This is a genomic window from Paraherbaspirillum soli (assembly GCF_042654985.1).
Classification (GTDB): domain Bacteria; phylum Pseudomonadota; class Gammaproteobacteria; order Burkholderiales; family Burkholderiaceae_D; genus Paraherbaspirillum; species Paraherbaspirillum soli.
This window is the reverse complement of record NZ_JBHSMT010000008.1, coordinates 1-56,763: the sequence shown is the minus strand read 5'-3', so window position 1 is coordinate 56,763 and position 56,763 is coordinate 1. Positions and strand designations below refer to the sequence as shown.

Below are 56,763 nucleotides of genomic sequence, written 5' to 3'. Positions count from 1 at the left end.
CGCCAAAGCATCGCACAGCGCGATGCCGGCCGGCGTCAGCGCCGCGCGGCCGGTGCCGTCTTCGTTCAAGCTCACAGTCACGATGTCGGCGCTTTCCAACGCCGTCAGCTGGCGGCGCAAAGTGCTCATGCGCAGCGCCACACGTTTGCTGAGTTTGGCCAGCGACAGGCCGTCGTTCGCCTGTTCGGATGCTGCCGCTGCCACATCATGCAGCGCCGCCAGGATCGCCAGTACGGCGTCGTCGATCTCTTCCATGGCCGGTTCAGACGCCGATTTCAGCCGAGCGCTGCAGCAGCACCGGGATCGATTTCGAAGTCGGCGTGCGCGCTTTGTCGGCATAGCTGTTGAGCGGCACCAGCGGGTTGGTTTCCGGGTAGTAGCTGCTGATGCAGCCGCGCGGGATGTCGTACTCGACCAGCAGGAAACGATCGGCGCGGCGTTCGATGCCGTCGTCCCAGACGCCGATCAGGTCGACCCAGTCGCCATCGGCAAAGCCGAGCATTTCGATGTCGAGCCGATTCGCGAACACCACCCGGCGCTGCCCGTATACGCCGCGATAGCGATCGTCCATGCCGTAGATCGTGGTGTTGTATTGATCGTGCGAACGGGTCGTCATCAAGGTCATCAGGCGCGGGCCGTACTTACGGCGCGCCTGATGGATCGGGGTGTCCTTGGGGATCGCCAATACCTTGAACTGGGCGCGGCCGCTGGCGGTTTTCCAGACCCGGTTGCGCGACGCGACGCCCAGGTGGAAACCGCCGGGCTTGGCGATCCGCAGGTTGTAATCCTTGAAGGCGTCGTACACCTGTTCGATTGCATCACGGATGCGGGCGTAGTCCTCGACATAGGCCAGCCACGGGGTACGACTGTTGTTCAGGGTGGCGTGCGCCAGCCGTGCAACGATGTCGACTTCCGACAGGCAGTCGGCCGACACCGGCTTATTGATGCCGTACGAGACATGCACCATGCTCATCGAATCCTCGACCGTTACGCCCTGCGGGCCGCCGGCCTGGAGGTCGATTTCGGTACGGCCCAGGGTCGGCAGAATCAGCGCGTCTTTACCGTGGATCAGATGACTGCGGTTGAGTTTGGTCGTGATGTGCACCGTCAGCGCGCAGGAGCGTAGCGCGTCCCAGGTGCGCGGGGTATCCGGCGTCGCCATCGCGAAATTGCCGCCGAGTCCGATCAATACCTTGACCCGGCCGTCCAGCATCGCCTCAATCGTGCCGACCACGTCGAGGCCGTGTTCTTTGGGCGGCTTGAAGCCGAACACGCGCTCGATGCGCTCAAGAAAAGCCGCCGTCGGTTTTTCGTCGATGCCTACCGTGCGGTCGCCCTGTACGTTCGAATGGCCGCGCACCGGGCACAGGCCGGCGCCCGGACGGCCGATATTGCCGCGCAAGAGCATCAGGTTCGACACCATCTGGATCGTCGCCACGCCATGCTTGTGCTGGGTCAGGCCCATGCCCCAGGTGGCGATCACGTTCTTGCCGCGCACGTAGACCTGGGTCAGCCGTTCGATGTCGTCTCTGGCGACGCCGGATTCGGTCACGATGTCATCCCAGCTTTCGGCGCGGATGTCGGTTGCGAACTCTTCAAAATAAGCGGTGTGCTCGGCGATGAACTGGACGTCGACAACACGCTCGGTATTGTTTTGCTGCGCTTGGTCGTCGAGTTCCAGCACGCGCTTGATGACCCCTTTGACCAAGGCCAGATCGCCGCACAGCGTGGGCCGGATGAACATCGAGCTGATCGTCGTGCCGTGCGACAGCATGTCGGATGGGTGCTGCGGGCTGGCGAATTTTTCCAGTCCGCGTTCGCGCAACGGATTGATGGAGACGATGGTGGCGCCGCGTTTGGCGCATTCGCGCAGCTCGCCCATCATGCGCGGATGGTTGGTGGCCGGATTCTGGCCGAAAATCAGCAGCGTATCGGCCAGGTCGAAATCGTCCAGCGTGACCGTGCCTTTGCCGACCCCGACTGTTTCCGGCAAGCCGACGCTGGTCGGCTCGTGGCACATATTGGAGCAATCCGGGAAATTGTTGGTGCCGTATTCGCGTACGAACAACTGATACAGGAATGCCGCCTCATTGCTGGTGCGGCCGGAAGTGTAGAACGAGGCTTGATTGGGATCGTCGAGCGCATTCAGATGATCTGCCATCAGCGTGAACGCATCCTGCCAGCTGATCGGCTGGTATTTGTCGGTGGCGGCGTGGTACGCCATCGGCTCGGTCAGGCGGCCATGTTCTTCCAGTTCGTAATCGGACTGCTGCATCAGCGCCGAAACGGTGTTTTGCTCGAACAGTGTGCGCGTGACGCGTTTGGCGGTGGCTTCGGCGGCGACTGCCTTGACGCCGTTTTCGCAAAATTCGAAAGTCGATGCATGATCGCGGTCCGGCCATGCGCAGCCGGGGCAGTCGAAGCCATCCGGCTGATTCTGCGCCAGCAAAGTGCGCGCACCTTTGCCCGGGATTTTTTCTTTCAGAAGATGCAAGGCCACATATTTCAGCGCTCCCCAGCCTCCGGCGGGATGGGTGTATTGCTTGATTTTTGGGTCGCTCATTTCTTTACCTTTTTGATTGCGTCATTGCGCCGACAGCTGAGTACTTTATCGCTTTTTGTCCGGAAAACAAAAAAGCCCGGTAATGACCGGGCTTTGAATTGACTGGATACGTTTCGAGTTAGACGTTGAACAGGAAATTCAGCACGTCGCCATCCTTGACCACGTATTCCTTGCCTTCGGCGCGCATTTTTCCGGCTTCCTTGGCGCCTTGTTCACCTTTGCAAGCAATGTAATCGTCGTAAGCGATGGTTTGCGCGCGGATGAAGCCGCGTTCGAAATCGGTGTGAATCACGCCGGCAGCTTGCGGCCCGGTATCGCCGACATGGATGGTCCAGGCGCGTACTTCCTTGACCCCGGCGGTGAAGTAGGTTTGCAGGCCGAGCAGCTTGAAGGCCGCGCGGATCAGGCGATCCAGACCCGGCTCTTCCATTCCCATGTCAGCCAGGAATTCATGTTTGTCGGCTTCGTCCAGATCGGCGATTTCGGATTCAATGGCGGCGCAGATCGCGACGATCGGCGCATTTTGTGAAGCGGCGTAAGCGGTCAGCTGATCCAGCAGCGGATTATTGGTGAAGCCGCTGTCGGACACGTTGGCGACATACATGGCTGGCTTGGCCGTGATCAGGCAGAGCGGCTTGATCAAGGCCATTTCTTCGGCATCCAGTCCGCATGCGCGTACCGGCTTGGCTTGGTCCAACTGCGGCATCAGGCGTTCCAGCAAGGCCACCAGCTTGGCTGCGTCCTTGTCGCCGGAGCGGGCCTTCTTGTTTTCGCGATGGATGGCTTTTTCGACAGTGCCCATGTCGGCCAGCGCCAACTCGGTCTGGATCACTTCGATGTCGTCCAGCGGATTGATCTTGCCGGCGACGTGGATCACGTTGTCGTCTTCAAAACAGCGCACCACATTGACGATGGCGTCGGTTTCGCGGATATGCGCGAGGAACTGATTGCCCAGGCCTTCGCCCTTGGAAGCGCCGGCGACCAGACCTGCGATATCCACAAATTCAACGGTTGCAGGCAGGATCCGTTCCGGCTTGACGATGCCGGCCAGCGCTTTCAGGCGCGGATCAGGTACCTCGACCATGCCGACGTTGGGCTCGATCGTGCAGAACGGATAGTTTTCTGCGGGAATGCCTGCTTTGGTCAGCGCATTGAAGAGGGTGGATTTGCCGACGTTGGGCAAACCGACGATGCCGCATTTGAGACTCATGGTGTGTACTCTGAAAATGTGAATTATGGCCGTGCCTAAAAGCGCGTTGAGCGATTTTAGTGGCGGCCTTATCTGGAATAACCCGCTATTTTACCGGAAGTTGAAGACTGAACCCGGTGTGATCGGATTGCTTGCCTGGATAAAAACTATTTTGCCGTATGCAACTGCATCGTTGCGACGTCGAATTTGCCTTCGCATAGCAAAGGGATGATTTTCAGGCTGTCGGCAATCGCGTCCTCGATCAGTGCTTGCTCTTCCTTGCGCGGCCGGTGCAGCACAAAGTCGGCCACCGCATGTTGCAGGTTAAGCGAGCGCGGATGGCCGATGCCGAGTCGCAAGCGCCAGTAGTCTTGCGTGCCCAGCGCGGCGGTGATGTCCTTCAAGCCATTGTGACCGCCAGAGGAGCCGCCTTTTTTCAGTTTCGCGCTGCCGGGCGGCAGGTCCAGCTCATCGTGCACCACCAGAATTTCGTCAGGCGCAATCTTGTAGAAGCGCGCGATGGCGCCGACCGACTGGCCGGAGCGGTTCATGAAAGTCTGCGGTTCCAGCAGCCAGACTTCTTGCGCGGCGATGCTGGCTTTTGCGGCAAAGGCATTGAAGCGGGATTCTCGCGTCAGATGACGGCCGAGATCATTGGCCAGATTGTCGACCAGCCAGAAGCCGGCGTTGTGGCGGGTTTGTTCGTATTCCGGGCCGGGATTGCCGAGGCCGACGATGAGGCGAATGGACATATTTTTTCATTTCACTATGAAGCGCAGATTATCGCGGATATGACGCTTTGTCGTCCAATCCGGTGTCGGTCTTGCGCGACCAGATATTCAGAGCAGGGCAGGGCGAATGCGCTTGCTCCAATAAAAAACCCGCCACGAAGGGCGGGTTTTTCAGGCCAGAAAACTTCCCGGCTTAAGTATTTATTACTTCTTGTCAGCTTCAGCTGCCGGTGCTGCTGCAGCAGCAGTAGCTTCAGCTTCAACCTTGCCGGCTGGGATCGATGCAGTAGCGATAGTCAGATTCTCTTGCGAGACAGCTGTCACGCCTTTTGGCAGTTTCAGGTCGGACAAGTGGATCGAATGACCGACTTCGATGCTGGTCAGGTCGACTTCAACGAACTCAGGCAGGTCGGCTGGCAAGCAGGAGATATCCAACTCGGAGATAACGTGGCTGATGATCGCGCCCGACAGTTTCACTGCTGGTGCAACGTCGGCATTGATGAAGTGCAGAGGCACTTTGACGTGCAGTGCTTTTTTCGCATCAACGCGTTGGAAGTCAGCGTGCAATACCAGTTGTTTGTATGCGTGAACCTGGAAGTCGCGCAGCAGAACTTTCTGGACGTTGCCGTCGATTTCGAGGTCGAGGATCGACGAGTGGAAAGTTTCTTTTTTCAGCGCGTGGTACAGCGCGTTGTGGTCCAGCGAAATATTGACCGGCGCTTCGGAACCACCATAAACGATACCTGGGGTTTGGCCAGCATTGCGCAGGCGGCGGCTCGCTCCGGTCCCCTGCTCTTTGCGTACAAATGCGATTACTTTCATTTTGAAGCTCCAATGTGTGCAGGACTTTCGTCTTGCGATAAAAATTCCCCGCGACCAGGGAATTCGAAAAATTGCGAAGTAAAAACAATTGCGGGACAGAGTTTAAGAGTCGCCGCAGCGCGACGAATTACTCTGTCCCCAACTGACTAAATAAAAACGTTAAATTACAAAGAACAGCAAACAGCAAACAGCAATTAGTCAGCGAACAGCGACATGACCGAGTCGCCCTTGGTGATGCGCTTGAAGGTCTCTGCCAGCAAACCGGCGCATGACAACTGGCGGATCTTGCCGCATGCCTTGGCTTCTGCCGACAGCGGGATGGTGTCGACTACGACCAGCTCGTCCAGCGGCGAATTGGCGATGCGTTCCAGCGCCGGACCCGACAGTACAGGATGGGTACAGTAAGCGACTACTTTCTTGGCGCCACGCTCTTTCAGCACTTCAGCAGCCTTGGTCAGGGTGCCGGCGGTGTCCACCATGTCATCCATGATCACGCAGTTACGGCCTTCGACTTCGCCGATGATGTTCATGACTTCGGAGACATTCGCCTTGGGCCGGCGCTTGTCGATAATTGCCAAATCACAATTCAAGCGTTTTGCCAGTGCGCGGGCACGGACTACGCCGCCGACGTCCGGCGATACGACCAGCAGGTCGTCGTAATTCTTGCTCACCAGATCGCCCAGCAAAATCGGTGATGCGTAGATGTTGTCGACCGGGATGTCGAAGAAGCCTTGAATTTGATCCGCGTGCAGATCCATGATCAGAACGCGTTCGACGCCGGCTTCCTGCAGCATGTTGGCGACCACCTTGGCGGAAATCGCAACCCGTGCCGAACGTGGGCGGCGGTCCTGACGGGCGTAGCCGTAGTAGGGAATCGCGGCAGTGATACGACCGGCTGAAGCGCGTTTAAGCGCATCGACCATCAACATGATTTCCATCAGGTTGTCATTGGTCGGAGCGCAAGTCGATTGCAGCACAAACACATCTTTGCCGCGCACGTTCTCATTAATTTCAACCGCGACTTCGCCGTCGGAGAATTTGGTGACGTTGGCTTTTCCTAGTGGAATCCCGAGTTGCTTGGCAACTCCAATAGCTAGTTCCGGGTTTGCGTTGCCGGTAAAAACCATCAGGTTTTCGTGTGCCATGGGGATTCCTGAGTACGAACGTTAGAAAGTGAAAAGCCGACAATGCCCGACTGTTGAAGTCTTGCGTTGGCGGCTTATATTTTTGCTGTGTGCTGCTGTATTTTTGATGCGGCTGTGTGCTGCTGCCGCTTAGTTTGTTTGCTGCTTGGGCGCTATTACCCGTATTTAATGGCAGGGGAAGAAGGATTCGAACCTTCGAATGCTGGAATCAAAATCCAGTGCCTTAACCAGCTTGGCGATTCCCCTACGCAACCTTTTATTCAGCGTGACTTCTGCGCATTTACTGCTGCGCTTGAACTTCACGCTGAATCGAATTTTTTCGAATTTAATCGACTACGAATCTAGCAAATCTGCGAGCGGATGTTGCTGCATCGCTTTGGCTTTCCATGCTTTCCAGCGTTGAGGTACCAACTTCAGTACTTCATCAGCTTGATCTTCCTGCGCAAAAGCACAAAAAACACAAGCGCCAGAACCAGTCATCCTTGCATCACCATAAGTCTTGAGCCATTTGATGACATCAGCGACTTCTGGAAACTGCTTGGCAGCCACGACTTCCAGATCGTTTCTTCCGAAGAGTTTTTTAGTACCTATCGAAAAGTCCGTCATCTTGACCGGTTTCGTATCTCTTGTCAACTCCGACGATGAAAAAATTTTTTCAGTTGGAATTGCGACGCCGGGCTCGATTATAACGAACCAGCAGGCGGTCGTGTCAAGTGCTTGTAACGCTTCTCCCACACCTTCTGCGAAGGCATTCCGCCCGAACAGGAAAAATGGTACATCGGCCCCGAGTCGCAAACCCAGCGCCATCAGTTCGGCACGCGACAGTCCGCCTTGCCACAAATGATTGAGAGCCATCAGGGTGGTTGCCGCATCGGAGGAGCCGCCGCCCAGTCCGCCACCCATCGGCAGTTTCTTGTCGATGGCGATATTCGCGCCCGGTATCGGCGAGGCGGCCATCGCCGCTGCGCCGGTCTTGGCCGCGATCGCCGACTGCAATAATTTGGCGGCGCGTACGATCAAGTCGCTCTCTTCCGGTACGCCCGGGATGACGGTGGTACGTCGGATGATGCCGTCATCGCGCACTTCGAAATGCAGTTGGTCGCTGTAATCGATCAGCTGAAATACCGTTTGCAGCAGATGATAGCCATCAGGGCGGCGTCCGGTGACGTGCAAAAAAAGATTCAGCTTGGCCGGCGCAGGGCAATTATTCAGCGTTCGTGTCATTGCAGGGATTTAATGTGGCTGGCGGTTATCGATGACGATGCGGATGGATACCTCGCCGGCCTGTTCAACATAGCGCGCCAGGTCAATCCGTTTGGGATAGCTGTCGGCGTGGTTTTGGTCTTGCCAGTTGGTGTATTGAATGCGCCAGTTGTCGGCGGTGGTGACGCTCGACGTGGCAGCGGCCGCGGTGGCCGTAAAGCGTTGCCCCGTGGCGCTTTTTCCGAAGCCTTGCAACCAGTCGCGCAAGCCGGCAATTGGCAATGGCCAGCCAAGCGCTTTGATCGTCAGCGCATCGACATCGCTTGCAGTCTGCGCAGGTTTGCCTGCCTGCGCCAGGGTTGCCTGGGTTGGCGCGATATTGATGGTGGCAAGCGTTTGTCCGAGCGGCGAGAGCAGCGTGACGACAGTCTCCTGCGTACTTTGCGACCAAGTGAAGCTGCCGTGCACGGCCTGTTCCTTGCCATCTTGCTGGTAACGCAACGATAGGCGGCCGCTGACGTCAATCGCATTATGGTATCGCCGCGGACTTGCTGTCATGGCGGCGACGCTTGCTTGCGAGTCGGGCGGCGATAGTGTCGTACAACCGCTGATGGCGATGGCCGTCAAGGCGATCGCCAACAATCCGGCGCGGCGTACTGCAACCATGTGCAGCCGGCTCATAGCGTGGCGTGCAGCCGTGCCAGCGTGCTTTTCAGTGCATTGTTCTGAGGATCTTTGCTGTGTACTTCACGCCACAATTTTTGCGCATCTTTCTTTTGACCCTTGACCCACAGCACCTCGCCCAAATGCACGGCGATTTCGGGGTCGGGCAGCAAACGGTAAGCGTTGCGCAGCTGCGATTCTGCCTCGGTCAGATTGCCCAGGCGGTATTGGATCCAGCCCATGCTGTCGATAATGAACGGATCTTGCGGCGCCAGCGTAAAAGCTTTTTCGATCAGGGTCAGCGCTTCCGGCAATCGGATATTGCGCTCCGCCAGAGAATAGCCGAGGGCGTTGTAGGCTTGCTGGTTATTGGGAGCCAGGGCGATCAATTTACGCAATGCGGTTTCCATCACGCTCAGGTTATCGAGCTTTTCCGCGACCATCGCGTAGTCGTACAGCAAATCGGTATTGTCGGGGTGCGCCTTGAGAGCTACCTCCAGCACTTTCATTGCATCCCGCGGGCGATTGGCATCGCGCAGCAGTTGCGCTTCCACCTGCGTCACCTGGATTTGTTCGCGCTCGCCGTGGGTTTCAAGATCGGACAGGATGCTGCGGGCGGCATCGATATCTCCGCGCCGGGCAATCAATTGCGCGCGCCGCAGCTGCGCATCAAGGTAGGATTCGCCCGGTTCGACTTGCGCCAGCCAATTCAGTGCGGCGTCGGTGTCATTCCGCTCTGCCGCAATTTGCGCCAGGATCAGCAGGGCCTGGGTGGTGTCGCGCGCCTCATCCGGATGCGCGGTCAATTGTTTGATGTAGTCGCTTAGGTAGCGCTCGGCCGCTTTGTTGTCGCCGATTTGCGCATTCAGCAGGCCTAGTGCGAAGATTGTCGAGATATCCTGCTTGTCCGATTTCAACAGGGTCTCAAATTGGCTGCGCGCCTTTTCATAGGATTTTTGCTCGATCAAAGTGCGCGCATAAGCCATCCGGACTTCACGCGCATTGGGATACGTTTTCAGGAAATCGGTCAGCAGATGCTCGACCTCGGTCTTATCGGTTGCGACTTGCGCCGCGGTCAAAATCGCCAGCTCGGAGTCGGGTTTGAGTTTCAGCGCTATTTGCGCTTCGTCATGCGCACGTGTGTTGTCGCCGGCGGCAGAGGCTTCTTGTGCCAGCGCCAGATGGGCTTCCGCCAGGTTCAAATAGGGCGCGACCAGCTTTTCCAATAACGCAAACGCAGCAGGCTTGTCCTGGGCCCGGACCAACAGTCGCTGGATTTGCAGCAGCATGACGCCGCGGGCTTGTTGCGGCGCGTCTTTCAGGCGCTGTTCAAGAATCGGCTGCGCTTCCGCCAGATTGTTGCTCAGCATGATAAAGCCGAGATAGTACTGGGTCGCTTCTTCCGAGTCGGGAGCCAGCTCGCGCCACAGGCGGATCGCGACCAGGGCTTCGTTGGCTTGCTTGGCGCTGAGCGCCATTTCGGCCGCGCGTCGGGCCAGGCGCGGATCGCGCGTCTGTTGCGCCACGCTTAACAGGGTCACGTAGGCGGCTTGCCAATTGCCGCGCTGGAAGGCGATTTCGGAGCTGAGAACCTTGAACAGAATTTCCTTGCTCAATTCCACCGAAGGCAGGTGCTCTTCCGGAGGCTTGACGGGCATGGTCCTTGCAGCGGATTGGCGTTCCTTGGCGCGATCCGATTTCGCGGCGGCGGGCGGCGGTGTTGCGGCCTTGGGGTCAGCTACGGAATTTTGGGTATCGCTAGTTTGCGCCATGCCTGCACATGCAGACAGCAGGGTCGAGAGCGTTACAATGGCAAGAACTTTTTTCAAGGGGGTTATCCTGGCTTGGCAAGCATTTATTTAGGGCGTTCGATCGGCCGTTGGTAACGGGCCGTCGAAGGTAGTTTCGATTTTACGCCCAACCTGCAAGCAATGTGCAGCCGCAGTCTAGTGATTTGTGACGAAATGGTAGGTAATCCCGGCCTTCTTGTGTCTTCCCGCAGTGAGTGTGTACGGTTTGCGTCGATACATTTCGTAACAACTGCTTATTTAGTCTATTTCGCTGCTTGTCAGGTATGCTTGCTCCCGACAAATTATCTTGGATCACTTTTGAAGCATGCCAGAATTACCAGAAGTTGAAGTGACCCGGCGCGGTGTTGCGCCGTATCTTGAAGGGCGCGTTGTCACGGCAGTCATATTGCGTCATAGCGGCTTGCGCTGGCCGTTTCCGGCCGATTTGCAGGCCTCCCTGAGCGGTCGCACGATACGCAGCACCGGCCGCCGCGGCAAATATCTGTTGCTGCATTTCGCTCATGGAACCTTGATTGTCCATCTCGGGATGTCGGGTCATTTGCGGATTTTGCCGGCCGAGACCGCGCCCCAAAAACACGACCATTTCGATCTGGTGGTCGGTAACCAGTTGATGCGTTTGACCGACCCGCGCCGTTTTGGCGCTGTGCTTTGGCATGCCGTCGAGGACGGGCCGGTGGAGCAGCATAGTCTGCTGGCGGGGCTTGGCCTGGAACCGCTGGAAGAAGTCTTTTCTGCCCAGATCCTGTATCAAAAAACGCGCAACCGCAGCGCGCCGATCAAGCAGGTGCTGCTGGCGGGCGATATTGTGGTCGGCGTCGGCAATATCTATGCGTCGGAAAGCCTGTTTCGGGCCGGGATCAACCCCAAGGCGCCAGCCCAGCGCATCGGCCTTGCGCGTTATGCGCGCTTGGTACAGGCAATTCGGGACATCCTGGCAGCGGCGATTGACAAGGGCGGCAGCACTTTGCGCGACTTTATTGGTGCCGATGGGCAATCTGGATACTTTCAACAGAGTTATTTCGTCTATGATCGTGCCGGGTTGCCGTGTAAAAATTGTGGGTCATTAATTGTGCAGATCAAACAGGGGCAGCGATCCACTTTTTATTGCAAAAAATGTCAGAGAAATTAATGGCCATCGAGCTATGGCTAAGTGTCATTTGATAAATATTAAGCAGTTTTTAGAAACGATTTCAGAAACGGGTGTGGGGGTAGCGTGAGCAATCTAGTTCAAAAATTCCAGGAATACAGCGAGTGGCGTACAGCGGTGGCTGGTGCATTGAGGCGCTATCAGACATGGGCGAGCGCATCGAAATTATCGGATGTGGCCAGCGAACAGCGGATTACCAGGGCACTGGCACGCTTGACCGACGACAAACTGTCGATTGCCTTTGTCGCTGAATTCTCACGCGGCAAATCGGAATTGATCAATGCCATTTTCTTCGCCGATTATGGTCAGCGCATTTTGCCTTCGACAGCCGGCCGCACCACCATGTGCCCGACCGAACTGTTGTATGACGAAACCTTCCCGCCCTGCATTCGTTTGCTGCCGATAGAAACGCGCGCCGAAGCACAATCGACCAGCGACTACAAAAGCGCGCATCACGCCTGGACCGTGTTGCCGCTGGACACCTCGTCTACCGACGGCATGCTGGAAGCCTTCAAGCAGGTCAGCCTGACCAAATGGGTGCCGAAGGAAGAAGCGGCGCGTTACGGCTTGTTCGACGACAGCGACCCCGATGCGGTCGTCACGGTGGATGCCCTGGGACGAGTCGAAATTTCGCAGTGGCGCCACGCCATCGTGAACTTCCCTCATCCATTGCTGAAGGAAGGGCTGGTCATTATCGATACGCCGGGATTGAATGCGATCGGTACCGAGCCGGAACTGACTTTGAACCTGATTCCGAACGCGCATGCGGTGTTGTTTATCCTGGCCGCCGACACCGGCGTCACCAAAAGCGATATCGACGTCTGGCGTCATCACATCGGCAACGGCGCCGGCAGGATGGTGGTGCTGAATAAAATCGACAGCATGTGGGACGAGTTGCGTTCGCCGGCCGAGGTCGAGGAGCAAATCGACAAGCAGATCGCCAATGTGGCGCAGACGCTGGGCTTGTCGGAGACGCAGGTGTATCCGGTGTCGGCCCAGAAGGGCCTGGTCGGCAAGATCAATGGCGAGCCGCTGCTATTGCAAAAAAGCCGGCTGCCGGCGCTTGAAAATGCATTGTCGAAAGAATTGATTCCTGCCAAGCGCGACATTATCCGCGCTCAGTTGATTGCCGATATCCATGACATGACGGTGTCCAAGCAAGCCTTGATGTCGGCGCAGATCCGTAACGTGGTGGAGCAACTGCTGGAACTGAAAAGCCTGCGCGGAAAGAACAAAAGCATCGTCAGCCACATGATGAAGCGCATCGATATTGAGAAGAAGGAGTTTGACGAAAGCCTGTTGAAGCTGCAGGGGACGCGCATGGTGTTTGCGCGCTTGTCGGCAGCCGTGTTCACCACGCTGGGCATGGGCATCCTGAAAGAAGAGATCCGTAAGACGCGGGAAATAATGGAAGGCAGCATGTTCACCGCCGGCTTTCGCAATGCGGTAAAGGAGTTTTTTGACGTGGCGCAGGGCAACCTGACTTTGTCGGGTCAAAAAACGGATGAGATCGCTGAAATGATGACCATCATGTATCGCAAATTCTCGACCGAACACGGACTTGCGCTGTCGACGCCGATGCCGTTTTCGCTCGATAAATACCGTAAGGAAATCAGCGTCATCGAAGCCGCATATCAACGGCAATTCGGCACCATCACGCTGATGAAGACCAGCCAGGTGGTGCTGATGCAGAAATTTTTCGATTCGATCGCATCGAGAGTCAAGCAGAGCTTTCTGCAAGCCAATCGCGATGTCGATGCATGGCTGAAAGTGGTGATGGCGCCGCTGGAAGAACAGATTCGCGCGCACAAATCCCAACTCAAGCAGCGCACCGATTCCATCGAACGGGTGCATGTGGCGGTCGACAGCCTGGAAGAAAAGATCCAGTCGGTCGAGCTGTTGCAAAACGAGTTGACCTCGCAAAGAAATACGCTGACCGAATTGGAAGCGGATTTGAAAAATGCGCTCGGCTCCGAACTGACCTCGCTGAAAGTCGCGGCATAAATGAAACGTGTTGTTGCCAACGATGCCGTCGGCTCGGCAGCGAGCTTGGCGGTCCTCGACGGAGCGGCGCCGGATTTTTCCGATCCGTCGTTTTCCGACACGGTGATTCGCTGGCAAAAGCAGCACGGACGCCATGCCTTGCCGTGGCAACAAACGCGCGATGCGTACCGTGTCTGGTTATCTGAAATCATGCTTCAGCAAACCCAGGTCAGCGCCGTGATTCCCTACTATCAACGCTTCCTGGCGCGCTTTCCCGATGTCGCTGCGTTGGCGGCGGCGCCCAGCGAAGAGGTGATGGCGCACTGGAGCGGACTCGGCTACTACACGCGGGCGCGCAACCTGCACCGATGCGCGCAACGGGTGGTCGCAGAACACGGCGGCGCGTTTCCACGCGATCCGGATTTGCTGCAAGACTTGCCCGGCATCGGGCGTTCGACCGCAGCCGCGGTAGCGGCATTTTCATATGGCGTGCGTGCCGCTATCCTCGACGGCAACGTGAAACGCGTATTCGCCAGGGTTTTCGGGATTGATGGTTATCCCGGCGCCAAGCCGATCGAGGACGCCATGTGGCGACGCGCGGTGGCCTTGCTGCCGGAGCAGGGCGTGGAGTCATACACGCAAGGGCTAATGGATCTGGGGGCGACGCTTTGCACCCGCAGCAAACCTGCTTGTCACACTTGTCCGCTGGCGCAGCGCTGCGTTGCGTTCGCCACCGATCGCGTAGCGCAACTGCCGGTACGCAAACCGAAAAAGGCCATCCCCGAGAAGCATACTGGCATGCTGGTGATTATTGATCGCGATCAAGTGCTGCTGGAGCAGCGTCCCGACAGCGGTATCTGGGGCGGTTTGTTGTCGTTGCCGGAAGTTGACTCCGAGACAGCAATCACGCGCGCTATGGCGCACTTCGGCGACATCGCTTCATGTGAAGCGCTGCCGTCTTTCACGCACGTTTTCACGCATTTCAAATTACAGATCTCACCGTTCCGGATTACGCTTGCACACCGGCTCGATATCGCGGGAGAATCCACGCACGTTTGGTATCCCGCCGAGAAACTTGCCGATGCTCCGTTGCCGGCGCCGGTCAAGAAGCTATTGCTGGAGGTTTTCCAGGACGCCGATCAGCGTTAGATTATCTGATGCTGTTGCAAATACTGATGAACCAAGCCCAGCCGCACTTGTGCATCGTTTAATTCCAGCAATTTCTGACGTGCCTGCAATGGGATAGGCAAAATTTCGCACCAGCGGTTGGCAACCCAGCCGGCATTGTCGAGCTGTATCGGCAGCGAAAAAGGGCTGGCATAGTCGGCGCCATGTTCGGCACGGCCTTTGCGATTGACGTCGTCGATCACCAGTTTCAGGGCCTTGGCGCAATCGAGGTGGCGCTGGTCCGGCGGCGTCGGCAGGTCGGCGTCGATCAAGGCAATCTGCGCTTCCAGCCGCTGGTCCGCCAACACGCGTTGCTGCACAATCCGGAACCGTTGCGTGCCCTCGGTGCGCAACATCAGCACTCCCAAATCCTGCATATCCCATTGCGTAATTTGCGCCAGGCAGCCGACCGCTTCAGGCTCAGCTGCGAGGCCGACTTCCTGCCCGGCCTTGATCAACACGACGCCGAACGGACTATTCTGTTTCATGCACTCGCGCACCATATCGATATAGCGGGTTTCAAATACCTTGAGCGGCAAAATCCCGCCGGGGAACAATACCGTATTGAGCGGGAACAGTGGAATCCAGGAAATATTTTCAGACATGGTAAAGGTGAGGTGTCGACGTAGTGCGGTGCGTTGCACTACGTCGTAGAGAGGGGAAGTTTGCTGCGCTTAGCCGAGTTCGCGATGGCGTCGGACGACGCGTTCGGAGTTTTGGAAATGGTGCGCCAGTTGCTCAACCATATATACCGAGCGATGCTGGCCGCCGGTACAGCCGACCGCCACGGTCAGATAACTGCGATTGTCCGCCTTGAACGCGGGCAGCCATTTGGTGACGAAGTTGCGGATGTCGCCAAGCAGGTCTTGCACTTCCGGCAAGCGGTCCAAAAATGCGATAACCGGCTGATCACGTCCCGTCAGTGGGCGCAGTTTCAGGTCGTAATGCGGATTCGGCAGCATGCGCACGTCGAATACCAGATCGGCATCCAGCGGCACGCCGTGCTTGAATGCGAATGATTCGAACAGCAGGGTCAGCGGCGCTTGTTGGGTATCGACCAGATCGCTGATCCAGGAGCGCAATTTATTGGCGCTCAAATCCGATGTGTCGATCGTGTTGCCCAGCCGCTCGATTTCGACCAGCATCTCGCGCTCGTTCAAAATACATTCGGTCAAGGTCAGGCGGTCGGCGGGATTCTGGCCGGGGCGCAAGCGATGCGACAGCGGGTGACTGCGGCGGGTTTCAGAAAAACGGGCGATCAGCGCTTCGGTTTTGGCCGTCAGGAAGAACACCTTGACGTCGTGTCCTTCGTCTTTCAGTTGCTGGATATCGGACGGCAATCCGGCCAGCGAGTCGGCGCTGCGCGCATCGGTTGCCACCGCCAGCAATTCCGTCCCTTCGTGGAGGCTGGTGGCAACCAGTCCTCGCAGCAGTTTCGGCGGCAAATTGTCGGTGCAAAAATAGCCGGCGTCTTCGAGTACTCGTAGAGCGACTGATTTACCAGAGCCGGAGATCCCGGTGATAAGAATAATGCGCATTCAACAATGATACCGTAAGTACTGTGGTTGGTCGGGGCTGGTGCTACGGCAGTGTCAAAGTACATGCCGCGCAGAAATAGCGAATATATACGGTATTTCTGCTGCGGGAAACATTGGGCACCTCTAAAAACCTACTGCGCGTCCCAATCTCGGGCCTGCGATGCTCGCCGTACTCCATGTACGGCTGCGCTTCTCATCCCGACCTTGGGCCGCTCGCTACGGTTTTTAGAGGTGCCCTACGTTGTGGTGCTTATTTTATGGTTCGTTGTCACTATCCATCGCGATGCGCTGGCGATCGATAAAGTCCTTCAGCGTATCGATTCCGCGCAATTGCAGGATGGTGTTGCGTACCGCAGCTTCCAGCAGCACCGCGATGTTGCGGCCGGCGGCGACCGGGATGATGACCTTGCGGATCGGGAGTCCGAGCACTTCCTGCGTGTGGGCGTCGAGCGGCAGGCGTTCGTAATTTTCTTCCAGCGTGGCGCGCCGCACCAGATGCACGATCAGTTTCAGGCGCATTTTGCGGCGCACTGCGGTTTCGCCGAAGATGGTCTTGATATCCAGCAGGCCCAAGCCGCGTACTTCCAGCAAATTTTGTAATAAATGCGGGCAGCGCCCTTCGATCATGTTGGGTGCGATGCGCGAGAACTCGACCGCATCGTCGGCCACCAGGCCGTGACTGCGTGAAATCAGCTCCAGCCCCAGCTCGCTCTTGCCGAGCCCGGACTCGCCGGTAATCAGCACGCCAACCCCCAGCACGTCCATGAATACGCCGTGCATCGTGATCCGTTGCGCCAATTTTTTCGACAAATACACGCGCAAATAGTCGATCACCTGTGCTGCCGGCAATGGCGTGGAAAACAGCGGGATATTTTTTTCGTCGCAAATTTGCAGGATGTCCGGCGGGGTCGACAGTCCTTGCGCGATGATGAACGCTGGCGGCACCCCGGCCACCAATTCTGCCGTCTGATAGGCGCGCGAAGTGGCCGACAGGCGCTTGTAATATTCGGTTTCCTGATGCCCGAACACCTGGATTCGCCCCGGATGGATCAGGTTCAAGTGGCCGACCTGATCCGCCGCCGAAGCGGCATCGCCGGAAATCAGCCGTTCACCGCCAGGAAAGCCGGCAAACCAGCCCAACTGCAGCGATTCGCGGTTGTCGTCGTAAAGCTGCTGGATTGATAAGGGTGTGGAAGAAGGCATAAGTCCTATTATTTGCGGAAGCCGATTATTTGCGGGGCAGAGTTTAAGAGCCACCGCAGCGTGGCGAATTACTCTGTCCCCAACTGACTAAACAAGAAGTGTCAAACATCTAAAAGCCATCGCAAAACAGCGTTTAAAAACCTTCCAACGCGACGAATCAACTAAGTCGCATTCTCCGCCCCCATCGGCTGCCACGCAACGATCTGTGCATGCACCGAAGCGGGATCGGGATCGCTCGCCAGCAGGGTACGGAACGCATCGCTGGAAAACATCTCGGCAATTTCCGACAGGATCTCCAGGTGTTGCTGGGTAACGTTGTCCGGGATCAGCAAAAATACTAGCAAGCTGACCGGTTGGCCGTCGGGCGATTCAAACGGGATCGGTTCGGCCAGGCGGACAAATGCTGCCAGCGGCGCTTTCAAGCCTTTGACCCGGCCATGCGGCACAGCGACGCCATGGCCGAGACCGGTGGAGCCCAGGCGCTCGCGCGCAAACAGGTTATCGGAAACGGTGGAGCGGGCAATGCCGCAATTGTTTTCGAATAGTAATCCGGCTTGTTCGAATGCTCGTTTTTTACTGGAGACTTCCAGATCCAGCACCACATTTTGTGCGGGTAGGATTTTTGCAAGATTGGTCATAGTACAAATAGGGTTACCGCACAATGTGGGTGTTGTGTCTAAGAGCCTGTTCAAAATTTTACTGTGCCCGTGATCGGGGCTCCTGCGCTGCTCTTCACCCCGCTGACGGGCGCTCGCTACAGATTTTGAACAGGCTCTAAGTAGTTTTACCGAATTATAGGCCGGATTCCAATCGGCAATCCCTTTTGCCTGCGGGTCATGGTCGCCCCGAGGGGATCAAATTACTTCACTTCAAAGCGCGCAAACAGCAACAGCACATCGCCGTTGCCCTTGTTGGATGACAAGCGCGGCACGTAAGAGGCCATCAACTTGGCGCCCTTGACGCCAATCGAAGCCACCGGCAACGCCAGCGGGAACGGGATGCCGCCGAAATAATCGCGGCGGCTGGCCAGCATGACGGTATATCCGGCGCCGACTTCGACCGGGGTCTTGGGGATATTCGCGACCCATTCGTAGGCATAACCAGCCATCAATTGCGGCTTCATATGGGAGTCGCGGATCGCCAGGAAATAGAGCGATTCATCATTGCCGCTTTCATTGCGTATGGTGCGGCCACCGCCGAGCCCCCAGGCTTTCTCGTTCAGCTCCCGAAGGCGTTCCTTGGTATATGTGCTGCGGCCGTGATATGCGTAGCCGGACAGGTAGACTTCCTGGTCGCCGTTGTCCACGATGTTGTCGAGCCGGGCTTTGGTCTGCTGGAACCAGCTGCCGGTATTGGCGCTTTCTTGCGCATGAGCTGGTGAACAGAGCAAGGCAGCGGCCAGCAGGGCCAGGAGTGAAGTGGACCTGGTATGGCTAAGGACAGCGAATTGAGAGAGGCAGCGTGATAGGAATTTCATAACAAAAATGGGGCTTTTACAGGGAGGTCGTAAGGTAGCCGCTGCGCCTGCAAGCGTCAATATTTACGGCTGGTTTTTTACATTTTTGACACAATTGATTTCCGGCGGAACATTTTATTGCCGTGCCTGACGTACATTGGACGGTTGCTGAGATGTAGAAAAATTGCTGCGCCATGGATTGATGTCGAGGCCGCCGCGACGCGTGTAGCGCGCATACACAGCGAGTTTTTGCGGAGTGCAATGTCGCATGATGTCCATAAAAATCCGCTCGACGCATTGCTCATGAAATTCATTGTGATCGCGGAAGCTGATCAGGTATTTGAGCAAACCTTCTTGATCGATCGGTGCGCCGACATACTTGATTTGCACGCTGCCCCAGTCCGGCTGGCCGGTCACCAGGCAATTCGATTTCAGCAAATGCGACACCAGGGTTTCTTCGACGGCCGGCTGGTCCTGGTCGGCTTTCAGCAACAATGCGTTCGGATGATATTCGGTGACTTCGATGTCTAGCCGATCCAGCAGCAAGCCTTGCGGTTCGCCCATTGCCATGCCGGCAAAGGCGTCGGCGGTAGTCAATGCCACATGCACCGGTGCACCGAAGCCGGCCGACAGGTCGGTGCGCAGCAGTTCCAGCAAGTCCGCCGGACCAGCCAGCTTGGTCTGGTTGAATGAATTCAGGTACAGCTTGAATGACTTCGATTCGACGATATTGGGCGAATCGGCCGGCACCGTGAATGTGGCGATCGCGACTTGCGGCTTGCCGCGCAGGTTGAGCCAGGACACCTCATACGCATTCCAGATATCGATCCCGAAAAAAGGCAGCGTGCCGCTGATGCCGATCTCCTCGCGCTTGCCGAGCCGGGCAATCGGGAACAGCAGGGACGGATCGTAGTGCGCTTTATAAGTAGCAGGTTTGCCGAGCGGCGAAGCGTCAGGCGAAGTTGGTATGGTCATGGCGAAGAGCTTTGCGTAAAGACGCTATTTTGACAGATAAGAGGCTGGGCCTTGATGCCTGCAGGGCGCGAGGGTTATGCCAACCGCTCGCGCACCTATTTAAATTAGCCCAGGAACAGCTTATAGACAGGATTGGCGCTCTCGTCCCAATGGCGATAGCCGACGCTGGCAAGAAAGGCGCGGAACGACTTCATTTCCTTTTTCGGGATTTGCAGGCCGACCAGGATGCGGCCGACATCGCCGCCCTGGCTGCGATAGTGGAACAAGCTGATATTCCAGTCGGGATCCATGCAATTGAGGAAACGCATCAGCGCGCCGGGACGCTCCGGAAATTCAAAGCGGTACAACAATTCATTTTTTGCCAGCGGGCTCTTGCCGCCGACCAGATGGCGCACATGGACTTTGGCCAGTTCGTCATGGGTCAGGTCTAGCGTTTTGAAGCCGTGCTTCTCGAAATTCCTGGCGATCTGGCCGGCCTCGTCCAGGCTGCTGGTCTGGACGCCGACGAAGACGTGGGCGGCTTGCTCATCGCTGATGCGGTAGTTGAACTCGGTGACGTTGCGTTGCCCGACCAGTTCGCAGAAACGGCGGAAGCTGCCGCGTTCTTCCGGCATGGTGACGGCAAAAACCGCCTCGCGCGATTGGCCGACATCGGCCATTTCAGCGACAAAGCGCAGCCGGTCGAAGTTCATGTTGGCGCCGGACGCGATGGTGATCAAGGTTTGATTCTTGATCGGCTTGCGGCTGCCCTTGGCGCGCTCGACATAAGCCTTGGCGCCGGCCACCGACAACGCGCCGGACGGTTCCAGAATGCTGCGGGTGTCCTGGAACACATCCTTGATCGCAGTGCAAACGGCCGCGGTATCGACCAAGATCACTTCGTCGACATATAGCCGCGCCAGGCGGAAGGTTTCTTCCCCGACCAATTTGACCGCGGTGCCGTCGGCGAACAAGCCGACATCGTGCAGCGTGACCCGGCGGCCGGCTTGCAAGCTGCGCGCCATGCCGTCGGAGTCGGTGGTCTGGACCCCGATGATCTTGATCTCGGGCCGCACCGTCTTGACGAAAGCGGCGATCCCGGCAATCAGGCCGCCGCCGCCGATCGGGACAAAAATCGCATGAATCGGACCGGCATGCTGACGCAGGATTTCCATGCCGATGGTGCCTTGGCCGGCGATCACATGCGGATCATCGAATGGATGGATAAAGGTCAGTTTTAACTTTTTTTCCAGCGTCAGCGCGTGGTTGTAGGCATCGGTGTACGAGTCGCCGAACAGCACCACCTCGCCGCCGCGCGCCTTGACCGCGTCCACCTTGACCTGTGGCGTAGTGGTCGGCATCACGATCACGGCGCGGCAACCGAGCTTGGCGGCCGACAGCGCCAGACCCTGCGCGTGGTTGCCGGCCGATGCGCAAATCACGCCGCGCTTGAGCTGCGCCGGCGTCAGGCTCGCCATCTTGTTGTAAGCGCCGCGCAATTTGAAGCTGAACACGCTTTGCACATCTTCGCGCTTGAAATAAATCTGGTTGTCGAAGCGCTGCGACAGCGTCGGCGCCAGTTCCAGCGGGGATTCGACGGCGACATCATAGACGCGGGCGGTTAAGATTTTTTGCAAATAGTCTGTGGTCATGGTGGTGTCAAATTAGCGCACCGGACACCCCATCGGCGTCGCCGGCGATGTGTCCAGCACCGGGATCGGGACTAGAGAAACAGCCGGTCATTATAATGGACGGTTTTTTTGCAGCTAGCTGTTGGCCGCAGATCTCACTATTTGCTTTGCCTGATAGTCCCGTCCCACAATTTTTCCTGACGTCTGTCCCATGATCGAATCTGCTGTTTTGTGGTTGTTGAAAGTACTGGCGGTGCCGACGGTTGGATTGACCTCCGTATTTATCATCAGCTTGGTCGCCGCGACCTTGTTGCCGCTCGGTTCCGAGCCTGCGGTGTTTGCGGTGATCAAGGCTAACGGTGCGCTATTCTGGCCGGTGATCCTGGTGGCGACAGCCGGCAACACGCTGGGCGGCGCGGTCGATTACTGGCTGGGTTATGGCGCCAAGCAGGTTTGCGCGCGCGAACGCGACAGCCGCTGGTGCGGCTGGCTGCGGCGATACGGAGCCAAAACCATGCTGCTGGCCTGGATGCCCGGCGTCGGCGACCCGATCTGCACACTGGGCGGCTGGCTCAAATTGCCGTTCTGGCCGTCGGTCGCGTACATGGCGATCGGCAAATTCGTTCGTTATGTGTTGATGATCTGGGTATTGCTGAACGTGCCCGACGGCTTTTGGCGTCAGGTCGCCGCTTGGCTTGCATAAGTAAAGGTTCGTTGATCTACCCTTTGCATTGCCCATATTCCGCCAGCGTGATGGCAATGTTTTCCATGATTTCGCTGATGATTTGGCTGAACATGACGCACTCCTGTTGCTTTGTTTGGGGGAGTGGATTGTAGTCATGTGCTATTGATTAATAAAAATTGATTGTTTTTATTGATTGAATTGGGTTTGGCTATATCGGTGCGAAGATGTCCGGAATTGCTAAAACCTCATGTTGCACCGCAAGATACAGCGCGATAAGCTAGAATGCATCTCCAGCGTTAGCTCCCTTCCTAGACCTAATGAACGCCCCCGTACAAATCCAGGCATTACTGTCAGACGCGCCGCATGGCGCCACTCCTACTCGCTTGCGCGAGATCCCCTACAATTACACTTCGTTTTCAGACCGCGAGATCGTGATACGCCTGCTCGGCGAATCATCCTGGCAGCTGCTCGACGAGTTGCGCGGCAAACGGCAGACCGGCCGTTCCGCGAGGATGTTGTACGAGGTGCTGGGCGACATCTGGGTGGTGCGGCGCAATCCGTATTTGCAAGACGACATGCTGGACAATCCGAAGCGGCGTCAAGCGCTGATCGATGCGTTGAATCACCGCTTGGGCGAAGTCGACAAGCGCCGCATCGTCACCGATCTGGCCGAAGCTGAAAACGGCGACGCCAAAAAACGCAGCGAAGCGGTCGAAGCCTTGTTGAGTGCCGCCAGAAAGGCAATCGCCGCCTTCTCGGAAGAGTTCCGCCTAACCTACGATCTGCGCAAGCGCGCCAATAAAGTATTGGGCCGTTATACCGCCAAGGACAACATCAAGTTCGACGGCTTGTCGCGGGTGTCGCATGTGACCGACGCCACCGACTGGCGCGTCGAATATCCGTTTGTGGTGTTGACGCCGGACAGCGAAGATGAAATGGCCGGGCTGGTGAAGGGCTGCATCGAACTGGGACTGACCATCATCCCGCGCGGCGGCGGCACCGGTTATACCGGCGGCGCGATTCCGCTGACGCCGTTGTCGGCGGTCATCAACACTGAAAAACTGGAGCAACTGGGCGCGGTCGAAATGCGCGTGCTGCCGGGCCTCGACAAGGAATACGCAACGATTTATTCGGGCGCCGGCGTAGTTACCAAGCGGGTATCCGATGCCGCCGAAAAAGCCGGCTTTGTGTTCGCGGTCGACCCGACCTCGGCCGAAGCCTCCTGCATCGGCGGCAATATCGCGATGAACGCCGGCGGCAAGAAAGCCGTGCTGTGGGGCACCGCGCTAGACAACCTGGCGAGCTGGCGCATGGTTGATCCGAACGGCGACTGGCTGGAAGTCACGCGCCTGGACCACAATCTCGGCAAGATTCACGATGCGCCGCTGGCGCGCTTCAAGCTGGAATGGAGCCATCCGGCCGAAAAGGGCCGTCCAAGCGACAAGCCGTTCAAAACCGAAATCCTGGAAATCGCCGGCCGCACCTTCCGCAAGGAAGGCTTGGGCAAGGACGTGACCGACAAATTCCTGGCCGGTTTGCCGGGTATCCAGAAAGAAGGCTGCGACGGCTTGATCACATCGGGACGCTGGATTCTGCACAAGATGCCGAAGCACACGCGTACCGTCTGCCTGGAGTTTTTCGGTCAGGCGCGCGATGCGATTCCGTCGATCGTCGAGATCAAGGATTATCTCGATGCCGAAACCAGAAAAGGCGGCGCGATCCTGGCCGGACTGGAACACCTGGACGAGCGCTATCTGCGCGCGGTCGGCTATGCCACCAAATCAAAACGCGGCGTGCTGCCGAAGATGGCCCTGTTCGGCGACATCGTCGGCGACGATGAAAACGCGGTAGCGCAAGCGGCATCGGAAGTGGTGCGGATGGCAAACAACCGGGTCGGCGAAGGTTTCGTCGCGGTCAGCCCGGAAGCGCGCAAGAAATTCTGGCTCGATCGTTCGCGCACGGCGGCCATCGCCAAACATACCAACGCCTTCAAGATCAACGAAGACGTGGTGATTCCGCTCGATCGCATGGGCGAATACACCGACGGCATCGAGCGCATCAATATCGAGTTGTCGATCAAGAACAAGCTGCAATTGCTGGATCAGTTGCGCGACTTCTTTGGCCGCGGCAATCTGCCTTTGGGCAAGAGCGAAGATGCGGCAGGCGACGATATTCCCGCCGCCGAGTTGCTGGAAGACCGTGTGCATCAGGCCGAGCAATTGATCGACCAGGCGCAAGCGCGCTGGTCGTATCTGTTGACGCATCTGGACACCCCGCTGCGCGAAGCGCAACCGCAATTGCTGGCGCTGGGGCTGGAAAAACTGGCGGCGACTTTTGAGCAGCGGCTGGTGCAGCAACCGGCCGCGACCGTATTCGACGTGGTGCAGGATCGCACCGTGCGGGTGTCGTGGAAGCAGGAAGTGCGGGCCGCGCTGCGCCAGGTATTTAGCGGCGGCGCGTTCAAAGCGATTCTCGACGAATGCACCACGATCCATAAAGAAGTGTTGCGCGGACGCGTGTTCGTCGCCTTGCACATGCATGCCGGTGACGGCAATGTGCACACCAATTTGCCGGTCAATTCCGATCACTACGAAATGCTGCAGGATGCGCATGCCGCCGTGGCCCGCATCATGACTCTGGCGCGTTCGCTGAATGGCGTGATTTCCGGCGAACACGGCATCGGCATCACCAAGCTGGAATTCCTGACCGAAGCTGAAATCAGCGATTTCCGCGATTACAAATTGCGGGTCGATCCAGAAGGCCGTTTCAACAAGGGCAAGCTGCTGAATCTGCCGGGCCTGGATGCCGACCTGCGCAACGCCTACACGCCGTCTTTCGGCTTGATGGGACATGAGTCGCTGATCATGCAGCAAAGCGATATCGGTGCGATCGCCAACAGCGTCAAGGATTGCCTGCGCTGCGGCAAATGCAAGCCGGTGTGCGCGACGCACGTGCCGCGCGCCAATCTGCTGTACTCGCCGCGCAACAAGATCCTGGCGACCTCGCTGCTGGTCGAAGCGTTTTTGTATGAAGAGCAAACCCGCCGCGGCATCTCGGTCAAGCATTGGGAAGAGTTCGAAGACGTGGCCGACCATTGCACCGTCTGTCATAAGTGCGTGACGCCGTGCCCGGTCGATATCGACTTCGGCAACGTCTCGATGAATATGCGCAACCTGCTGCGCAAGATGAACAAGAAGTCGTTCAATCCGGGTACCGCGGCCTCGATGTTTTTCCTGAACGCGACCGACCCGGCCACCGTCAACGCCACCCGCAAAGTCATGATCGGCTGGGGCTACAAGGCGCAGCGCCTGGGTAACGACGTGCTGAAGAAGTTCGCCAAAAAGCAGACCAAGGCGCCGCCGGCGACCGTCGGCAAGCCAGCGGTCAAAGAGCAGGTGATCCACTTCATCAACAAGAAGATGCCGGGCAATCTGCCGAAGAAAACCGCACGCGCCTTGCTGGATATCGAAGACGACAAGATCGTGCCTATCATTCGCGATCCGAAGAAGACCACCGCCGATACCGAGGCCGTGTTTTACTTCCCCGGCTGCGGCTCCGAGCGCTTGTTCTCGCAGGTCGGGCTGGCAACCCAGGCGATGCTGTGGAACGTCGGCGTGCAAACCGTGCTGCCGCCGGGCTATCTGTGCTGCGGTTATCCGCAGCGCGGCTCGGGCAATTTCGACAAGGCCGAGAAGATCATCACCGACAACCGCGTGCTGTTCCATCGCATGGCCAACACCTTGAACTACCTCGACATCAAGACCGTCGTGGTGTCGTGCGGGACCTGCTACGACCAGCTGCAGGGCTACCAGTTCGACAAGATTTTCCCCGGCTGCCGGATCATCGACATCCATGAATTCCTGATGGAAAAGGGGCTCAAGCTGGAAGGGGTTGGCGGCGTCCGCTACATGTATCACGATCCTTGCCACAGCCCGATGAAATTGCAGGACCCGCTGAAGACGGTGAACGCGCTGATCACGACCGACAACGGCGCCAAGATCGAGAAAAACGATCGCTGCTGCGGCGAGTCCGGGACGCTGGCGGTGACCCGTCCAGACGTTTCGACCCAGGTGCGCTTCCGGAAAGAGGAAGAAATGAACAAGGGCGCGGATAAATTGCGCGCCGATGGCTTCGCCGGCGACGTCAAGGTGCTGACTTCCTGCCCATCCTGCCTGCAAGGCTTGTCGCGTTTCAACGATGATTCCGGCACCACCGCCGATTACATCGTGGTCGAAATGGCGCGTCATTTGCTGGGCGAGAACTGGTTGCCGGAGTATGTCGAGCGGGCCAACAACGGCGGCATCGAACGGGTTCTGGTGTAAGCATGGCAGCCCATTCCGAAGCTGGCGAGTTGTGCGAACTGTGCACCCGCGATGGCGGCGAGGTGCTGCATTACGCCGAAAAATACCGCGTGGTGCTGGTCGCCGACGCTCTGTACCCGGGCTTTTGCCGCGTGATCTGGAATGCGCACGTCAAGGAAATGACCGATTTGGCTAGCGCCGATCGCTCCATGTTGATGGAGGCGGTATGGGTGGTTGAGACTGCGGTGCGCAATGTGATGCAGCCGGACAAAATCAACCTGGCCTGCTTCGGCAACATGACGCCGCATCTGCATTGGCATGTGATTCCGCGCTATCTGGACGACGCCCATTTCCCGCATCCGGTATGGGCCGAAGTCCAGCGCACGTCGCCGCAGGCGAGCTTGTCTGCGCGGCAGGCTTTGCTGGCGGCGTTGCGCTCGGCCATTTCGGCGGCCTTGTGATCCGCGACCTTGCTGTCTTACTCGCCACTCACTCTTACTCTCACGGATAAATCCTGATGCTCGGATCCAAACAATCAGCACCGGCACCGACGCCGGTGTCGTTCACCGTACACCAGCAATCGCGCACGCTGGAAGTTGCGTTCGACGATGGCGCGGTTTTTTCATTGCCGTTCGAATTGCTGCGGGTGTATTCGCCATCGGCCGAAGTGCGCGGCCACGGGCAGGGTCAGGAGACGCTGCAAACCGGCAAGCGCAATGTCGGCCTGACGGCACTCGATCCGGTCGGCAATTACGCGGTCAAGCCGACGTTTTCGGACGGCCACAACAGCGGCATTTACACCTGGGCCTACCTGTATCAGCTTGGTCGCGATCAGGTGGCAATGTGGGAAGACTATCTGCGGCGCCTGGACGATGCGGGTCACGGACGTGACGCCGGGCGCGATCTGTCGATGACCGCCAAGACCGCCGGCGGTCATGGTTGCGCCTGATTTATTGAGGAACAGCGTAAGGAAAAACGCCCCATAGCTTGTGCAGCAACCCGCTCCCGCGCTTGTATAATGCAAGTCTGCCAAACAAGGTTGCCAACATGACCAATCCCACCCATTTCGGTTATCAAACCGTCTCCGAAGACGACAAGGTGCACAAAGTCGCCGAAGTCTTCCACTCCGTCGCATCCAAATATGACGTCATGAACGATCTGATGTCGGCCGGCATGCACCGACTCTGGAAAGCATTCACCATTGCCCAGGCCGCGATCCGGCCCGGCTTCAAAGTGCTGGATATCGCCGGCGGCACCGGCGACCTGGCCAAAGCTTTCGCCAAGCGCGCCGGGCCCAGCGGCGAAGTCTGGTTGACCGACATCAATGAATCGATGCTGCGGGTAGGTCGCGACCGCCTATTGAATAAAGGCCTGGCCACCCCCACCTTATTGTGCGATGCGGAAAAACTGCCGTTTCCCGATAATTATTTCGACCGGGTGTCGGTGGCTTTCGGATTGCGCAACATGACGCACAAGGATCTTGCGCTGGCAGAAATGCGACGCGTACTGAAACCGGGCGGCAAGTTGCTGGTGCTGGAATTTTCGAAAGTATGGGAGCCGCTTAAAAAGCCCTACGACGTTTACTCGTTTTCCGTATTGCCGGTGCTCGGCAAGGTAATCGCCAACGATGCCGACAGCTATCGTTATCTGGCCGAGTCGATCCGCATGCATCCCGATCAGGAGACCCTGAAAAAGATGATGCAGGATGCCGGACTGGAACGGGTTGATTACTTCAATTTAACTGCCGGCGTGGCGGCACTGCACACTGGAATCAAACTGTAGGAGTTCGCATGAAAAGATTTTTATTGATGCTGTTGGTGATGGTCAGCGCTTTGTCGCTCACGTTGTCCGATGCCGAGGCACGTCGCCTTGGGGGCGGCGGTTCGTTCGGCCGCCAGTCGTCCGGGGTTTCCCGCCAGGCGCCGGCCCAGCCGACACAGAATTTCGGCAATGCCAACCAAGCACGTCCGGCGGCTCCGGCAGCAACGCCGCAGCCGCTGCCGGCCAAACCCGCCAGCCCATGGAAGGGCATTCTGGGCGGCGCTTTGCTGGGGCTGGGATTGGGGGCGTTGATGTCGCACTTCGGCATGGGCGGCGCCTTCGGTTCGTTCCTGATGATGGCCTTGCTGGCCGCCGCGGTGATTTTCGTGGTGCGCCTGGTGATGCGCAAGAGCGCTGCCGGCAACCCGGCCTCCGCTGCTGCCTATCCAAATGCCTATTCAGCCAATCCCGCCAACAGCTCGTCCAGCTTCACGCCGGAAATCGGCTCGGCGATTGATTCCCGGCCAGCTTTTCAGCCGGCATCGGCGACGCTGGGCAATGGCCAAAATAGCGGTCCGTGGGGTGTTCCTGCCGACTTCGATACGCCCGGCTTCCTGCGTAGCGCCAAGACCTATTTCATTCGTCTGCAAGCAGCCTGGGATAAAGCGGATGTCAACGATATTCGTGAATTCACCACGCCGGAAATGTTTGCCGAACTGAGAATGCAATTGCAGGAGCGCGGCGCTTCGCCGAACAATACCGATGTGGTGCAGCTGAATGCCGAATTGATGGGCATCGAGACGGTCGGCAGCGATTACCTGGCCAGCGTCAAGTTCAGCGGCCTGATCAAGGAAGCGCCTGAAGCATCGGCTGAACCGTTCACCGAGGTTTGGAATCTGTCCAAGCCGCTATCGGGGCAGGGCGGCTGGATTCTGGCCGGGATTCAGCAAGTTGGCAGCAACTGAGCCGCAACTGAACAGCTGATGGCGGGATGGAATAACTGACCGCCGTCGGACCAAACTGATAAACTTAGACCGCCCGTGAATTGTCACGGGCGGTTTTATTTTGTGACCATGACTTCTCCACTCAATTTCACGCCGATCACCGCGACCATCAATCATTTGTTGGCGCAGGAGCCGTGGGCGCAACGGATCCTGGCTGCGCATGCCGGAAAAATCGCCTGCATCGACGGCGGCGCACTGGTGCTGAAATGGCAAGTCAGTAGCGACGGCTTGCTGCAAGTGCCGCCTCCAGATGCGCCCACTAGCGTCACCATCCGCGTCAATCCGGCCGACCTGCCGTTGATCGTGCAAAATCGCGAGCGCGCTTTTTCTTACGTAAAGATCGAAGGCGACGCCGATTTCGCCAACGCGATTTCGCAGGTCAGTCAGTCCTTGCGCTGGGATGCCGAACAGGATCTCAGCAAATTGGTCGGCGACATCGCTGCGGTCCGCATCGTGGCTGGCGCGCGCTCAGCCGTGGCGGGCGTGCAGTCGGTGCACCGCAAGGTGACGGAAAACCTGGCCGAATATTTTCTCGAAGAGCAGCCCTTGCTGGTACGCCCGCAAGCGGTATCCGATTTTACGAATGATGTAACCAAGCTGCGGGATGACCTTGAACGGCTCGCCAAGCGCATCAACAAGCTGAACTGATAACAGGCCCATGATTCTGAAATTTCTGCGCGTTCTTAAGATTGTCCGGGTCGCCGTGCGCTACGGCCTGGATGAAATCGCGATGTCCGGCTTCGATACGCCAAGAGTTGCCAAGGTGATTAATGCGCTGATTTTCTGGCGCGACATTTCAGCGCCGCGCGGCGAGCGCCTGCGCAAGGCGCTGGAAGAACTGGGACCGATTTTCGTCAAATTCGGCCAGGTATTGTCGACCCGGCGCGACCTGCTGCCGGCAGACATGGTGGATGAACTGGCGCGCCTGCAGGATCGGGTTCCGCCGTTCAGCTCCGAGCTGGCGATTGCCCAGATCGAGCGCTCGTTGAAGGCTCATCCCGATCAATTGTTTGCCAGCTTTGAGCGCGAACCGGTGGCCTCGGCTTCGATTGCGCAGGTGCATTTTGCAACGCTGAGGGATGGCCGCGAGGTGGCGGTCAAGGTGCTGCGGCCGGGCATGAAAAAATCGATCGACGAAGACGTCGCGCTGATGCATCTGGCGGCCGACATCGTGGCGACCTTGTGGGCCGAAGGCCGGCGCCTGAAGGCGCGCGAAGTGGTGGGCGAGTTCGACAAATATTTGCACGACGAGCTGGACCTGATGCGCGAAGCCGCCAACGGCAGTCAGCTGCGGCGCAATTTCGCCGATTCCGAATTGCTGCTGGTGCCGGAGATGATTTGGGACTATTGCTCGCCATCGGTGATCGTGATGGAGCGGATGCACGGCATTCCGATCTCCCAGCTCGATCGCTTGCGGGACGCCGGCGTCGATTTGGAAAAATTGTCGCGCGACGGTGTCGAGATCTTCTTTACACAGGTATTCCGCGACGGTTTTTTCCATGCCGACATGCATCCCGGGAATATCCTGGTGTCGACCGCGCCGGCAACTTTCGGCCGTTATATCGCGCTCGATTTCGGCATCGTCGGCACCCTGGATGATTTCGACAAGGATTATCTGTCGCAAAATTTCCTGGCCTTTTTCCAGCGCGATTACAAGCGCGTGGCGGAAGCGCATATCGAGTCCGGCTGGGCGCCGAAAGAAACCCGGGTGGATGAACTGGAGTCGGCGGTGCGCGCTTGTTGCGAACCGATTTTCGACCGGCCGCTGAAGGATATTTCGTTCGGTCAGGTGCTGTTGCGCCTGTTCCAGACCTCGCGCCGCTTCAATGTCGAGGTGCAGCCGCAACTGGTGTTGCTGCAAAAGACCTTGCTCAACGTCGAAGGCTTGGGCCGTCAGCTGGATCCCGAACTCGATTTATGGAAGACCGCCAAGCCGCATCTGGAACGCTGGATGAGCGAGCAACTGGGCTGGCGCGGTCTGGTGCAGCAACTGAAAATCGAAGCGCCGCGCTATAGCAAGTTATTGCCACAGCTGCCGCGCCTGGTGCATCAGGCGCTGAGCCAGGTGGTGGAGCCGCAGCGCGAACAGCAGCAGGAAATGATGTGGCGGCTGATCGCCGAGCAACGGCAGACCAATCATTTTCTCGGCGTGATCGTGTATTTTGGCGGCGGCATCATCGGCGGCGTATTGCTGACGCTGCTTTATTTGCGTTTTGGCCATTTGTCCTGGTAACGAGTTAACCATGTCGATACCCAAACCACCCCCCACATTCAAAACCCGCGATCCATCCGAGCCCGGCTTTTGGGACGAGCGCTTCGAACAAGCTTTTATCCCCTGGGACAAAGGCGGCGTGCCGCAGGCCTTGCAGGATTATCTGGCGCAGGCGACGCCGGTAGCGACCTTGATTCCCGGCTGCGGCACCGGCTATGAAGTTGCCTATATGTCGGAAGCCGGCTGGGATGTGACGGCGATCGATTTTTCTGCAGCTGCGGTTAGCGCGGCGCAGGCGGTGCTGGGGCGATGGGCCGGGCGGGTGTTGCAGGCCGACTTCTTTACTTTCGAACCGGCCACACCGGTTGAGTTGATTTACGAACGCGCCTTCCTGTGCGCATTGCCGCCGGATAAACGGCCGGCCATCGTGCAGCGCTGGGCTGAACTGCTGGCGCCGGGCGCAACCCTGGCCGGTTTCTTCTTTTTCGGCGATGGCCCCAAAGGACCGCCGTTCGGTATAGCGCGGGCCGAACTGGAACGCTTATTGCGTCCTTATTTTGAATTGATCGATGACCAGCCGGTGGCCGATTCGATGGAAGTATTTGTCGGCAAGGAGCGATGGCAGGTGTGGCGCCGCCGCACCACAGGGTGTTGAAAAACTACTGCGCGGGCCGATTTTCGGTCTGCGGTGCTCACCGTACCATCCGTACGGCTGCGCTCCTCAACCAAAACTCGACCCGCTCGCTACGTTTTTCAACACCCTGTTAAAAGCCCCTTAAGCTAAGCCAAGCCAGGTAACGCACGCATAACGCAGAACCTGGCTTTTTTTCGATAAATTTGCGGGCACTTTTGCTACAATTGCCCGTTTTTTCGCCCCCTGGATCTGAAGACATATGGCGCTGCTCGAAATCCGTAATGTCAGTCGTCGTTTTGGCGACTTTGCTGCCGTTGACAACATCAGCCTGTCGATAGAGGCAGGCGAATTCTTTACCTTGCTCGGCCCTTCCGGCTGCGGCAAAACCACTTTGTTGCGCATGATTGCCGGTTTCGATTTGCCGGATTCCGGTCAGATTCTGCTGGACGGCGTCGACTTGGTCGGCAGTCCGCCCGAACAGCGGCCGGTCTGCACCGTGTTTCAAAATTACGCACTGTTTCCACACATGACGGTCGCCGCCAATATCGCTTTCCCGCTCAAGATGGCGAAAGTGCCGCCGCCGCAAATCAAGGAAAGAGTCAAGGAGGCGCTGGAAGACGTGCGGCTGAGCGGTTTTGGCGCACGCTTTCCGCATGAATTGTCAGGCGGTCAACGGCAGCGCGTCGCGGTGGCGCGCGCGCTGGTGTCGCGGCCCAAGCTGCTGCTGCTGGATGAGCCGCTGTCGGCGCTGGATGCCAAACTGCGCGAGCAGATGCAGATCGAGCTGATCAATCTGCAAAAGGAAGTCGACATCACCTTCGTCTACGTGACGCACGATCAGGGCGAAGCGCTGGCCTTGTCGCATCGGATCGCGGTCATGAACCGCGGCAATGTCGAGCAGCTGGACGAGCCGTCGCGCATCTATAGCTATCCGAAAACCCGCTTCGTGGCCGATTTCATCGGCACCTGCAATTTGTTCGACGGCGCGATTGCCAGCGTCGACGGTAATGCGATGCAGCTGGATATACCCGGCCTGGGCCTGGTCAAGAGCACGCAGCCTGACAATGGCGCGGTCGGCCGCAAAGGCACGCTGGCGCTGCGCCCGGAAAAGATCCGCATCAGCGCCGAAATCAGTGCCGACACCAACGAAAACCACTTCAAGGGCTACGTCAAGGAACTGCTGTATCTGGGCGACGTGACCGTCTATATTGTGCAAACCGAAGGCGGCAGCACGATCCAGGCATTGCTGGCGAATTCGGCGGCCGGCCGCGCCAAATTCTTTGAGGTCGGCGATACGGTGGATGTCGCCTGGCAGTTCGACGCAGGACATTTCTTGTATGAATAAGCAAGTCATCCCGCCGCAAATGACATCGGCACCGCGCGGCAGGCTGGCGCGCTGGTTGATCAGCGGCCCGCCGCTGTTTTACCTGCTGCTGTTTTTTGCGATCCCCAGTCTGATCATGGTGTTCGCGTCATTCCGCTTTGCCGGTGATTACGGCGGCCTGGCGCCGATCTTTGACGAGCTGGGCAAGCTGGATCTGACGTTCGATAATTACGTCCGCTTCGGCTCCGACTTTATTTACACCGCGATTTTCCTGAAATCGTTGATGTACGCGATCGTGACCACCTGTTGCTGCCTGTTGATGGCCTATCCGCTGGCGTTGCTGATAGCCCGCAGCCCGAAGAAGTACCGCGACCTGTTGATCTTGTTGGTGATTTTGCCGTTCTGGAGTAATTTCCTGATCCGCGTGTACGCCTGGATGATTATTCTCGGTCCACAATCCGGCTTGACGCAGGCGGTCAATTACTTGCTCGGACTGGTGGGGATAGAGCCGGTGCGGCTGTTATTTACCGGTTTTGCGGTGGTGGTCGGGCTGGTGTACGTACATCTGCCGTTCATGGTGTTGCCGCTGTATGCCAACCTGGAAAAACATGATCCGGCCCTGGTCGATGCGGCGCAGGATCTGGGCGCATCCGCCTGGCAGCGCTTCTGGCGCATCACTTTTCCGCTGTCGTTGCCGGGCGTGTACGCGGGCGCGGCCCTGGTATTCATCCCGGCGCTGGGGATTTTTGCGGTGTCCGATATCCTGGGCGGCACCGGCAGCGACATGATAGGCAACGTAATCAAACAACAATTTCTGGAAACCCGCGACTGGCCGTTCGGCAGCGTGTTGTCGATCGTATTGACGGTTGCCGCGCTGATTGCGGCAGGTGTTGCGGTTTTGGTGGCGCAGCCACGGAGAGACAAGCATGGCTAATAAGGCGAAACGCTCGCTCGGCTTATGGGGGGTGGCGCTGGCGGTATATGCATTCCTGTATGTGCCGTTGATTATCGTCGTGGTGTATTCGTTCAACAATTCGCAGTTGAATGCCGAGTGGGTCGGTTTTACGCTGGACTGGTATCGCAAGCTGTTTCAACACGATGAGATGTTGCACGCGGCCGGTAATTCGCTGCTGATCGCGCTGGTGGCGAGCGCTGTCTCGACCCTGCTGGGGACCATGGCCGGGTTCGCGATGCACCGTTATAAGTTGAAGCTGTTGCCGATGCTGGTGTTGACGCCGATCGCGATTCCGGAAATCCTGATCGGCGTTTCGCTGCTGATTTTCTTTGTGATGCTGAACCTGACCTTGGGGTTGGTATCGATCATGCTGTCGCACATCGCTTTTTGCATCGGCTTCGTCGCGATTGTGGTGCGCTCGCGTTTGTCCGGCATGGATGAAAGTTTGACCGAGGCCGCGCGCGATTGCGGCGCCACTCCGCTGCAGGCTTTCCGGCTGGTGACGCTGCCGCTGATCATGCCCGGCGTGGTGGCGGGAGCCTTGATGGCGTTCACCTTGTCGATTGATGACTTTGTGATTACGTTCTTCACCGCCGGCGCCAATGCATCGACGTTGCCGTTACAGATTTACTCGATGATCAAGATTGCGGTGACGCCGGAGGTCAATGCGGTTTCGACCTTGTTGATGGGACTGACCCTGGTGCTGATCATCATCGCATCCAAGCTGGCCCCCAGCGCCTTCCGTTCCTCTTAATCGTTCAATCGTTCTTCCTGTCCATAAGGATCGCCATGAAAAAGCTGCTTGCCATACTTCTGTCGGGTTTTGCGTTTGCCAGCGTGTCAGCCCAGGCCGCGGACGAATTGCATTTATACAACTGGAACAATTACATCGCGCCCGAAACCGTGCAGCAGTTTGAGGCTTTCTGCAAGTGCAAGGTGGTGCAGACTTACTATGGCGACAACGAAGAAATGCTGGCCAAGCTGGCCGCTGGCGCCAAAGGCTACGACATCATCGTCCCGACCGGCAACGCACTCGATACCTTGATCAAGCAGCAAGCCTTGAAGCCGCTCGACAAAGCGCAATTGCCGAATCTGAAAAACATTAATCCGGCTTATCTGAATACCGATTTCGACAAGGGCAACAAATATTCGGTGCCGTATGCTTACACCGAAACCTTGATCGGTTACAACGATCAGAAGCTCAAGGAATTGGGGATCACGGTGGATAGCTGGGCGGCGATTTTCGACCCCAAGATTTTGGTCAAGATCAAGGGCAAGGTGACGGTGCTGGATTCGGCCAATGAGTTGATGGCGGCGGCGCTGAAGTACCTGGGCCATTCGGTCAACGATACCGATGAAAAACACTGGCAGGAAGCCAAGGATGTGATCCTCAAGGCGAAGCCGTATTGGGCGGCATTCAACGGCACCAGCTATATCAAGGAACTAACGGTCGGCAATATCTGGCTGGCGCAAGGTTATTCCAATGACATCTTCCAGGCCGATGCCGACGCGCAAAAGGCCGGCCGCAAATTTCACATCCGCCACGCGTTGCCGAAAGAGGGTGCCGTGCTGGCGCTCGATAGCATGGTGATCCACAAGGATGCGCCGCGTCCGGACCTGGCGCATAAGTTCATCAATTTCATGCTGGATGGCAAAAATTCTGCCCAATTGAGCAATTTGCTCGGCTCCGGCAATCCGAACGCCGATGCCGCCAAATACATCAAGCCGGAGATCGCCAACAATCCGGCGATTTTTCCTGACAAGGCGCTGTTCGCCAAGCTGGAGATGCTGAAGGACCTCAATAGCAAGCAACGGCGCGCGATCAATCGGATCTGGACCGAGATTCGCGCGCGCTGATGCGCGCTGCGGGTCGAAGCCGCTGTACGCTGCAAAAACCTTTATAATTCAGGGTTTTATACGATTTTTGCGGAGTTTCACCATGCCGATTTATGCATATCGTTGCGAAGCCTGTGGTTTTGCCAAAGATGTACTGCAAAAGATGTCCGATGCGCCGCTGACGGATTGTCCGTCGTGCGAGAAAGACGCGTTCAGGAAACAAGTGACTGCGGCGGGTTTCCAGCTGAAGGGAACCGGCTGGTATGTGACCGATTTTCGCGGCGGCGCGGGGGCAACGGTGCCTCCGGTTTCTCCGGTCGAATCGGCATCCGCACCAGCCGCTGCGGCGACCGCCCCTGCAACGCCGGCCGCTGCCGCGCCAGCTGCTGCGAGCGCAAGCACTCCCGCGGCAACGACTTAACGTAATTCAATCAAGCTGAAGCAGGTACGCGCTGTACATTGCGTGGCACCGACAAAGAAAGCCATGCGTAAATATTTCATCACCGGTCTGCTGGTCCTGGTTCCCCTGGCGATTACGCTGTGGGTGCTAAATCTGATCATCGGCACGATGGATCAGTCCTTGTTGCTATTGCCGGAGCAGTGGCGGCCAAAGGCATTGCTGGGGCATGACATTCCCGGACTCGGCACGATTCTGACCTTGCTGGTGATTTTCCTGACGGGGCTGGCGACGCGTAATTTCATCGGACGCCAAATCGTTTCGTTATGGGAAGCCATGCTGATCCGGATTCCTGTCGTCAGCTCGATCTATTCAAGCGTCAAGCAGGTATCGGACACCTTGTTTTCATCGTCCGGCAATGCCTTCCGCAAAGCGCTGCTGGTGCAATATCCGCGGCAGGGATCGTGGACCATCGCGTTCCTGACCGGCGTGCCGGGCGGCGATGTGGCCAACCACCTGACCGGCGATTATGTCAGCGTGTATGTGCCGACCACGCCTAATCCGACCTCGGGATTTTTCCTGATGGTGCCGCGCGCGGATACGATCGAACTTGATATGAATGTCGACGAAGCACTGAAATACATCGTGTCGATGGGGGTAGTTGCACCAGAACAGCTGCGCGAAAAGAAATTGATCGTCGATCCGGCCCGGACTGGCAGCTAATGGGAAAACGTTAATCCGAATTACAAGAACTGATATCCAACATCATCAACATCTGAAGAACTGCGAAAAACTGAATATGTCCATGCGAACCCAATACTGCGGCCTCACCACTGAGGCACTTCTCGGCCAAACCGTCAGCTTGTGCGGCTGGGTGCATCGTCGTCGCGATCACGGCGGCGTTATTTTCATCGACTTGCGCGACCGCGAAGGCCTGGTGCAGGTAGTCTGCGATCCTGACCGCGCCGACGTATTCAAGAACGCCGAAGCGGTTCGCAATGAATTCTGCCTGCGCATCACAGGTATCGTGCGCAGCCGCCCGGAAGGCACCGGCAACGCCAACCTGAAATCCGGCAAGATCGAAGTGCTGGCGCATGAACTGGAAGTGTTGAACCCATCGGTGACGCCGCCGTTCCAGCTGGACGACGACAACCTGTCGGAAACCACCCGCCTGACGCATCGCGTGCTCGACCTGCGTCGTCCGCAGATGCAAAACAATTTGCGCCTGCGTTACAAGGTAACGATGGAAGTGCGCAAGTTCCTCGATGCCAACGGCTTCATCGACATCGAAACGCCGATGCTGACCAAGTCGACCCCGGAAGGCGCGCGCGACTACCTGGTGCCGTCACGGGTCAATGCCGGTCATTTCTTCGCGCTGCCGCAATCGCCGCAATTGTTCAAGCAGCTGCTGATGGTCGCCAACTTCGACCGTTATTACCAAATCACCAAATGCTTCCGCGACGAAGATCTGCGCGCCGACCGGCAGCCTGAATTTACCCAGATCGACTGCGAAACTTCGTTCATGAGCGAGCAGGAAATCCGCGACATGTTTGAAGGCATGATCCGTCTGGTGTTCAAAAACACGCTCGACATCGACCTGCCGAACCCATTCCCGGTGATGGATTACGCCACCGCGATGGGCATGTACGGCTCCGACAAGCCGGACATGCGCGTCAAGCTCGAATTCACCGACCTGACCGCAGTAATGAAGGATGTCGATTTCAAAGTGTTCAGCGGCGCCGCCAACATGGAAGGCGGCCGCGTGGTCGGCCTGCGCGTACCGGCCGGCGGCGCGATGCCTCGCTCCGAGATCGATGCCTACACCCAATTCGTCGCGATTTACGGCGCCAAGGGTCTGGCTTACATCAAGGTCAATGAAAAAGCCAAGGGCCGCGACGGCTTGCAATCGCCGATCGTGAAAAACCTGCACGATGCCGCGCTGGCGCAAATCATCGAGCAAACCGGCGCGCAAGACGGCGACCTGATTTTCTTCGGTGCCGACAAAGCCAAGGTGGTCAACGATGCGATCGGCGCACTGCGCGTGAAAATCGGTCACAGCGAATTCGGCAAGAAGGCCGGCTTGTTCGACGACGTCTGGAAGCCGTTGTGGGTGGTCGACTTCCCGATGTTCGAATACGACGACGACGCCCAACGCTGGAACGCTTGCCATCACCCGTTCACCGCGCCGAAAGACGGCCACGAAGACTACCTGGAAAGCGATCCGGGCAAGTGCATCGCCAAAGCCTACGACATGGTGTTGAACGGTTGGGAACTCGGTGGCGGCTCGGTCCGTATCCACCGTGCCGAAGTGCAGAGCAAAGTGTTCCGCGCGCTGAAGATTGATGCCGAAGAAGCGCAACTCAAGTTCGGCTTCCTGCTCGACGCATTGCAATACGGTGCGCCACCGCACGGCGGCCTGGCCTTCGGTCTGGATCGAATCGTGACCATGATGACCGGTGCCGAATCGATCCGGGACGTGATCGCGTTCCCGAAAACACAGCGGGCGCAATGTCTGTTGACGCAGGCGCCATCCGTGGTCGATGAAAAGCAATTGAAAGAATTGCATATTCGTCTGCGCATGCCGGAAGCGAAGGTTGTTTAAGTAAACGATTATTGGGCACCGCTACAAACCGTAGCGAGCGCCGCAAGGTCGGAGCGAGAAGCGCAGCCGTACGGAGGTACGGTGAGCATCGCAGCTCCGAGATTGCGCCGCGCAGTAGGTTTTTAGCGGTGTCCTATTTTCTGCATGTAATTTTCAGCAGAACGCATGCAATCAAAAAAGCGCGGGAAACCGCGCTTTTTTTATGCCTGCGCAAATCCGGTTTATAGTTGTGTTCTCTGAAAAGAACGTGTTTTCGACCGATTTTGTCGGACCTCAATGGCAGGTATTTCTACTTAAAAACAGCTGATATCCGATCACTTTTACATGTATAAAATTCCCGAATCCGTGCTGGTGGTTATCTATACAAAAGACCTTCAGGTGTTGCTGATGGAGCGTGCCGACAAGCCCGATTATTGGCAGTCCGTTACCGGTTCAAAAGATGCGCCGGAAGAGCCGTTGAGCGCGACTGCGGTACGCGAAGTGCGGGAAGAGACCGGAATTATGGTGGCGGATGAAAGCGGCGCGGTGCCGCTGTCGCATCTGCGCGATTGGCGGCTTTCCAATGTGTACGAGATCTATCCGGTCTGGCGTCATCGTTATGCGCCAGGCGTGACTAAAAATACCGAGCACGTGTTCGGCTTGCTGGTGCCGGCCGATACCCGGATCGTATTGGCGCCACGCGAGCATCTGCAATATCAATGGTTGCCGTATCGCGCGGCGGCGGATTTATGCTTCTCGCCGTCGAATGCCGAGGCCATATTGCAATTGCCGCGCTATCTTAATGACTCGTAGGAGGGTGATTATTCATGCGCTAGCGCTGCGCATGCATGGTCACCATAGAGAATCATGAAACTACGCATTGCGACCTACAACATCCACAAAGGTGTTTCTTCGTTGGGGAGTCGCCCGCGCGTGCATGCATTGAAGCAGGCTTTGGCGCAGATGGAGGCCGACGTCTTTTTCTTGCAGGAAGTGCAGGGCAGGCATGACCTGCATGCAGCGCGCCACGCGGCGCATTGGCCGGAACAGCCGCAGCATGATTTTCTGGCGGGCGCATCGCATCATGCCGCGTATGGCATGAACGCGGTGTATGACCATGGCCATCACGGCAATGCCTTGTTGAGCCGGTATGTGATTGTCTCGCACAGTAATCAGGATGTCTCCGATCATGCCTATGAAGCGCGCGGCATTCTGCATTGCATATTGCAGACGCCGGCGGCAGAGGTGCATTGTTACGTGGTGCATCTGGGCTTGTTCGGCGCCGGCCGCCGCCGCCAGACCGCGGCCCTGATCGAGGCGGTCCGCAAGTCGTCGCCGCCGGATGCGCCGCTGATCATCGCCGGTGATTTCAACGATTGGGGAAATCGCTTAAGCGAATCGCTGAGAGCGCGATTGAACGTCGCCGAAATATTCGATGAGCGCATTGCCGCCGGCGGCGTCATGCGAGGAGTCGGATCGTATCTGCAGCAGTTGATCGGCCGCACGCCGAAAATCAAACCTGCGCGCACTTTTCCTGCGGCGTTCCCGTGGCTGCGTCTGGATAGAATTTATTTGCGAGGCTTTACGGTAGAATCTGCTGAAGTTTTGCATGGGGCGAGCTGGGCGAAATTGTCGGATCATGCGCCGATCGTGGCCACCCTGAAATTGAAGTAGCTAATTGAAGTAGTTAATGCAGTGTGGTGCCTGCCGTTGTAGGGTTATGTTGACTGCCGACCTTTCCGATTGATCGTCACATGAATATCGAGATATTGCCCCGCCTGTTACCCCTTCCTGAATTCTGTCCCGCATGCGCTCGGTAAGTTTTAGCGCCAATAATCACGTCACGCTGCTGTCTGGCGGCGCCGCATTTTTTCCGGCGCTGATTGCGGCGATCGATTCCGCCCAGGTCGAAATTTATCTGGAAACATATATCTTCGCCGAGGACGAGACCGCGCTGCAGGTGCAGCATGCGCTGACCAAGGCCGCACATCGCGGCGTCGCGGTGCGGCTGATTACCGACTGGCTCGGCACCGGGCGAGTGCGCACTTCGTCGCTGGAGCAGGTGCTGCTTAAAACACCCATCATGCATCGCGTGTTCAATCCCTGGTTCCGTCGCGGCGTGGTGCGCATGCATCGCAAGATGTGCGTGATAGATCGGCAACTGGCATTTGTCGGTGGACTGAACATCAATGACGATATGTATTCCGACGACGGTGAGCGCCTGCGCTTGCCGGCGCCGCGCTGGGACTTTGCGGTGCGTATCAGCGGGCCGCTGGTGGCGATGGTGCATGACGAGCTGGAAGGTCAATGGATGCGCTTGGGCGAGATGAAGTTGCTGGCGCGCTGGCAGCAGTTCAAGCGTGCGCGTTCCACTCTGCGCCGCGCTGGGCGCGGTCCGGTGGTGGCCGGCCTGGTGGTGCGCGACAATCTGCGCAACCGACGCATGATTCAGCGCGCCTACTTGCATGCGCTTGGGCATGCGCGGCACAGCGCATTGCTGACCAGTCCGTATTTTGCCCCGGGCCGCAAGTTGCGGCGGGCGCTGGAAGCGGCAGCGCAACGCGGGGTTAAAGTGACTTTGCTGCTGGGCGTCGGTCACTATCGCTTGCAGGACGCGGTGGCCCATTCCTATTATCCGAAGTTGCTGAAGGCTGGTGTCAACATCGTCGAATATCGCAAGACCGCGCTGCACGCAAAAGTGGCGGTGATCGATGATAAATGGGCCACTGTCGGCTCCAGCAATTACGATGGCTTGAGCCTGCTGGTCAATCAGGAAGCAAACGTCGTCGTCAGAGACGCCGAATTTTCGCACAAGCTACGCCAGCAGATCGAGGCCGGCATCGCCGATGGCGTTGCGATTACGCCAGTCGATTTCATCAATACGCCGTGGCATTTGCGCGCATGGTACGGGACGGCTTTTTTTGTGTACCGGTTTTTGATGCGCATTATTACTATCGGCAACCGCGGATAAGGCGTTCATCAAGTAAAAAGCCCGTCGCAGGAACGGGCTTTTGGACATTGCGAGGAAGGTATTCTTGGGTTTTATTTTTTCAGCGAATCGCGAATTTCACGCAGCAGCACAGTGTTTTCCGGATCCGCGGCGGGCGGGGTTTCGCCTCTGAGTTTATTCATCAGCCGGATCATCTGGAAAATGATGAAAGCGAGAATCAGGAAATTAAGGGAAATGGTCAGGAAATTGCCGTAAGCCAGTACCGCGCCGGCTTTCTTTGCCTCCGCCAACGTCAACCCGGTGCTTTGTCCGTGCAGCGGGAAATAATAATTCGAAAAATCAAGGCCGCCGACGATCTTGCCGATCACCGGCATGATGATGTCCTGCACCAGGGAATCGACGATTTTGCCGAAAGCGCCGCCGATAATCACGCCGACAGCCAGGTCCATTACGTTGCCCTTGACTGCAAAAGTCTTGAATTCTCCCAGCATGCTCATGTTGTTCTTCTCCGGATGAGTGTTGATCAGGTCTTGGATTAAAAGTAAATATTGCCAATGCTGCTTGCCGGCTTATTCATGGCAAATAAGCTGTAATCAAGAGGTAAAACGATACGGCTAGGAATTGTGCCAGATTTACTGCGGGATTCATCTACAATGCCTGAATTTATGCAAGCCAACATCTAATTTCTTTAAAACGGTCGTTAGCTTCGATATAATCTAGGGTTGCTAGAAGTTCCTTGCAATTTTTCCATGCAGTTTTTCGTATTTTGACTATCGTATTTTGACTAATTGAGGTTGGTATGAGTGACAGTATCGAAAAGCAGGTCGATTCCGGTCGGCGTGGTTTGCTCGTCGCTACGTGCGCGGCGGGTGGCGTGGCTGGTTTGGCCACGGCGGGGGCCTTTGTGTCCACCTTCCAGCCGTCCGAGCGCGCGAAAGCTGCGGGAGCACCGGTGGAAGTGGATATTTCTGGCATCAAACCCGGAGAGATGCAAGTGTTCGAATGGCGCGGTAAGCCAGTCTGGATCATGAAGCGGACGCCGGAGCAACTGAAAAGTCTGGAGCATGCAACCCCTGAATTGGCTGACCCGGAGTCGCTCAAACCATACACCATGGAATTGCCGGACTATTGCAAGAACAAGTCAAATAATCGCGGCCATGCCGGCCACGAGGAAACCCTGGTGCTGGTCGGGATTTGCCCGCACCTGGGATGCTCGCCATCAAACAAGTTCACGCCTGGCCCGCAACCTTCGTTGCCGGATGACTGGCAAGGCGGTTTCTTATGCCCTTGCCATGGCTCGACTTTCGATCTGGCCGGTCGTGTTTTCAAGAACAAGCCAGCCCCAAACAATCTCGATGTGCCGCGCTACATGTATCTGTCGGACACCAAGATCCTGATCGGTAAAGATGAGAAAGGTGAGGCGTAATCATGGCATTCCAAGAAAAAAAGTTGCCGGCCGATGCTGCTATTGCCGACAAGGCGCTGAACTGGGTTGATGCCCGCTTCCCGCTGACCTCCACCTGGAAGGCGCATCTCTCCGAGTACTACGCGCCAAAAAATTTCAATTTCTGGTACGCATTCGGGTCGCTGGCGCTGCTGGTGCTGGTGATCCAGATCGTTACCGGGATTTTCCTGGTGATGCATTACAAACCGGATGCCACGCTGGCGTTCGCTTCGGTCGAATACATCATGCGCGATGTGCCTTGGGGCTGGCTGGTGCGTTATATGCACTCGACCGGCGCCTCGGCATTCTTCATCGTGGTCTATCTGCACATGGTGCGCGGCCTGCTCTACGGTTCTTATCGCAAGCCGCGCGAACTGGTCTGGCTGTTCGGCGTCGGCATCTTCTTGTGCCTGATGGGTGAAGCGTTCATGGGCTATCTGCTGCCATGGGGCCAGATGTCGTATTGGGGCGCGCAGGTTATCGTCAACCTGTTCGGTGCAATTCCTTTCATCGGTCCCGATCTGTCGCTGTGGATTCGCGGCGACTATGTGGTGTCGGATGCAACCTTGAACCGCTTCTTCTCGTTCCACGTGATTGCGATTCCGCTGGTCTTGATCGGCTTGGTGGTGGCGCACATCATCGCGTTGCATGAAGTGGGTTCGAACAATCCGGACGGTATTGAAATCAAGGAAAAGCTGGACGCCAAGGGCGTGCCGCTGGACGGAGTGCCTTTCCATCCTTATTACTCGGTGCATGACGTGATGGCGGTTGCGGTGTTCCTGATCGTTTTCAGCACCGTGATTTTCTTCGGCCCTGAAATGGGTGGCTACTTCCTGGAATACAACAACTTCGTTCCTGCCGATTCGCTGAAGACGCCTCCGCATATCGCGCCGGTATGGTATTTCACGCCGTACTACTCGATTCTGCGTGCGACTACATCGGATTTCATCATCTGGCTGATTGGCGGTGTGATTGCGTATGTCGGCTTGATCGTGCTTAAAACCAAGCTGAGCGGCCTGATCAAGGCGATCGCCGTGGGCGCTGGCGTGGTGATTGTTGGCAGCATGCTTATTTTTGATGCCAAATTCTTTGGCGTGGTTTTGATGGGTGTCTCAGTCATGATTCTGGCTGGTCTACCATGGCTCGATCATTCTCTGGTCAAATCGATCCGCTATCGTCCAAGCTGGCATAAATACATTTACATCCTGTTTGGAATCGTCTTTTTGGTTCTTGGCTACCTCGGCGTGCAACCGCCGACGGCAGTTGGGACCAAGATCGCGCAAGTTTGCACATTTATCTATTTCGGTTTCTTCCTGCTGATGCCATGGTGGAGTGCGATGGGTAAATTCAAGCCGGTGCCGGACCGTGTTACTTATCAGCCGCACTAAGCCGAGGACATAACATGACATTGCTAAAAAGATTGATGGCGACTCTTGTGCTGCTGCCGGCGCTGGCTTTTGCCAATGAGGGCGGTTACCCGCTGGATCGCGCTCCGGAGCAAGTGACCAACCTCTCCGCGTTGCAAAGCGGCGCCAAGCTGTTTGTGAATTACTGCTTGAATTGCCATGCTGCGGCGTCGATGCGTTACAACCGTCTGCGCGATATCGGCCTGACCGAAGATCAGATCAAGAGTAATTTGTTGTTCACCAGCGATAAGGTCGGCGGTCTGATGACCATCGCGTTGTCGCCGAAGGATGCGAAGGAATGGTTCGGCGCGGTTCCGCCGGACTTGTCGGTGATCGCACGTGCCAAGAGTTCTGGTGCGGGAACCGGCGCCGACTGGTTGTATACCTATTTGCGCACTTTCTATAAAGACGACAGTCGTCCAACCGGCTGGAACAATATGGTGTTCCCTAACGTCGGCATGCCGCACGTTCTGTGGGAACTGCAAGGGATTCGTACTGCAAAGTACGAAGATGAGAAGGATCCGCACGAGGAAGGCAAAATGGAACACAAGTTTGTCGGCTTCGAGCAGGTCAAGCCAGGCAAGCTAAGCAAAGTCGAATACGACGTTGCGGTCGCCAATCTGGTTTCTTATCTGGAGTGGATGGGCGAACCGGCTCAAAATACCCGTAAGCGTCTGGGTGTCTGGGTTCTGTTGTTCCTCGGCTGCTTCTTCATTCTGGCATGGCGCTTGAACGCGGCATACTGGAAAGACGTTAAGTAAGATTTCATGTCCGCGATTTTGCGGGCATGCGTTTTGGGGTGAGCCGAATCGTGTCTCACCCTTTTGTTTCTAAGGAACTATAAAATGATGGTTCTCTATTCGGGCACTACCTGCCCATTTTCACAACGCTGCCGTCTCGTTCTGTTCGAGAAGGGCATGGACTTTGAAATTCGTGATGTCGACCTGTTCAACAAGCCGGAAGATATCTCGACGATGAACCCGTATGGCCAAGTGCCGATTCTGGTCGAACGCGACCTGATTCTGTATGAATCCAACATCATCAACGAATACATCGACGAACGTTTCCCGCATCCGCAATTGATGCCGGCCGATCCGCTGATGCGCGCACGTGCACGCTTGATGCTGTTTAACTTTGAGAAAGAATTGTTCATCCACGTGCACACACTGGAGAACGAGAAAACCAAAGCGGCAGAAAAGAGCCACGAAAAGGCACGTTCGGAAATCCGTGATCGTCTGACGACGCTGGCGCCTTTGTTCTTGAAGAACAAATACATGCTGGGCGACGAGTTCTCGATGCTGGACGTGGCGATTGCGCCATTGTTGTGGCGTCTGGATCACTACGGTATCGAGTTATCGAAAACCGCTGCGCCGTTGATGAAATATGCCGAGCGCATTTTCTCGCGTCCTGCCTATATCGAAGCGCTGACGCCTTCCGAAAAGGTCATGCGTCGTTAATTTTCGATGCAGGAAACCGGTGCGTATCGGTGTTGGCATGGCTGATGCCGTGTTCGATACGTGCCGGAACCGCTTAACCATTTGTACCACTTCAGTTCCCGATAATGTCCGAGATTTCTACCAAACCTTATTTGCTGCGCGCTATTTACGAGTGGTGTACCGATAACGGCTTCACTCCCTATATGGCGGCCAAAGTGGATGCGCATACGCGGGTGCCAATGCAATTCGTCAAAAATGGCGAGATCGTGTTGAACATCAGTTTTGAAGCGACCAGCGGTTTGAAGATGGACAATGAGCTGGTCCATTTCAATGCGCGTTTCGGTGGCGTGTCGCGTGAAATTTCGGTGCCGGTGACAAACGTCATCGCGATTTATGCGCGTGAAAATGGCCAGGGCATGGCATTTGAAGCATCGATGTCGTCGGAAGCGAATGCCGATGCAGCCGATCAGCAAGACGTAAATGTTGAGCCACCGGTCGCAACTGCGCCGATTTTGACCTCGGTACCGTCGTCAAGCGCCGAGTCAAAAGTCAAATCATCCGACAGCAATCCAGAAAAAGATCCGGAACCACCAAAAAATGGTGGAAGACCTACCCTAACTCGAATTAAATAACGTATAATTGCGGTCTTCGAAGTTATGCTGGCTTAGCTCATCTGGTAGAGCACCTGACTTGTAATCAGGGGGTGGCGGGTTCAAGTCCTGCAGCCAGCACCAAGTTTCATGAAAGGCCCTCAGCAATGAGGGCCTTTTTCTTTTGCGGATCGGAAAATACAGTTTCGATATGCGTGCATAGCAATACGATTGCATTTGCACCGATTCCGGTGAATGCAGGCTTTCGCTGCAACGCGACACGACCAAGGGACGTTGTGCAAATCCGATTGCCACGCGGGCGGAGGAAAGGGGCAAACCTTGGATAAGGTAGGTGGCGAGGATTCACCAGTTTGATGGGGATAAGCAAGTGCATCGACACGGAATTCAAAGGCTCTCTGATTCCGGCCTATTAAACAGCATCAGCTCAGCCGATGCTGTCGTAACCAACGGCGATTAGCTATTAAAAAGGCGATCCAACTCCACCCCAGGCTGTTCCGCGCGCATGAATGTTTCGCCCACCAGGAAAGTGTGGACGCCGGCATCGCGCATGCACTTGACGTCGTCTCGGGTGACAATGCCGGATTCGGTCACCACCAGTTTTTCCGGTGGAATGCGCGGTAATAAACCCAGTGTGGTTTGCAGCGAGGTTTCGAAGGTGCGCAGATTACGGTTGTTAATGCCGAGCAAAGGGGTCTTCAGTTTCAACGCGGCAGTGAGTTCCTCCGCGTTATGCACCTCGACCAATACGCTCATGCCCAGTTCAAGCGCCAGCGCTTCCATTTCCGCCATCAAGCCGTGATCAAGCGCGGCGACGATCAGCAGGACGGCATCCGCGCCCCACGAGCGAGCCTGATAGATTTGATACGGATCGATCATGAAGTCCTTGCGCAAAACCGGCAGCGCGCATGCCGCACGTGCTTGTTGCAAATACTCCGGCGCACCTTGAAAGAAGTGAACGTCGGTCAGTACTGACAAACAGGCGGCGCCATGCGTGGAGTAGCTAAGCGCGATGTCGGCCGGATGAAAGTCGGCGCGAATCACGCCTTTGGACGGGGACGCCTTTTTGATTTCAGCGATCACGCCAGCCTGACCGGCTGCAATCTTGGCGCGTAGAGCGGCTTCATATCCGCGCAGATTGCTGCGTGCGTCCGCGTCGGATTCGACGTCGCGTCGCAGGCTGGCCAAGTCGCGGTGCTTTTTTGCAGCGGAAACTTCATCGGCTTTGACATCGAGAATTTTATTCAAAATATCCGACATGATTATTTCCTTCGTTATTTTTTAGTCAGGCGCTTGCGCCAATTGCCTGGGTGGCTGCGACAAATTGTTCCAGCTTGGCCAGCGCTGCGCCGGAGGCCATCACGGCTAGCGCTTTGCTCAAACCTTCCGGAATCGAACTGGCGACCCCGGCCGCATACAAGGCGGTACCGGCGTTGAGCGCAACGATGTCGCGCGCCGGACCAGGCTGATCGTTCAAGGCTTCAAGAATTCTTTGTTTCGACTCGACTGAGTTCGCCACTTTCAGGTTGCGGCTGGCGATCATTTGCAGGCCGAAATCTTCGGGATGAATGTCGTACTCGCGGATCTCGCCGTCGATCAATTCGCCTACCATGGTGCCGGCGCCGAGCGACACTTCATCCATGTTGTCCCGTCCCCACACCACGATGGCATGTTGTGCGCCGAGTCGTTGCAACACCCGCACCTGGATCCCGACCAGATCCGCATGAAACACGCCCATCAGGATATTCGGGGCGCCGGCCGGATTGGTCAGCGGTCCGAGAATATTGAAAATGGTGCGTACTCCCAGTTCTTTGCGAACCGGTGCGGCGTGCTTCATCGCTGCGTGATGATTCGGTGCGAACATGAAGCCGATGCCGGTCTGTTCGATCGATTGTGCGACTTGTGCCGGCGTCAGATTGATATTGGCGCCGAACGATTCGAGCACATCGGCGCTGCCGGACGATGACGACACGCTGCGGCCGCCGTGTTTGGCGACACGTGCGCCGGCTGCCGCTGCGACAAACATGGATGCGGTCGAGATATTGAAGGTTTGTGCACCATCGCCGCCGGTACCGACAATATCCACCAGTTTGCTGGTGTCGGCGCACGGGACTCGGGTGGCGAACTCGCGCATGACCTGGGCGGCGGCGGCGATTTCGCCTACGGTTTCTTTCTTTACTCGCAAGCCCATCGTCAATGCCGCGATCATCAGCGGCGACATTTCGCCCTTCATGATCCTGCGGAACAGCGACAGCATTTCGTCGTGGAAGATTTCGCGATGCTCAATGCAGCGCAACAGGGCTTCTTGTTCGGTGATTGGCATGATTTCCTCGGAGCGAATTGGAGCTACGGCTTACGGACGCTGAAGTTGATCACGCCGTTCTTTGAATAAAATTACGCAGCAGCGCATGGCCGTGTTCCGACAGGATCGACTCCGGGTGAAATTGCACCCCTTCGATATCGAAGTCTTTGTGTCGCACGCCCATGATTTCGCCGTCATCGGTCCATGCGGTGATTTCCAGGCAATCGGGGATGGAGGCGCGTTCGATCGCCAGCGAGTGGTAGCGAATCACGGTAAATGGGTTGGGCAGATCTTTGAATACGCCGACGCCGGTGTGTGTAATCGGCGAGGTTTTGCCATGCATTACCTGCTGCGCACGGATCACTTTGCCGCCGAACGCTTCACCGATTGCCTGATGGCCGAGACAGACGCCAAGAATCGGCAGCTTGCCGGCAAAGTGTTGCAGCAGTTCGACGCAGACGCCGGCTTCTTTCGGGCTGCAAGGTCCGGGCGACAGGCAGATGCGATCCGGCTTCAGCGCGTTGATTTCGTCTAGCGTGATTTCATCGTTGCGGTAGGTCCGCACATCTTCACCAAGTTCACCAAAGTACTGCACCAGGTTGTAGGTGAAGGAGTCATAGTTATCGATCATCAGCAGCATTAGATTTCTCCATCCAGACCGTCTTGCACCTGTTCCGCTGCGCGCAATACTGCGCGTGCCTTGTTTTCAGTTTCTTCCCATTCCATCTCGGGGACCGAATCTGCGACGATGCCTGCAGCCGCTTGCACATACAGCATGCCGTTCTTGATGACGCCGGTGCGAATCGCGATGGCGACATCCATTTCGCCGCCGAACGACAGATAGCCGCAGGCGCCGCCGTAAATGCCGCGTTTGGTCAGTTCCAGTTCATCAATGATTTCCATCGCCCGTACTTTCGGCGCGCCGGACAAGGTGCCTGCAGGGAAAGTGGCCTTGAGCACATCCAGATTCGACAGGCCGGATTTGAGTTGGCCTTCGACGTTGGAGACGATGTGCTGCACGTGCGAATACTTTTCGATCACCATTTGTTCGGTGACCTTGACGCTGCCGGTCTCGACAATACGGCCGAGGTCATTGCGGGCGAGGTCGATCAACATCACGTGTTCGGCGATCTCTTTCGGATCGGCGAGCAATTCGGTCGCCAGCTGGGCATCGCGTTCCGGCGTCGCCCCACGCGGCCGGGTTCCGGCCAACGGGCGAATGGTGACTTTGCGCTTTTCTTCGCCGTCCACCGAGGAGGCCGCGGTCTGCTCGTTGCGCACCAATATTTCCGGTGACGCGCCGACAATCTGCATGTCGCCGAAATTGTAGAAATACATGTACGGCGATGGATTCAACGAGCGCAGCGAGCGGTACAGCATCAGCGGCGAATCGACGTAGGGTTTCTTGATCCGCTGGCCAATCTGTACCTGCATCAGATCGCCGGCCATTACGTATTCCTTGGCCTTGGCGACCGCTTTCAGATAGTCGTCCTTTTTGAATTCCCGAATCGTCTCGGTTCGCACTGAAGCCGAGGTCACCGGCGCATCGGCCGGGCGGCGCAGCATCGCGCGCAGGTCTTTCAAGCGCTGGCGACTTTTCGAAAAAGCTTCCGGTTGGGTGGGGTCGGCATAGACGATCAAATATAGTTTGCCGGACAGGTTGTCGATCACTGCCAGTTCTTCCGTCAGCAGCAATTGAATGTCCGGCAAGCCGAGATCGTCCTTCGGCGTCGAATTTGCAAGGCGCTTTTCGATATGGCGCACGGTGTCATAGCCGAAATAGCCGGCCAGGCCGCCGCAGAAGCGCGGTAAACCGGGGCGCAGCGCCACCTTGTAGCGCGATTGGAATTCTGTAATGAAATCGAGCGGATTACCTTCGCGAGTCTCGATGATCTTGTCGTTCTTGACGACTTCGATCCGCGTGCCGAAGCTGCGCAATAGCGTTGATGCCGGCAAGCCGATGAATGAGTAGCGGCCGAAGCGCTCGCCGCCGACGACCGATTCGAGCAGGAAAGTATTTTTCCCTGCTTGCTGGGTTTGCGCCAGTTTCAGGTAGAGCGTCAGCGGAGTTTCGAGATCGGCAAGTGCTTCAGCGATCAGTGGAATGCGGTTATAGCCTTGTGCGGCCAGCGATTTGAATTCGAGTTCGGTCATGTTTCTCTCCAGGCCGTTAATGTAAAACAGCGGGTCGACTACAAAAAAACGTTGCCTGCATTTTTCACTACTTGTGGGAGAGAGTTCAAGAGCCACCGTATGTGGCGAATTACTCTGTCCCCAACTAATCAGTAGCGGGCAACGGCGATCAATGGGTTCAGTTAGCCCAGGATAGCCAGCGTCGCCAAAGCCAGGCCTCAGGGGCGGCTAGTGGGACATTACGTTTTTTGTCGAGAAACATGAATGGTCGAGAGGTATAAAGTTGCTTAAGTCAGTTTGAAATATGTCGGGCTGCAACCAGCAGCGTTGCGACTATACCATCCGATTCAACGTCTTGTATAGGCTCGCCGTGATTGTAGCCATACGGCACATTGAACACCCGGCAGCCCGCTGCGCGTGCCGCTTGCGCATCGTTCGAAGAGTCGCCGATGGCGACGATTTGGGCTGGTTCCAAATCGAATTCGCTGCAAACCGCCAATAGCGGCATTGGATCAGGTTTCTTTTTGGGAAACGAGTCGCCGCCATAAACCAGTTCGAAATATTGGCGCAGCCCGGCTTTTTCCAACAATGCCAGGGCGAAGACAATCGGTTTGTTGGTCACGCAGGCCAGGCGCAAGCCTTTGTCCCGCATGGCTTGCAAGCCGTCGATTACCTCTGGATAGAGCGTCGCATGAGTGCCATTGATCGCCTGATAATGGCGCTGATAGGAATCCAGCGCCGCCGCAAAGTGGTGTTCGACTTCGGGCGGGGTGTAATCCAGGCTGAGCACTCGCCGTATCAGGTTTTCGCTGCCTTTGCCGACAAAATCGACTATCGTCTGCTGGTCGAGCGGAGCCAAATCCAGGTCGGCACGGGTGCGATTGACCGCGACATGGAAATCCGGCGCGGTGTCGAGCATGGTGCCGTCCAGATCGATGATGGCGGCGGCGATGCCGCTCAGAGCGACGGTCTTGGTGCTAGCGGCTGCTACAGTCATACCTTTGCCAACTCGGCGCGCATGCTGTCGATGACGGCTTTGTAGTCGGGCTTGCCGAAAATTGCGGAGCCGGCGACAAAGGTATCCGCGCCGGCTTGCGCCGCCGCCGCGATATTTTCGATTTTGATGCCGCCATCGACTTCCAGCAGGATGTCGCGACCCGAGGCGTCGATTCGTTGCCGTACTTCGGCAATCTTTTTCAGCGCCCCCGGGATAAACGATTGGCCGCCAAAACCCGGATTGACCGACATGATCAGGATCAAGTCCAGTTTATCCATCACGTGATCGAGGAAGTGAAGCGGTGTCGCAGGGTTAAATACCAGGCCGGCCTGGCAGCCGTTGTCGCGAATCAGTTGTAGCGTGCGGTCGAGATGATCGGATGCTTCCGGATGGAAGCTGATGATATTGGCGCCGGCTTTGGCAAAGTCAGGAATGATACGATCCACCGGTTTCACCATCAGGTGGACGTCGATTGGCACTTGCACGTGTGGCCGAATCGCCTCGCATACCAACGGCCCGATGGTCAGGTTGGGAACATAATGATTGTCCATTACATCGAAATGGATAATGTCGGCACCGGCGCTGACGACGTTGCGTACCTCTTCGCCAAGGCGGGCGAAGTCGGCGGAAAGGATGCTGGGAGCGATGCGGTAGGTTGGCATGGTGGTCACTTAAAGGGGGAATGCGCTAAAAAAGATGCGCTATTTTACTCTTTAGGTTTTCGTCAGGCTTACCCTTCCGCTTGCGCCCCACATCAATTTCGTGTGCAATGATCCGTTACATACAATGACATAACGACGAAGTAATCAACTTCTCGCATAAAGGGAGTCTGCATGGCCGCCTACGAATTTACTGTTTCCGTCAGAACGCAATACCTTGAAGAGCAATCCGAACCTGACAGTTCTCATTATGTATTTGCCTACGCGATTACAATCCAAAATACCGGGCAAGTTGCGGCGCAATTAATCTCGCGCCATTGGGTAATCACCGATGCCAACAATCACGTCGAAGAAGTGCGCGGACTGGGTGTCGTCGGCCACCAGCCGCTGCTGCAGCCGGGCGAGCAGTTTGAATATACCAGCGGCACTTCGCTGGCAACGCCGCAGGGTTCGATGTTTGGCGAATATTTCTGCGTCGCCGAGGATGGCGAACAATTCGAGGCGCGTATTCCGGAGTTCATTTTGTCGCTGCCGCGCACCCTGCATTGAGCTTATTGCTCTTTATTGTCGTCTTTAGGCGGTAACGATTTGCTTGGTGGCTTTTGATCTGGTTTGCGGCCGGAAAACATCGTCCACCAGACAATGAAGGCGAACACAAAGAAGGCGAAGCACGCTTCAAGGGCTACTAACCACATAAAGAATCCTAAATGCTATTTAAACGTTTCAGTTTACCCGTTTCTCTCCTGATCATTGCTTTCAGCTTGGCCGCTTGTACCTCCACCCCGATCACGACTGCTCCGCCGCACGAAGCGCAGTTGCCGACCGCCACGCCGCAACCTTCCGTGTCGACCGCACCTGGCGCAACTCTGCGGGCTAGCACCTTTGCTGCGTTGCCCGGTTGGGACAGTGATGATTTGCGGCTAGCATTGCCGGCCTTTTTGAGCTCATGTACGACCTTGGTGCGGAAAAGCGACTGGAAAGAGCCTTGTGTCATCGCGCGAGACCTCGATGCTAATAACGAGAAGGCCATCCGTACATTTTTCCAGGCGTTTTTCACGCCTTATCAAGTTATTAATGCGGATGGCTCCGATAGCGGTCTCGTTACGGGCTATTACGAGCCTTTGTTACGCGGCGCACGCAAGCGCGGCGGCGCGTATCAAACGCCTATTTATCGGGCGCCGGATGATTTGCTGACAGTTGACTTGGCAAGTATTTATCCCGAACTGAAGGGGCTGCGTTTGCGTGGACGGCTGGTGGGTAACAAAGTGGTGCCATATCCAAACCGCGCCGAGCTGGACAAATCTGCGGCTTTGAACGGCAAAGAATTGTTGTGGGTGGATGACCCAATTGATGCTTTTTTCCTGCAAGTGCAGGGCTCGGGAAGAGTGCAGCTGAACGATGCCGGCGGGATGGTGCGCGTCGCTTACGCAGATCAAAACGGTTATCCCTATAAATCGATTGGCCGTTATCTGGTCGATAAGGGGGAGTTGACGCTGGCGCAAGCCTCGGCGCAAGGAATCAAGGCGTGGCTTGCCGCAAATCCGTCGCGACAACTGGAATTACTGAATGCCAATCCTAGTTATGTCTTCTTTAAGGAAGAAAAAGTGACCGATCCGAGCAAAGGACCCAAAGGTGCCCAAGGCGTGCCGTTGACGCCACAGCGCTCGATTGCGGTCGATCCCCAATTTGTGCCGCTGGGAACGCCAGTGTTCCTGGCAACCACCCAGCCTAATAGTAGTGGTGTGTTGCAGCAATTGATGATGGCGCAGGATACCGGCGGTGCGATCAAAGGCGCGGTAAGAGCCGACTTTTTCTGGGGATTTGGCAATGAAGCTGGCGACAAGGCCGGCAAAATGAAGCAGCGCGGCATGATGTGGCTGCTGCTGCCAAAGTCGGCCTCAAGCCGATAAATTTCCTGGATGGTAATTAATGCTCGACATCTGCCGGTGTCGAGCAAGCGTTCAGCCGAGCTTTGAAATAGTTGCGCGTCATTTCAGCGCAGCACCAGCACCGGAATGGTCGAGTGCGCCAGCACTCTCTGGGTCTTGCTCCCCAAAAACAATCTGCTTAGGCCGCTGCGTCCATGAGACGCCATGAAAATCACGTCGCAATGATATTTTTCGGCGGCATTGATGATTTCTTCATCGGGATTAAAGGCTTGTGCGGTGAGGGTTTCACATTGGACGCCGGCTGTTTTGGCGGCATCGGCGACTTTTTGTACATTTTGCTGTGCCAGCGCCAGCATGTTTTCTTCGTAGGTTCCCGGGTCGGTCGCCATAGTGCTCTCTGCCATCGGCGAGAATGGATAGGGTTCCGCCACTGATAGCGCGACTATTTTGCTGCTATTGTATTTGGCGAATTCAATCGCCTTGTCGATTGCCTTGTCCGATAAACGCGAGCCATCGGTTGGTACCAGAATGGTCTTGAACATGACTTACCCCTTTATAGTGGATGAAAGGTGCGTCAGCTAATGCCCTGGTGATCTTGTAGTGGAAGCGAGTTTCTTATATGGCGATAGACCGTTCAAAAGCCGATAAATTCCTAGTGAGGCTTCTCAGTTGCGTGATCTGCTTATCGTATCCTTTATCCGGCAGCGCTACAATTAACGCTTATTGACCTTAACTTAATGAGGGATGCAATGACATACGAAAATATTCTGGTTGAAACGCAAGGGAAAGTCGGGCTGATTCGCTTGAATCGCCCTAAGGCGTTAAATGCCTTGAATGACCAATTAATGGACGAGCTCGGCGATGCGTTAGTGAAGTTCGACGCCGATGCGGATATTGGTTGCATCGTTTTGACTGGCAGTGAGAAAGCATTCGCTGCCGGTGCCGATATCGGCGGCATGGCCAAATTTACTTATATGGATGTATTCAAGGGCGAATACATCACCCGTAACTGGGAGCAGATCCGTAATGTCCGCAAACCGGTGATTGCAGCTGTGGCTGGGTTCGCGTTGGGCGGCGGATGCGAATTGGCGATGATGTGTGATTTCATCATCGCAGCCGACAATGCCAAATTTGGTCAGCCAGAAATCAAACTGGGCATCATTCCAGGTGCAGGCGGTACGCAACGCCTGCCGCGAGCGGTGTCTAAATCCAAGGCGATGGACATGTGCCTGACCGCGCGCATGATGGATGCGGGCGAAGCCGAGCGCGCGGGGTTGGTTTCGCGTGTGGTGCCGATGGACAGATTGCTGGCGGAGGCGATGGAGGCTGCGACGGTTATTGCCAGCATGTCGCTCCCCTCAGTAATGATGATCAAGGAATCGGTTAATCGGGCATATGAATCGACCTTGGCGGAAGGCATTCAATATGAGCGCAGAATGTTCTACAGCACCTTCGCTACAGAGGATCAAAAAGAAGGAATGCAGGCATTTATGGAGAAGCGATTGCCGGTATTTAAAAATCTTTAAGAATCTTTGAAAAATCCCTTGCCATGGTTTGAAAGGGTTTGCTATAGTTCGCCTCCCGTTGAGAACGACGCGAAATAAAGAGGCAGCGAAGGCTGTTTTTGAGCGCGAACTTCACGATGGGAAGCAGGTGAAGAAGTGGTGGTTGAGTAAAGAAGTTTTTCGGAAGAGTAACAAAAAGTAGTTGACGAAAAACTGGAAACGCCACATAATCTCATCTCTCTGCTGCTGACAAACAAAACGCTTTGTTGGTGACGCGAACGACGCAAGTTGACGCGACAGCAGGCCAGGTTCTTTAACAATTAACAGTCGATAAGTGTGGGCGTTTGATGGAAGTGCAGCGCTGCTCGTGTAAATGAGTGGCGTATGACTTAAAACATTAAATGTTCACAAAGAAGAAAATAGGCGCTTCGCAAAGCGATTTGAGAAGCGGCCTGTCAGTATTTTGAGTGAGCGATGCCCGCGAGGGCAGGCAGCAATGCCACAAAACAGAGATTAAACTGAAGAGTTTGATCCTGGC

Annotated in this window: 54 protein-coding genes and 2 tRNA genes (1 of these 56 only partly in view); 31 read left to right on the top strand and 25 right to left on the bottom strand. The window is 56.6% G+C overall.

All coding sequences use genetic code 11. The annotated features are described in order from the left end of the window. The 10 genes from ACFPM8_RS02825 to ACFPM8_RS02780 form a co-directional block, all read right to left on the bottom strand. Nucleotides 1-255, bottom strand: the 5' portion of a protein-coding gene (locus tag ACFPM8_RS02825) for a helix-turn-helix domain-containing protein (RefSeq protein WP_378994779.1). Its footprint begins 24 nt before the window's first position; the window shows 255 of its 279 coding nt (coding positions 1-255); its start codon is at nt 253-255; its stop codon lies beyond the left edge, outside the window. Between the two features lie 7 nt (nt 256-262). Then, nucleotides 263-2,563, bottom strand: coding sequence for an FdhF/YdeP family oxidoreductase (locus ACFPM8_RS02820; protein ID WP_378994778.1), 2,301 nt, complete (start codon nt 2,561-2,563; stop codon nt 263-265). A 118-nt stretch (nt 2,564-2,681) separates the two neighbouring features. Then, complete coding sequence (gene ychF, locus ACFPM8_RS02815) at nt 2,682-3,773, bottom strand: redox-regulated ATPase YchF (RefSeq protein WP_378994776.1); 1,092 nt, start codon at nt 3,771-3,773, stop codon at nt 2,682-2,684. Nucleotides 3,774-3,919: 146 nt separating this feature from the next. Next, nucleotides 3,920-4,504 carry an aminoacyl-tRNA hydrolase gene (gene pth, locus ACFPM8_RS02810; RefSeq protein ID WP_378994774.1) on the bottom strand — a complete coding sequence of 195 codons (585 nt, stop codon included), beginning with the start codon at nt 4,502-4,504 and terminating at the stop codon, nt 3,920-3,922. Nucleotides 4,505-4,687: 183 nt separating this feature from the next. Further along, complete coding sequence (locus tag ACFPM8_RS02805) at nt 4,688-5,305, bottom strand: 50S ribosomal protein L25/general stress protein Ctc (protein WP_378994772.1); 618 nt, start codon at nt 5,303-5,305, stop codon at nt 4,688-4,690. 194 nt (nt 5,306-5,499) lie between these two features. Next, the gene (locus tag ACFPM8_RS02800; protein ID WP_378994770.1) at nt 5,500-6,450 is read right to left on the bottom strand and encodes a ribose-phosphate pyrophosphokinase; all 951 of its coding nucleotides are present in this window, start codon (nt 6,448-6,450) and stop codon (nt 5,500-5,502) included. Nucleotides 6,451-6,619: 169 nt separating this feature from the next. Next, nucleotides 6,620-6,696, bottom strand: a tRNA-Gln gene (locus tag ACFPM8_RS02795). An 87-nt stretch (nt 6,697-6,783) separates the two neighbouring features. Next, complete coding sequence (ispE, locus tag ACFPM8_RS02790) at nt 6,784-7,674, bottom strand: 4-(cytidine 5'-diphospho)-2-C-methyl-D-erythritol kinase (RefSeq protein ID WP_378994768.1); 891 nt, start codon at nt 7,672-7,674, stop codon at nt 6,784-6,786. Between the two features lie 9 nt (nt 7,675-7,683). After that, nucleotides 7,684-8,319, bottom strand: coding sequence for a lipoprotein insertase outer membrane protein LolB (lolB, locus tag ACFPM8_RS02785; protein WP_378994766.1), 636 nt, complete (start codon nt 8,317-8,319; stop codon nt 7,684-7,686). Nucleotides 8,320-8,330: 11 nt separating this feature from the next. After that, nucleotides 8,331-10,145 carry a tetratricopeptide repeat protein gene (locus ACFPM8_RS02780; protein ID WP_378994764.1) on the bottom strand — a complete coding sequence of 605 codons (1,815 nt, stop codon included), beginning with the start codon at nt 10,143-10,145 and terminating at the stop codon, nt 8,331-8,333. 286 nt (nt 10,146-10,431) lie between these two features. On the opposite strand from ACFPM8_RS02780, the gene mutM reads away from it, so the two are divergent. From mutM to mutY, 3 genes are all read left to right on the top strand, one after another. Beyond that, nucleotides 10,432-11,256: a bifunctional DNA-formamidopyrimidine glycosylase/DNA-(apurinic or apyrimidinic site) lyase gene (gene mutM, locus ACFPM8_RS02775; RefSeq protein ID WP_378994762.1), complete on the top strand. Its 825-nt coding sequence runs from the start codon at nt 10,432-10,434 to the stop codon at nt 11,254-11,256. Between the two features lie 84 nt (nt 11,257-11,340). Further along, nucleotides 11,341-13,278, top strand: a complete 1,938-nt coding sequence (locus tag ACFPM8_RS02770; protein ID WP_378994760.1) for a dynamin family protein — start codon at nt 11,341-11,343, stop codon at nt 13,276-13,278. Further along, nucleotides 13,279-14,406, top strand: coding sequence for an A/G-specific adenine glycosylase (gene mutY / locus ACFPM8_RS02765; protein ID WP_378994758.1), 1,128 nt, complete (start codon nt 13,279-13,281; stop codon nt 14,404-14,406). Here the strand turns inward: mutY and ACFPM8_RS02760 are convergent. From ACFPM8_RS02760 to ilvA, 7 genes are all read right to left on the bottom strand, one after another. Beyond that, on the bottom strand, nt 14,403-15,029 hold the full coding sequence (locus tag ACFPM8_RS02760; RefSeq protein WP_378994756.1) for an LON peptidase substrate-binding domain-containing protein: 627 nt from the start codon (nt 15,027-15,029) through the stop codon (nt 14,403-14,405). The genes mutY and ACFPM8_RS02760 overlap by 4 nt on opposite strands. Before the next feature lie 69 nt (nt 15,030-15,098). Then, complete coding sequence (rapZ, locus tag ACFPM8_RS02755; protein WP_378994754.1) at nt 15,099-15,962, bottom strand: RNase adapter RapZ; 864 nt, start codon at nt 15,960-15,962, stop codon at nt 15,099-15,101. Between the two features lie 255 nt (nt 15,963-16,217). Next, the gene (hprK, locus tag ACFPM8_RS02750; RefSeq protein ID WP_378994752.1) at nt 16,218-17,165 is read right to left on the bottom strand and encodes an HPr(Ser) kinase/phosphatase; all 948 of its coding nucleotides are present in this window, start codon (nt 17,163-17,165) and stop codon (nt 16,218-16,220) included. A gap of 161 nt (nt 17,166-17,326) precedes the next feature. Next, nucleotides 17,327-17,803, bottom strand: a complete 477-nt coding sequence (locus ACFPM8_RS02745) for a PTS sugar transporter subunit IIA (protein ID WP_378994750.1) — start codon at nt 17,801-17,803, stop codon at nt 17,327-17,329. 221 nt (nt 17,804-18,024) lie between these two features. Beyond that, nucleotides 18,025-18,555, bottom strand: coding sequence for a hypothetical protein (locus ACFPM8_RS02740; RefSeq protein WP_378994748.1), 531 nt, complete (start codon nt 18,553-18,555; stop codon nt 18,025-18,027). 201 nt (nt 18,556-18,756) lie between these two features. Further along, a complete protein-coding gene (gene queF, locus ACFPM8_RS02735) occupies nt 18,757-19,596 on the bottom strand; it encodes an NADPH-dependent 7-cyano-7-deazaguanine reductase QueF (protein WP_378994746.1) in 840 nt (279 codons plus the stop codon). 104 nt (nt 19,597-19,700) lie between these two features. Further along, on the bottom strand, nt 19,701-21,227 hold the full coding sequence (gene ilvA / locus ACFPM8_RS02730) for a threonine ammonia-lyase, biosynthetic (RefSeq protein ID WP_378994744.1): 1,527 nt from the start codon (nt 21,225-21,227) through the stop codon (nt 19,701-19,703). Between the two features lie 190 nt (nt 21,228-21,417). On the opposite strand from ilvA, the gene ACFPM8_RS02725 reads away from it, so the two are divergent. The 19 genes from ACFPM8_RS02725 to ACFPM8_RS02635 all read left to right on the top strand — a co-directional run bounded on the left by ACFPM8_RS02725 (nt 21,418) and on the right by ACFPM8_RS02635 (nt 41,867). Continuing rightward, entirely contained in the window at nt 21,418-21,909 is a 492-nt protein-coding gene (locus ACFPM8_RS02725; RefSeq protein WP_378994742.1) for a YqaA family protein, read from the top strand. 299 nt (nt 21,910-22,208) lie between these two features. Beyond that, nucleotides 22,209-26,213 carry a DUF3683 domain-containing protein gene (locus ACFPM8_RS02720; protein ID WP_378994739.1) on the top strand — a complete coding sequence of 1,335 codons (4,005 nt, stop codon included), beginning with the start codon at nt 22,209-22,211 and terminating at the stop codon, nt 26,211-26,213. A 2-nt stretch (nt 26,214-26,215) separates the two neighbouring features. Then, nucleotides 26,216-26,653, top strand: coding sequence for an HIT family protein (locus tag ACFPM8_RS02715; protein ID WP_378994737.1), 438 nt, complete (start codon nt 26,216-26,218; stop codon nt 26,651-26,653). Nucleotides 26,654-26,709: 56 nt separating this feature from the next. Next, nucleotides 26,710-27,141, top strand: a complete 432-nt coding sequence (locus ACFPM8_RS02710; protein ID WP_378994735.1) for a gamma-butyrobetaine hydroxylase family protein — start codon at nt 26,710-26,712, stop codon at nt 27,139-27,141. Nucleotides 27,142-27,239: 98 nt separating this feature from the next. Continuing rightward, complete coding sequence (gene ubiE / locus ACFPM8_RS02705; protein ID WP_378994733.1) at nt 27,240-27,974, top strand: bifunctional demethylmenaquinone methyltransferase/2-methoxy-6-polyprenyl-1,4-benzoquinol methylase UbiE; 735 nt, start codon at nt 27,240-27,242, stop codon at nt 27,972-27,974. 8 nt (nt 27,975-27,982) lie between these two features. Further along, the gene (locus ACFPM8_RS02700) at nt 27,983-28,918 is read left to right on the top strand and encodes a Tim44 domain-containing protein (protein WP_378994731.1); all 936 of its coding nucleotides are present in this window, start codon (nt 27,983-27,985) and stop codon (nt 28,916-28,918) included. A gap of 108 nt (nt 28,919-29,026) precedes the next feature. Next, the gene (locus ACFPM8_RS02695; protein WP_378994729.1) at nt 29,027-29,605 is read left to right on the top strand and encodes a ubiquinone biosynthesis accessory factor UbiJ; all 579 of its coding nucleotides are present in this window, start codon (nt 29,027-29,029) and stop codon (nt 29,603-29,605) included. A gap of 10 nt (nt 29,606-29,615) precedes the next feature. Continuing rightward, nucleotides 29,616-31,190, top strand: a complete 1,575-nt coding sequence (gene ubiB / locus ACFPM8_RS02690; RefSeq protein ID WP_378994727.1) for a ubiquinone biosynthesis regulatory protein kinase UbiB — start codon at nt 29,616-29,618, stop codon at nt 31,188-31,190. 10 nt (nt 31,191-31,200) lie between these two features. Then, nucleotides 31,201-31,824 carry a methyltransferase gene (locus tag ACFPM8_RS02685; RefSeq protein ID WP_378994725.1) on the top strand — a complete coding sequence of 208 codons (624 nt, stop codon included), beginning with the start codon at nt 31,201-31,203 and terminating at the stop codon, nt 31,822-31,824. A gap of 238 nt (nt 31,825-32,062) precedes the next feature. Next, on the top strand, nt 32,063-33,148 hold the full coding sequence (locus tag ACFPM8_RS02680; protein ID WP_378994723.1) for an ABC transporter ATP-binding protein: 1,086 nt from the start codon (nt 32,063-32,065) through the stop codon (nt 33,146-33,148). Then, nucleotides 33,141-34,061 carry an ABC transporter permease gene (locus tag ACFPM8_RS02675; RefSeq protein ID WP_378994720.1) on the top strand — a complete coding sequence of 307 codons (921 nt, stop codon included), beginning with the start codon at nt 33,141-33,143 and terminating at the stop codon, nt 34,059-34,061. The genes ACFPM8_RS02680 and ACFPM8_RS02675 overlap by 8 nt, the downstream gene beginning before the upstream one ends. Further along, a complete protein-coding gene (locus ACFPM8_RS02670; RefSeq protein ID WP_378994718.1) occupies nt 34,054-34,836 on the top strand; it encodes an ABC transporter permease in 783 nt (260 codons plus the stop codon). Before ACFPM8_RS02675 ends, ACFPM8_RS02670 begins: the two co-directional genes overlap by 8 nt. A gap of 35 nt (nt 34,837-34,871) precedes the next feature. Beyond that, nucleotides 34,872-35,939, top strand: coding sequence for an ABC transporter substrate-binding protein (locus ACFPM8_RS02665; protein WP_378994716.1), 1,068 nt, complete (start codon nt 34,872-34,874; stop codon nt 35,937-35,939). 82 nt (nt 35,940-36,021) lie between these two features. Further along, nucleotides 36,022-36,339 carry an FmdB family zinc ribbon protein gene (locus ACFPM8_RS02660; protein WP_378994714.1) on the top strand — a complete coding sequence of 106 codons (318 nt, stop codon included), beginning with the start codon at nt 36,022-36,024 and terminating at the stop codon, nt 36,337-36,339. 63 nt (nt 36,340-36,402) lie between these two features. Continuing rightward, the gene (locus ACFPM8_RS02655) at nt 36,403-37,038 is read left to right on the top strand and encodes a DUF502 domain-containing protein (RefSeq protein WP_378994712.1); all 636 of its coding nucleotides are present in this window, start codon (nt 36,403-36,405) and stop codon (nt 37,036-37,038) included. Between the two features lie 76 nt (nt 37,039-37,114). Continuing rightward, a complete protein-coding gene (gene aspS, locus ACFPM8_RS02650; protein WP_378994710.1) occupies nt 37,115-38,917 on the top strand; it encodes an aspartate--tRNA ligase in 1,803 nt (600 codons plus the stop codon). Nucleotides 38,918-39,241: 324 nt separating this feature from the next. After that, a complete protein-coding gene (nudB, locus tag ACFPM8_RS02645) occupies nt 39,242-39,709 on the top strand; it encodes a dihydroneopterin triphosphate diphosphatase (protein ID WP_378994709.1) in 468 nt (155 codons plus the stop codon). Nucleotides 39,710-39,763: 54 nt separating this feature from the next. Further along, complete coding sequence (locus ACFPM8_RS02640; protein WP_378994707.1) at nt 39,764-40,570, top strand: endonuclease/exonuclease/phosphatase family protein; 807 nt, start codon at nt 39,764-39,766, stop codon at nt 40,568-40,570. A gap of 133 nt (nt 40,571-40,703) precedes the next feature. Then, nucleotides 40,704-41,867, top strand: coding sequence for a phospholipase D-like domain-containing protein (locus ACFPM8_RS02635; RefSeq protein WP_378994705.1), 1,164 nt, complete (start codon nt 40,704-40,706; stop codon nt 41,865-41,867). A gap of 71 nt (nt 41,868-41,938) precedes the next feature. On the opposite strand, the gene mscL is transcribed toward ACFPM8_RS02635, so the two are convergent. Beyond that, nucleotides 41,939-42,343 carry a large conductance mechanosensitive channel protein MscL gene (gene mscL, locus ACFPM8_RS02630; protein WP_378994703.1) on the bottom strand — a complete coding sequence of 135 codons (405 nt, stop codon included), beginning with the start codon at nt 42,341-42,343 and terminating at the stop codon, nt 41,939-41,941. A 302-nt stretch (nt 42,344-42,645) separates the two neighbouring features. Between mscL and petA the strand changes: the two genes are divergently transcribed. From petA to ACFPM8_RS02600, 6 genes are all read left to right on the top strand, one after another. Then, a complete protein-coding gene (petA, locus tag ACFPM8_RS02625) occupies nt 42,646-43,272 on the top strand; it encodes a ubiquinol-cytochrome c reductase iron-sulfur subunit (RefSeq protein ID WP_378994701.1) in 627 nt (208 codons plus the stop codon). After that, nucleotides 43,272-44,678: a cytochrome b gene (locus ACFPM8_RS02620; RefSeq protein ID WP_378995709.1), complete on the top strand. Its 1,407-nt coding sequence runs from the start codon at nt 43,272-43,274 to the stop codon at nt 44,676-44,678. Before petA ends, ACFPM8_RS02620 begins: the two co-directional genes overlap by 1 nt. 14 nt (nt 44,679-44,692) lie before the next feature. Then, nucleotides 44,693-45,457 (top strand): cytochrome c1, encoded by a 765-nt coding sequence (locus ACFPM8_RS02615; protein ID WP_378994699.1) that lies wholly within the window; start codon nt 44,693-44,695, stop codon nt 45,455-45,457. 84 nt (nt 45,458-45,541) lie between these two features. After that, nucleotides 45,542-46,153: a glutathione S-transferase N-terminal domain-containing protein gene (locus ACFPM8_RS02610; RefSeq protein WP_014004653.1), complete on the top strand. Its 612-nt coding sequence runs from the start codon at nt 45,542-45,544 to the stop codon at nt 46,151-46,153. Nucleotides 46,154-46,257: 104 nt separating this feature from the next. Further along, nucleotides 46,258-46,764 carry a ClpXP protease specificity-enhancing factor gene (locus tag ACFPM8_RS02605; RefSeq protein WP_378994696.1) on the top strand — a complete coding sequence of 169 codons (507 nt, stop codon included), beginning with the start codon at nt 46,258-46,260 and terminating at the stop codon, nt 46,762-46,764. Nucleotides 46,765-46,790: 26 nt separating this feature from the next. Next, nucleotides 46,791-46,866: transfer RNA gene (locus ACFPM8_RS02600), tRNA-Thr, on the top strand. A 330-nt stretch (nt 46,867-47,196) separates the two neighbouring features. On the opposite strand, the gene trpC is transcribed toward ACFPM8_RS02600, so the two are convergent. The 6 genes from trpC to rpe form a co-directional block, all read right to left on the bottom strand. Continuing rightward, complete coding sequence (gene trpC, locus ACFPM8_RS02595; RefSeq protein WP_378994693.1) at nt 47,197-48,000, bottom strand: indole-3-glycerol phosphate synthase TrpC; 804 nt, start codon at nt 47,998-48,000, stop codon at nt 47,197-47,199. Between the two features lie 25 nt (nt 48,001-48,025). Further along, nucleotides 48,026-49,063, bottom strand: coding sequence for an anthranilate phosphoribosyltransferase (trpD, locus tag ACFPM8_RS02590; protein ID WP_378994691.1), 1,038 nt, complete (start codon nt 49,061-49,063; stop codon nt 48,026-48,028). A 49-nt stretch (nt 49,064-49,112) separates the two neighbouring features. After that, complete coding sequence (locus ACFPM8_RS02585; protein WP_378994689.1) at nt 49,113-49,682, bottom strand: aminodeoxychorismate/anthranilate synthase component II; 570 nt, start codon at nt 49,680-49,682, stop codon at nt 49,113-49,115. Then, nucleotides 49,682-51,196 (bottom strand): anthranilate synthase component I, encoded by a 1,515-nt coding sequence (trpE, locus tag ACFPM8_RS02580; RefSeq protein ID WP_378994687.1) that lies wholly within the window; start codon nt 51,194-51,196, stop codon nt 49,682-49,684. Before trpE ends, ACFPM8_RS02585 begins: the two co-directional genes overlap by 1 nt. 271 nt (nt 51,197-51,467) lie before the next feature. Further along, complete coding sequence (locus tag ACFPM8_RS02575; protein ID WP_378994685.1) at nt 51,468-52,172, bottom strand: phosphoglycolate phosphatase; 705 nt, start codon at nt 52,170-52,172, stop codon at nt 51,468-51,470. Further along, entirely contained in the window at nt 52,169-52,834 is a 666-nt protein-coding gene (gene rpe, locus ACFPM8_RS02570) for a ribulose-phosphate 3-epimerase (protein ID WP_378994683.1), read from the bottom strand. Before rpe ends, ACFPM8_RS02575 begins: the two co-directional genes overlap by 4 nt. Nucleotides 52,835-53,005: 171 nt before the next feature. Here rpe and apaG point away from each other — a divergent pair, with 171 nt between their 5' ends. Next, a complete protein-coding gene (apaG, locus tag ACFPM8_RS02565) occupies nt 53,006-53,380 on the top strand; it encodes a Co2+/Mg2+ efflux protein ApaG (RefSeq protein ID WP_378994681.1) in 375 nt (124 codons plus the stop codon). Between the two features lie 158 nt (nt 53,381-53,538). Continuing rightward, nucleotides 53,539-54,741, top strand: coding sequence for a murein transglycosylase A (mltA, locus tag ACFPM8_RS02560; RefSeq protein ID WP_378994679.1), 1,203 nt, complete (start codon nt 53,539-53,541; stop codon nt 54,739-54,741). 83 nt (nt 54,742-54,824) lie between these two features. On the opposite strand, the gene ACFPM8_RS02555 is transcribed toward mltA, so the two are convergent. Continuing rightward, on the bottom strand, nt 54,825-55,262 hold the full coding sequence (locus ACFPM8_RS02555; RefSeq protein ID WP_378994677.1) for a universal stress protein: 438 nt from the start codon (nt 55,260-55,262) through the stop codon (nt 54,825-54,827). A gap of 207 nt (nt 55,263-55,469) precedes the next feature. Between ACFPM8_RS02555 and ACFPM8_RS02550 the strand changes: the two genes are divergently transcribed. After that, nucleotides 55,470-56,246, top strand: coding sequence for an enoyl-CoA hydratase (locus ACFPM8_RS02550; RefSeq protein WP_378994674.1), 777 nt, complete (start codon nt 55,470-55,472; stop codon nt 56,244-56,246). Nucleotides 56,247-56,763 lie beyond the last annotated feature (517 nt).

Bases quoted from the DNA above. Each gene is read 5' to 3' on its own strand.
- ACFPM8_RS02820 (WP_378994778.1), bottom strand. From the start codon at position 2,563: ATGAGCGACCCAAAAATCAAGCAATACACCCATCCCGCCGGAGGCTGG.
- ychF (WP_378994776.1), bottom strand. From the start codon at position 3,773: ATGAGTCTCAAATGCGGCATCGTCGGTTTGCCCAACGTCGGCAAATCC.
- pth (WP_378994774.1), bottom strand. From the start codon at position 4,504: ATGTCCATTCGCCTCATCGTCGGCCTCGGCAATCCCGGCCCGGAATAC.
- ACFPM8_RS02805 (WP_378994772.1), bottom strand. From the start codon at position 5,305: ATGAAAGTAATCGCATTTGTACGCAAAGAGCAGGGGACCGGAGCGAGC.
- ACFPM8_RS02800 (WP_378994770.1), bottom strand. From the start codon at position 6,450: ATGGCACACGAAAACCTGATGGTTTTTACCGGCAACGCAAACCCGGAA.
- ispE (WP_378994768.1), bottom strand. From the start codon at position 7,674: ATGACACGAACGCTGAATAATTGCCCTGCGCCGGCCAAGCTGAATCTT.
- lolB (WP_378994766.1), bottom strand. From the start codon at position 8,319: ATGGTTGCAGTACGCCGCGCCGGATTGTTGGCGATCGCCTTGACGGCC.
- mutM (WP_378994762.1), top strand. From the start codon at position 10,432: ATGCCAGAATTACCAGAAGTTGAAGTGACCCGGCGCGGTGTTGCGCCG.
- mutY (WP_378994758.1), top strand. From the start codon at position 13,279: ATGAAACGTGTTGTTGCCAACGATGCCGTCGGCTCGGCAGCGAGCTTG.
- ACFPM8_RS02760 (WP_378994756.1), bottom strand. From the start codon at position 15,029: ATGTCTGAAAATATTTCCTGGATTCCACTGTTCCCGCTCAATACGGTA.
- rapZ (WP_378994754.1), bottom strand. From the start codon at position 15,962: ATGCGCATTATTCTTATCACCGGGATCTCCGGCTCTGGTAAATCAGTC.
- hprK (WP_378994752.1), bottom strand. From the start codon at position 17,165: ATGCCTTCTTCCACACCCTTATCAATCCAGCAGCTTTACGACGACAAC.
- ACFPM8_RS02745 (WP_378994750.1), bottom strand. From the start codon at position 17,803: ATGACCAATCTTGCAAAAATCCTACCCGCACAAAATGTGGTGCTGGAT.
- queF (WP_378994746.1), bottom strand. From the start codon at position 19,596: ATGACCATACCAACTTCGCCTGACGCTTCGCCGCTCGGCAAACCTGCT.
- ilvA (WP_378994744.1), bottom strand. From the start codon at position 21,227: ATGACCACAGACTATTTGCAAAAAATCTTAACCGCCCGCGTCTATGAT.
- ACFPM8_RS02725 (WP_378994742.1), top strand. From the start codon at position 21,418: ATGATCGAATCTGCTGTTTTGTGGTTGTTGAAAGTACTGGCGGTGCCG.
- ACFPM8_RS02720 (WP_378994739.1), top strand. From the start codon at position 22,209: ATGAACGCCCCCGTACAAATCCAGGCATTACTGTCAGACGCGCCGCAT.
- ACFPM8_RS02715 (WP_378994737.1), top strand. From the start codon at position 26,216: ATGGCAGCCCATTCCGAAGCTGGCGAGTTGTGCGAACTGTGCACCCGC.
- ACFPM8_RS02710 (WP_378994735.1), top strand. From the start codon at position 26,710: ATGCTCGGATCCAAACAATCAGCACCGGCACCGACGCCGGTGTCGTTC.
- ubiE (WP_378994733.1), top strand. From the start codon at position 27,240: ATGACCAATCCCACCCATTTCGGTTATCAAACCGTCTCCGAAGACGAC.
- ACFPM8_RS02700 (WP_378994731.1), top strand. From the start codon at position 27,983: ATGAAAAGATTTTTATTGATGCTGTTGGTGATGGTCAGCGCTTTGTCG.
- ACFPM8_RS02695 (WP_378994729.1), top strand. From the start codon at position 29,027: ATGACTTCTCCACTCAATTTCACGCCGATCACCGCGACCATCAATCAT.
- ubiB (WP_378994727.1), top strand. From the start codon at position 29,616: ATGATTCTGAAATTTCTGCGCGTTCTTAAGATTGTCCGGGTCGCCGTG.
- ACFPM8_RS02685 (WP_378994725.1), top strand. From the start codon at position 31,201: ATGTCGATACCCAAACCACCCCCCACATTCAAAACCCGCGATCCATCC.
- ACFPM8_RS02680 (WP_378994723.1), top strand. From the start codon at position 32,063: ATGGCGCTGCTCGAAATCCGTAATGTCAGTCGTCGTTTTGGCGACTTT.
- ACFPM8_RS02675 (WP_378994720.1), top strand. From the start codon at position 33,141: ATGAATAAGCAAGTCATCCCGCCGCAAATGACATCGGCACCGCGCGGC.
- ACFPM8_RS02670 (WP_378994718.1), top strand. From the start codon at position 34,054: ATGGCTAATAAGGCGAAACGCTCGCTCGGCTTATGGGGGGTGGCGCTG.
- ACFPM8_RS02665 (WP_378994716.1), top strand. From the start codon at position 34,872: ATGAAAAAGCTGCTTGCCATACTTCTGTCGGGTTTTGCGTTTGCCAGC.
- ACFPM8_RS02660 (WP_378994714.1), top strand. From the start codon at position 36,022: ATGCCGATTTATGCATATCGTTGCGAAGCCTGTGGTTTTGCCAAAGAT.
- ACFPM8_RS02655 (WP_378994712.1), top strand. From the start codon at position 36,403: ATGCGTAAATATTTCATCACCGGTCTGCTGGTCCTGGTTCCCCTGGCG.
- aspS (WP_378994710.1), top strand. From the start codon at position 37,115: ATGTCCATGCGAACCCAATACTGCGGCCTCACCACTGAGGCACTTCTC.
- nudB (WP_378994709.1), top strand. From the start codon at position 39,242: ATGTATAAAATTCCCGAATCCGTGCTGGTGGTTATCTATACAAAAGAC.
- ACFPM8_RS02640 (WP_378994707.1), top strand. From the start codon at position 39,764: ATGAAACTACGCATTGCGACCTACAACATCCACAAAGGTGTTTCTTCG.
- ACFPM8_RS02635 (WP_378994705.1), top strand. From the start codon at position 40,704: ATGCGCTCGGTAAGTTTTAGCGCCAATAATCACGTCACGCTGCTGTCT.
- mscL (WP_378994703.1), bottom strand. From the start codon at position 42,343: ATGAGCATGCTGGGAGAATTCAAGACTTTTGCAGTCAAGGGCAACGTA.
- petA (WP_378994701.1), top strand. From the start codon at position 42,646: ATGAGTGACAGTATCGAAAAGCAGGTCGATTCCGGTCGGCGTGGTTTG.
- ACFPM8_RS02615 (WP_378994699.1), top strand. From the start codon at position 44,693: ATGACATTGCTAAAAAGATTGATGGCGACTCTTGTGCTGCTGCCGGCG.
- ACFPM8_RS02610 (WP_014004653.1), top strand. From the start codon at position 45,542: ATGATGGTTCTCTATTCGGGCACTACCTGCCCATTTTCACAACGCTGC.
- ACFPM8_RS02605 (WP_378994696.1), top strand. From the start codon at position 46,258: ATGTCCGAGATTTCTACCAAACCTTATTTGCTGCGCGCTATTTACGAG.
- trpC (WP_378994693.1), bottom strand. From the start codon at position 48,000: ATGTCGGATATTTTGAATAAAATTCTCGATGTCAAAGCCGATGAAGTT.
- trpD (WP_378994691.1), bottom strand. From the start codon at position 49,063: ATGCCAATCACCGAACAAGAAGCCCTGTTGCGCTGCATTGAGCATCGC.
- ACFPM8_RS02585 (WP_378994689.1), bottom strand. From the start codon at position 49,682: ATGCTGCTGATGATCGATAACTATGACTCCTTCACCTACAACCTGGTG.
- trpE (WP_378994687.1), bottom strand. From the start codon at position 51,196: ATGACCGAACTCGAATTCAAATCGCTGGCCGCACAAGGCTATAACCGC.
- ACFPM8_RS02575 (WP_378994685.1), bottom strand. From the start codon at position 52,172: ATGACTGTAGCAGCCGCTAGCACCAAGACCGTCGCTCTGAGCGGCATC.
- rpe (WP_378994683.1), bottom strand. From the start codon at position 52,834: ATGCCAACCTACCGCATCGCTCCCAGCATCCTTTCCGCCGACTTCGCC.
- apaG (WP_378994681.1), top strand. From the start codon at position 53,006: ATGGCCGCCTACGAATTTACTGTTTCCGTCAGAACGCAATACCTTGAA.
- mltA (WP_378994679.1), top strand. From the start codon at position 53,539: ATGCTATTTAAACGTTTCAGTTTACCCGTTTCTCTCCTGATCATTGCT.
- ACFPM8_RS02555 (WP_378994677.1), bottom strand. From the start codon at position 55,262: ATGTTCAAGACCATTCTGGTACCAACCGATGGCTCGCGTTTATCGGAC.
- ACFPM8_RS02550 (WP_378994674.1), top strand. From the start codon at position 55,470: ATGACATACGAAAATATTCTGGTTGAAACGCAAGGGAAAGTCGGGCTG.